Genomic DNA, 55,398 nt, shown 5'->3' with positions numbered 1-55,398 from the left:
CCGATCGACATCGAGGAGTACGGCACGCCCACCGAGATGGGCAACTCCGGTGCCCTCATCGGCTACGCCGCCAAGTTCGAGCGTGCGGGCGTCCGCGACGCCGAGCTGGCCTTCTGGAACCACTACGGCACCCTCGGCGACACCCTGACCGACACCGGCGGCTCGCCCAACGGCTCCTACTGGACGTACAAGTGGTACGGCGGCATGTCCGGGAACATGCTCACCACCACACCGCCCGCCCAGACCGGCATCGACGGTCTCGCCTCCCTCAACGGCGCGGGCAACCAGATCAGCGTCATCGCCGGCGGCTGCACCGGTTCGTGCGCCGTCACGGTCAACGGGCTCTCCTCCCTGTCGGCCTACGGCAGCACCGTCCACGTCAAGCTGGAGTACAGCCCCGACACGGGCCGCACCACCGCTTCCCCGGGTCCGATCACCGTCTCCGACACGGACTACTCCGTCTCGAACGGCTCGATCACCGTGCCGATCACGATGAACGCCGCCGACGGCTACCACCTGACGGTCACCCCCAGCGGCACCTCGACGTCCCTGGCCGGGCGCTACCAGATCACCAACAAGAACAGCGGCCTCGCCCTGGACACCCTCAACGCGGCCACCGCACAAGGCACTTCGGTCGTCCAGGCCACGTCCACCACCGGCACCGACCAGAACTGGACCCTCGTGGCCGCCGGCCAGGGCCTCTACAAGATCGTCAACCAGAAGAGCGGCCTGCTGCTCGGCATCACCAACGCGGGCACCGCTAACGGTGGCACCGCCCTGATCTGGGGCGACAACGGCACCGCCGACCACCTCTGGCAGGTCATCCCGGCCCGCGACGGCTACGCCAAGATCGCCAACTACAACAGCGGTCTCCTGCTCGGCGTCGACCAGATGAGCACCACCTCCGGCGCCCAGGTCCTGCAATGGTCCGACAACGGCACCGCCGACCACCTGTGGAAACTCACCTCACGCTGAGGCAGCCGCCAAGCTTCCCGCGTTGGTCGTCCACGACGAACGCGGGAAGGGCCTCACCCGGCCCAGGTGTTCGGCGGTGCCACCTGATCTTCCAGGGGCTCACCCGAACAAGAGCAGCCATTCGGCGAGCGACAACCGGTCGCCTCGAACACGACAGAGGCATGGGAACGCGACCCAGCCCGTCCGTCGTAGAGGCCCTCGCCTCCGCTCTGCGGCTGGGCGAGACGGAGCGCGCCCACCTGCGCGACCTGGCCGCCAGGACGGCCCGTGGCGGCAACGGGGGCGAACAGCCGGATCGCGCCGGGCAGCGTCCGGCCCTGGACCGGGGCGTCGAACTGCTGCTCCGGACACTGCGACCCCACCCCGTCCACGTCGTCGGCCGCACCTACGAACTGCTCGCCGCCACCCCCGGCGGCCTGCGCCTGCTGCCCGGTATGACGGACACCCCGCCCGAGGAACGCAACGTCGTACGGTGGCTCGCCCTGGATCCGGGGGCCCGCGCCCTGTATCCGGACGACTGGGAGAACCAGATCCGCGGCTGCGTAGCCCGGCTGCGCTCGCTCGCCGACATCGCCCCCGACACCCTGGGGCTCGGCCGCCTCATCGCTGAACTGCGTGACAGGAGCCCGGACTTCACCGCGTTGTGGGAGCACTACGACGTCCAGGGCCACACCACAGGGACAAAGACCTTCCACCACCCGGAGTTCGGCGTCTTCACGCTCGGATTTCAAGCCCTCGAACTGGACGGCACCGGCGGTCACCGGGCGTCTGCATCACGACCGCGTATGCCGTCGCTCTTCGGCCGTCACGTACAGGTGCGTGGCCGGCTGGGGAACGGTCAGGTCAAGCAGGAGCATGGCGTCGTGGTCGGCGGTGCCGGGTTCGGCCGTGTAGACGCCGAGGCGCTGGCCGGGGGTGCCCTCAAGGTGCATGCTCTGGCCGCTGAGAGTGAGGACGCCGACCTCGGGGTGGTGGAACGTCTTCTGGACCTTCTTGCGGCCGACGACGTCGTAGCGCTCCCACAGCTTGGCGAAGTCGGGGCTCTTGAGCAGGAGTTCGCCCACCAGGTGGGTGAGGTCGGGGGCGTCCGGGTCGATGCCGGACTGGGCGCGCAGCCGGGCGACGCAGCCGCGGACCTGGTAGTCCCAGTCGGGGAAGAGGATGGGCGCGGTCGGGTGCAGGAAGAGGTAGCGGGCGATGTTGCGCTGGGTGGCGGGCCAGTCGGCGAGGCCTGCGAACAGGGCGAGGCCGCCGGGGTTCCAGGCGAGCAGGTCCATGCTGCGGCCGATGACGTAGGCGGGGCTCGGCCGCAGCGTCTCCAGGACCAGCTTCAGGTGCGGGCTCACGGTGCGGCTCGGCGGCGAGGGTTCGGGGGCGTACTGCGCGGCCCGGGTGGCGAGCTCGCGCAGGTGCTGGTGTTCAGCGTCGTCGAGACGCAGGGCACGGGCGAGAGCGTCGAGTACGGCCGGGCTGGGGCGGGTTTCCTTGCCGCGCTCCAGGCGGACGTAGTAGTCGATGCTGATGCCGGAGAGCGTGGCCAGTTCCTCGCGGCGCAGACCGGGGGTGCGGCGCAGGCCGGTACCCACGGTGAGACCGACCTGGTCGGGGCGCGTCTGGGTGCGTCGCGCGCGCAGGAACCGGCCCAGCTCTTCGCCGTCGCCCCTGTCTGTGCTCTGCTCGGGTGCCATGCCACCAGTGTCACACCGCGCTGACCTGGGTGGCAGGCGCGTGGGAGGCCCTGTCATTACCCCGAACACCGCTCCCCGGCACAGCTCGACCTGCCACCGGGGGCGCGAAGGCGGGATGCTCGGAAGAACCCGCGAAAGCTGAGGAACGCCCCATGCAGACCGTCACCCTCAACAACGGCGTCGAGATGCCGATCCTCGGTTTCGGCGTCCACCTCCCGATGCGACCACTCGTCGGCCTCGGACCAACCCGCGCTGTCCAGCGTCGTCGACCACCGCAGCGGCACTGCCCTTGAGCACGTTCGCAGGTGGCTGGTCACGGGCACGGTGGCCGGTAGGCAAGGTTCCCGAAGTACGTGTTCCACTCGGCGCGGGTGATGGCGGGCCGGCTGAGTCGGCACACACGGTCCGCGACGCGGTCCGGGTCCGTCTCCCACAGACGGGCGACGCCGTCCGCGCCCGCTGTGGCCAGGGTGTGGTCATCGGAGCCGAACGCCGCCGCGAACACCGGCATGACGGGCTCATCGCCGGTCAGCGAGGCAAGTGCCTGGGGGTGGACCGGATCGGTCGTGTCCCACAGCCGGGCGGTGCCGTCGGCACCCATGGTGGCGAGCGTGTTCCCGTCGGGACTGAAGGCGGGAGAGTAGGCGTCGCCTACGTGGCCGCCGAAAGCCGCGCTCTGGTGCAGACGGTGGTCGGTGACATCCCACAGGCGCGTCACGCCGCCGAATTCCGTGGTGGCCAGGGTCTTGCCGTCCGGACGGAAGGCGACGGCGTTGACCCCGTCCGGGAGGGCCGGGGAGACGGCCAGCCTCCTGGGGTGGCGGAGGTCGCCGACGTCCCACAGCCCTACCTTGCGGTCCCATCCCGCGGTGACCAGGGTGTTGCCGTCCGGGCTGAAGACGGCCGCGTTGGTGCCACCGGCGTGGGCGGTGGTGGAGGCCAGTTCGCGGAGGCGGCTGGTGTCCGAGACGTCCAACAGCCGTACGGTGCCGTCCAGGTCGGAGGTGGCCAGGGCACGGCCGTCGGGACTGAAGGCCACGGTGTTCACGTGATCGCCGTACCCGGTGAGGGTGGCAAGCGGGCGGGGGTGGCGGGGAACAGTGATGTCCCACAGCCGGGCCGTACGGTCGTAGCCGGCCGTGGCCAGAACCCGGCCGTCCGGACTCAGCGCCAGCCCGCAGACGGCATCGGTGTGGCCGGTGATGGTGGCAAGCGAGCGGGGGCGGCGGGGAACAGTGACGTCCCAGAGCCGGACTGTGCGGTCGTCGCCGGCTGTGGCCAGAACACGGCCGTCCGGACTCGGCGCCAGCCCGCAGACGGCGTCGGTGTGGCCGTGGAGAGCGGGGAGGGGCAGGTCCCACAGCCGTGCGGTGTGGTCGTCCGCGGCGCTGGCCAGGGTGCGGCCGTCGGGGCTGAACGCCACGAAGACGGCGGCGTCGGTGTGTCCGGTGAGCACGGTCTGCTGCCTCGGGTGGCGCGGATCGCCGATGTCCCACACCCGCACGGTGTGATCCAGGCTCGCGCTGGCGAGCGTGTGTCCGTCCGGGCTGATGGCGACGGAGCGCACGCCATCGGTGTGGCCGGTCAGGGCCGCCAGCGGGGCCGGGCGTCCGGGGACGGCCAGGTTCCACAACCGCACGGTGCGATCCCAGCTCGCGCTCGCCAGGGTCTTCCCGTCGGGACCGAAGGCCACCCAGCTGACGGCTGCGGTGTGACCGGTCAGGGTGGCCGACCTGTGGGCGTTCCCGGAGGCGTCGAGCGTCCACAGGTGTACGGCTCGGTCGAAGCCGGCGGCGGCCAGGGTGCGGCCGTCGGGACCGAAGGCCACGGAGACGAGCGCGGCGTCCGTGTCGTCGTCCGCGCGCAATGAGGCCCTCGTGCGGGGACGGCGCGGATCGGTGACGTCCCACAGCCGTAAGGTGCCGTCGGTACTCGCGGTGGCGAGGGTGGTGCCGTCCGGGCTGAACGCCACGGCGTTGACGTCGCCGGTGTGGCCACGCAGGACCGCCAGCAGGCGGGGGCTGTCCGGGGCGGTGGTGTCCCACAGCCGCGCGGTGTCGTCCCAGCTCGCGGTGGCCAGGGTCCTGGCGTCGGCGCTGAAGGCGGCGTGGCTGACCTTGCCGGTGTGGCCGGTCAGGGTGGCCAGCGGGCGGGCGCGATGGGGGTCGGTGACGTTCCACAGACGGGCGGTGTCGTCGTTGCTGCCGGTGACCAGCGTGCGGCTGTCGGCCGAATAGGCCACCGCGTTGACGTTGTCGGTGTGCCCCGTGAGGCGTGTCGCGTACGGGGTCGCGAAGGTGCTGAGCAGACTGCTCCGGGCCTCGGTGGTGGGGGCCAGGCGGTAGGCGGCGAGGCTGAGCTGGGTGGCGAGCGCGGGATTGGTGGAGCGCAGCGCGGTGGCCTGTTCCGCGACCTTCTGGGACAGGGCGATGTTGCGCTGCCGGGTGGCGGTGTGCTGGGCACGCACCGCGTAGACGGTGGTGGCCGAGGCGGTGATCAGGAGCAGGGTCAGCAACACGGTGAGCCGGCGCAGGCGGCGGACACCGCGGCGGACGGCGGCCTGCTCGCTGTGCGCGGCGGCCCGGCTCGCGTCCAGGAACTCCCGCTCCTGCACGGACAGCGAGGCGCGGTCGAGCGCGGCGACCATGGCGAGACGCGTGCCTCGGTACAGCGCGCCGGGATCTCGCCCCAGCGTCTCCCACGTCAGTGCCGCATCGGTGAGCCGGCGCAGCAGCCGCAGGGCCTCCCGGTCCTCGGCCAGCCATCCGTGCAGCCGGGGCCAGCAGCGGATCAGAGCCTCATGCGCCAGCTCCACCCGTTCGTGATCCAGCGTCAACAGCCGTGCTCGGGCGGCCTGTTCCAGTACGGCGACGATGTCGTCGCCGTCCGCCCGCTCGGCGAGCCCCCGCAGCTCCGCCAGGCGCGCCGGCCTCCGGGTGTCTTCCGTCCCCTCGCCCAGCGCGGTCAGCCGCACAAACGCCCTCCGAGCCAACTCCCTCTGCTCTGGGCTCAGTTGTCCGTAGAACTCCTCCGCGGTGCGAGCGAGGCCGCCTTCGAGTCCGCCCGCTGCCTCGAACGCCTCCAGCGTCAGAGCGTTACCACGCCGTCGCCGCCAGGTCTCAAGGAGCGCGTGCGACAACAGCGGCAGCGCTCCGGCCTGGCCGTGCGCCTGCGCGGTGAGCGACGCCAGCAGTGCGCCCTCGACGGTGAGACCGGCCTTCTGGGCGGGGCTCACCACGGCCCTGCGTAACTCGTCGAGGCTCATCGGCCCGATCGGCACCTGCGCCTCGCGCATGACCTCCACCAGCAGCGGATCGCGGGTGCAGTGCGCGTAGAAGTCGGCGCGCACACCGAGCGCCACCCGGCACTGGCCGGACCCGGCCGACGCGGCGGTGACCAGTGCCGCGACGAAGCACTGCCGCTCGGCGTCGTCCCGGCACAGCGTGAAGATCTCCTCGAACTGGTCGACGACCAGCACGACGCCGTCGCCTCCTTCGCCCCCGTCGCCCCCGTCGGCCCCTTCGGAGCGGGCGACGATCTGCCGCAGCACCCGGGCCAGGTTCTCCGGGTTCTGCCGGAACTCCTCGTACAGCCCGCCCGGCGAGATGCCCGCCAGCGCGCCCAGCCGTACCGCGCACTCCTCCACCGGCCGGGGCCCCGGCGTCAGCACCACCACGGTCGCCGCGTCCCGCAGGCGCGGTAGAAGACCGGCCCGCAACAGCGACGACTTACCCGAACCCGAAGCCCCGATCACCATCACGAACCGCTGCCGCTCCAGCCGCTCGGCCAGCTCCTCCACCAGCTGCTCCCGGCCGAAGAACCACTCCGCGTCCTGCTCCCTGAACGGCCGCAGACCCGTATACGGCGGTGGCGTGCCGGACTCCTCCGCCAGGCCGAGGGCGGGATCCCCGTCACCGAGCTGCTCCGCCGCCTCCCGCCAACGACGCTCCCATTCCTGGACATCCCCGTCGCAGGAGCGCACGTACGCCAGGGTCACCGCCAGCGTCGGCAGCCGCTGCCCGGACGCCGCGGAGGACAGCGTCGAGATCGAGTAGTGCGCCCGCTCCGCCAGTGTCCGGTAGGGCGGATTGCCCGCCTTCCGCCGCAACTGCCGCAAGCCCGCGGCGAACTCCGGTAACGGACCGTCCCCCGCGTCCAGCGGTCGCTCCTTGCGCGGCATCGCCGCACCTCCCCGTTCCCCCAGGTGACGGCCTGACAGCCGCGTCACATTTTTCATGAGTTGTTTGTTCGGCACCAGTGCTCTGAAGGCGAACAACGCGCGGGCCACTACACCTGGAGCGACCGGCCCAACCGCACTCGTGACGGCCAACGGGCGAGGTTGAGGAACGGAACAGGAATGCCGGATGAGACTCGTCGGCTCCGTTCGTCCGGAAACAGCAAGAAACGGATGCTCACACTCCCGAAAGGATCTACAGATGAAGAACCTTCGTACGACTCTGGCAGTCGGAGTGACAGCCATCGCGGCCGCGCTGATCAGCACGTCCCCGGCCGTCGCCGCGCCGGAGACGACTCCCTTCGACCAGGCCGCAGCCTGTATCCAGCCGGTGATTCCCGTGAGCGCCGGGGCGGCGCAGGTTCACCTGTTCCGGTGCGACGACGGCTGGCACGGGCAGATCACCGGTGCCACGCCTGGGGACGAGATCTGGGTGACGAACGCATCGGGCGCCGTGACCGCCTGGCGTACGGTGCCCTCGGGCGCGACCTCGATGAACAGCGGCACGGTCGGCACCTTCGGGTCACCGTGGCGTGCCTGCGGAAAGGACATCAGTCGCGGCGTGATCGGATGCACCAACTACAACTGATCCGAGCCCAGCGCTGGTTCGGCCGCGGCCGGAACGTGAAGGCCCCTTCACCACGTATCGCGTGGTGAAGGGGCGACGCTCGGAGGGGGCTTGTTGGTGCACGGGGTGCCCTTTGGTCTTTTTTGATGCGGCTTACGGCGCTTTCGGTGCCGCCCGAGCTCCAATGGAGGGGCGACGGGTGAGCCAACCGCCTACCTGTCGCACGCTCGGCGGTGACGGCGTCCTGCCGGCGGGCCGCTCGGGCGAACCGCTGGACGGTGTGACGTACCCAGCCCAGATGCCGGGCGATGGCGCACAGGCCCGTCCCCTATCCCCTCGTTCAACAGGCCGTGGACCAGGGCATGATGGGCCCGCATGCGCTCGGCCAGGTACGGGCGCTGCCCGTCGAGATGGAGCCGGTCCGCGCCCTGCAAGGCTTCCGGGGCGCCGAGCGCGGCACCTCTGCCGGGTGGGTAGCCTGGCACGCGGCCAAAGGCGCTGCTTCGCGTCCCGGCAGGACGTCGATGGGCCGGTGCCGTTCACCATCCGTGACGGGACACGATCCGGTGGTTCGCCCTGGCCTTGCAGTAGGTCGCGTCCAGGAAGACGTAGGGCAAGGACGTAAGGCAAGACGGTGTGGTCCAGCGGCCGTTCCTTGAACGCGGCCGGTTCTTCGTCGACCACGGCGAACGGGGCCCGGTCGATGCGCCGGCGCCGCTCGATCAGGGAGGGGAAGAACGACCCGGTCCGCACCTTGGGGGGGCGAATCGCCCCAGTAGGTGCCGCTCATAGAGGACGGCACCTACTTCGCTTCACCTTGCTGGAAACCGGGTCGGACCCTCAGCAGACGGTGATCGCGTCGGTGTACCACAGCCGGGTCGGAACATTGGGGCTCTGGTCCTTGGCCACCGAGTCTCCCAGCCACTCCCACTGGCTGCCCGTCCAGTTGTAGAAACTGGAGCGGGTACCCGGCGTCTGGTTGTTGACGTAGGAGCGCAGTTTGTCGCTCCAACCGTAGACACTGCCGATGTTCACGAATCCGCAGCGGAAGAGGTTGAGCCTGTCGCCGCCTCCCTGGATGCCGCTGAACAGGCACAGCCAGCCGTAGTCGCACGAAGGCGGCCAGGCCGCGACGGAGGACTCCGAGGCCGGCGTGAGGCGGGCGACGACTCCGTTGCGCAGCTCGATCGTGCGGTCGTCGAGTTGCTTCGCGCCCGGATTCGCCCGCATCAGAGCGTCCAGTTCTGCCGGGAGCCGGGTTCCCGCGGCCCGCGCGTCGTCGGCCTGCGCGGGGCTGCCGGACAGCACCAGCGCGGTCGCCGCCAATAGTGCCGCCGCACCGGTGGTGAGCGTTTTCCTTCTGGGCATGTGCTTCTCCGTTCGTCTGACGAGTGGGCTGTCCGCTGCCTGAGTGCGCTCCGCGCCTACCAGCCGGAAGGCGAGCCGCCCGCTGCGTCGTGCATGGGCGATCCGGGGACCCGGGAGCGGGCCGTCGGCACCAGATGTAGCCCGTCAGGCGTTGTTCGCATTCGGCCCTTGGCGCCGAACAAACAAACACTGAAAAATGTGGGTCGCGCCCAGGGAAGTGGTGCACGGGTTCGACCTGGTCCGGGGGTTTACTCCGGCGTCTGGTTGGGCGCCGACTACGCCCCGGACGGCTGGAGTCACGACGAGCACTGGCAGTACCTTGTGCCTACCGTCCGGCACGGCTCCGCACGAGCCGGCACAGCAGTCACCTCGTCGACGGATGCCTCGCCGGAACCGGGCTGTCGCTCACCCCGACGGCAACTCCTTGGTGAAAGAGCCACGCCAGACTTCGAGGGAGCCGTCTGCGAGCGCGGTGGTGTAGTCGATGAGGCGGGTGTAGCCGTCGTCGAGGAGCATCGGCAGTGCGGGTCCGGCGGGCAGGCCGTTCGCGAAGGTCTTGGTGATCCAGTCCTGGACCCATGCCGACTCGTCGGCCCATTCGACCGCGGCGAACCCCGCGTCCTCGACACAGACGAGCAGTGTTTCGGCGGACACGACGAAGCTGTCGGTGCCGTCGAGTGACCAGGGCATGGGCCAGATCAGGTCGGCCTGGTGTGGTTGGCAGACTTCCCAGACGGCCAGGCGCGCACCGGGGGCGAGGCGTTCGGCGATGTGACGGAACCAGGTGGTCTTGTCCCGCACATTCATCTGGACGTGCATGGTGAGTGCGGCGTCGAAGGCCGGATCGGACGGGAAACCGGCGATGTCCCCGTTGTGGAACCGGACGATGTCGCTGAGCCCGGCCCGGGCGGTGAGGTCGCGTGCGGCGTCGACGTAGGCCGGGGTGATGTCGATGCCGACGACGTGGTTGCCGGTGCGGCGGGCGATCTGGCGCGCGGGTCCACCGAATCCGGAGCCCACGTCCAGGACGACGTCACCGTGCGCGAGGGCGAGCGTGGGGATGAGCCGTTCGACGGCGTCGGCGCCACCGATGTGGAACTGGTCGAGGTTGTCCAGGGCTCCGTCGGCCGCGGCGTCGAGATCGCGCCGGTCGCTCAGGAGGCGGTCGATGGTCTGGCGGACGGCGGCTTCTCCGTAGGTCATGGCACCGGGTCCTTTCGGTCGCTGGTGGTGTCTGCCGACTCGGCCGGCCGGTGTGCCGGTCCGGGTTGCTGCGGGGGTTGGGCGGGCAGGAAGACGCCGGCGAGCAGCGCACCGGCGACCGCGACGAGTCCGGCCACGACGCACCCGACGCTGAGGCCGTGGTCGAAGGCGCCGGTCGCGGCCTGGCGTACGGCGTCGGCCACGGCCGGCTGACCGTGGGCGGCGAGCTGGCCGGAGACGCCGAACGCCGCCCCGACGGACTGATGGGCGAGGTCCGTCAGCGGGGTGGGCAGTGTCGCGGGGAGGGCGCTGCTGAGCCGCGCGTCGTACAGGGAGGCGTACACGCTGCCGATGACCGCGACACCGAGCGTTCCGCCCAGGAGACGGGTGGAGTCGTTGACGGCGGACCCCACGCCGGCCTGGTCGGAGGGGACTGCTCCCATGATGGACTCGGTCGCGGGCGCAGAGGTCAGGCCCATGCCCAGGCCGTAGACGACCATCTGGAGGGCGATGACGCCGTAGCCGAGCGTCGGGAAGATGACGCCTGCGACCCAGAAGTAGAAGATCGCCTGGAGGGCCAGACCGACGGTGACGATCGCCTTGGTGCCCGCACGGACCGCCAGTCGCGTCCCGAGGGGCGATCCGACGGCGACGGAGACCGCCACTGGCAGCAGGTGGACGCCGGTGGACAGGGGGCTGTACGTCCGGACGAACTGGAAGTACTGCGTCATCAGGAAGATGAACCCGAACAGCGTGAAGAACGCGACCGTGACCGCGGCACTGGCGGCGCTGAAGCGCATGTCCTTGAAGAGCCGCACGTCGAGCATCGGCTCGTCGGTGCGGCGCTCGCCGGCGATGAACGCGATCAGCAGGAGGACGGCACCGGCGAAGCCGGCGAGCGACGCCGGTGATGCCCAGCCACGGTCGGGGGCCTCGATCACGGTGTAAACGAGCAGCCCCATGAAGCCGGCGGACAGGACAAGGCCCAGGAAGTCCAGGCGGTGCGGGAGGGGGTTCCGCGACCTGGGGACGAACCGTGCCACCAGGGCGATGACGGCCAGCGACACCGGGCCGAGGGCGTAGAAGACGCTCGACCAGCTGTAGTGCTCCAGCAGGAAGCCGCCCACGATCGGCCCCAGCGCGATGGCCATACCGGCCGTCGCGCCCCACAGGCCGATGGACAGCGCCCGCTCCTTGCGGCTGGTGAAGACGCCGGTGAGCAGTGAGAGCGTGGCCGGGAACGTCATGGCGGCCCCGAGACCCATCACGGCACGGGCCGCGATCAGCTCCGCCGAGGAGTTGGCGTACCCGCCGACGAAGCTGGCCACGCCGAAGACCAGCAGACCGGCCATGAGCATGCCCTTGCGGCCGAACCGGTCGGACAGACTCCCCGAGGTCAGCAACAGGGCGGCGAACACGAGGTTGTAGGCGTCCACGACCCATTGCAACTGCGCGGTGGAGGTGCCCAGTTCGCGTGTCAGCGTCGGCAGCGCCACGTTGACCAGAGTGGTGTCGAGGTTGATCACGAACGACGCCGCCAGCAGCGCGGCGAGCACGAGTGGTTTCGACGGTGCACGAGTCATGGTGGAAGACTATGCATGCGTGGTTTATTTTTTCTACTACTTGATTTGAAAAATCAACCACGCCGGGACTAGGCTGGGCGCATGCGGAGTTATGGCCAGTACTGCTCGATCGCCCGGGCCCTCGACGTCGTGGGTGACCGCTGGTCACTGCTGATCGTCCGGGAGTTGCTGCTGCAAGGCCCGTGCCGGTTCACGGACCTGAAGAACGGGCTGCCGGGCGTCGCGGCGAACCTGCTGTCGACCCGCCTCAAGGAACTCGAGGCCGCCGGGCTGGTCACTCGCGAGGACGCGCCACCGCCGGTCGCCACCGGCCTCTACTCCCTGACCGAGACCGGTCAGGCGCTGGAGCCGGTACTGAAAGCGCTCGGGCTGTGGGGTCTGCGGTTCATGACCGTGGAACGGCCGGACGACGCGTTCCAGGCACAGTGGCTGGCCTACGCCCCGGCGTGGTTCACCACCGACACCGATCCCGACGGCCCGCCCGCGGTCATTCAACTCGTCGCGTCCGACGAGTTGGCCGTCATCGAGCTGCGAAGCGGTCGGATCCACACCCGGCTCGGCCGCGCCACCGACCCGGACCTCGTCCTGGACGGTCCGCCCCGTGCCGTCCTCGGGTTGCTCAGCGGCGTGATCGATCTCGAACGCGCCGGCCGACTCGGCCTGTCCGCCCATGGCCGACGCGACCTGCTCACCCGTCTCCGCCCGGTCGCGCAGGACCAAGCACACGTTCAGGACGAGGGTCACCGATGAGCAACGCCGGTTCACCGGCCGCGCAGGGCGGCGCGCGCCGCGTCTAGGTCGGCCCCTCGGGGGCGATTGTGGGGCAGCTTGCCCAGGACGACGGCCATGCCGCACGTGTCGGTGACCGCCGAGTAGACCAGACCTCCCGCGATACCGGCGGCCAGGAGCTGGAAGGCGGGGTGCACGAGCAGACCGAGGGAGAGGCCCAGGAGCACCACCGTCCCGGCGGTGAAGCGCACCTGCCGCTCCATGCTCCAGCCGGCCCGCGTGTCGCAGGCGGCGGGATGGTGCAGGTCGTGGCCGTCGGCGGCCCAGGCTCCGGTGCCTCCGGCGAGGGTGGCGGTCGGTATGCCCTGCTCGGACAGCAACTTGCAGGCGTTCTCCGAGCGCGCCCCGGAAGCGCACACGACGAGGACGTCACCGCGTTCCGCGGCGTGGCGTATCTCCGGCAGGGCCCGGCGGACATGGTCCAGGGGGATGTTCAGGGCGCCGGGCAGGTGGCCGGAGGCGTACTCGGCGGGCGTGCGCACATCGATGACGGTGAGTTCGTGGAGGCGGGTGCGGGCCTGGCCGGTGGCAAGAGTGACAGGGGTGATGGGGGTGGGAGAGCTGGTCATGGCGGGTGTGATCCTTTGATGGTCGCCGTCGTCCCGAACCGGGACGTACAGTACCCCTAGGGGTATTGATGGAGGAGTGGTCGTGGAGCTGGAGCTTGAGGGTGCGGACCTGAAGGCCGTGCTGAACCGCCTGCGCCGCGCGCAGGGTCAGATCGCCGGCGTGATCCGGATGATCGAGGAGGGGCGCGACTGCGAGGACGTCATCACGCAACTCGCCGCCGCTTCGCGCGCTCTCGACCGTGCCGGTTTCGCGATCATCGCGACCGGCATGCAGCAGTGCATGACCGACATCGAGTCCGGCCGCAAGAACGGCGAGGACGCCCAGCAGATGCGCGCCCGCCTGGAGAAGCTGTTCCTGTCCTTGGCCTAGGGCCCGCCCGGGCCCGTCCGCCGCGGCGCGTCATGCCGCCGCGTCGATCAGCATGAAGGCGGCCACGGCCAGCAGCGCCAGGGCGAAGACCCGCTGAAGCGTGTGCCCGGAGACCTTCGTGGCCAGCCGTTTCCCGTCCCAGGCGCCGAGGATCGCCGCCCCGGCGAAGGGGCCGATGACCGCCCAGTCCAACCCGTCGGCCGTACCGGTGCGCATCGCCAGCGCGGCCAGGGAGTTGACGGTGATGACCAGCAGGCTGGTGCCCACCGCGTAGCGCATCCGCATGCCGAGCACGTTCACCAGCGCCGGTACGGCGAGGAAGCCGCCGCCGACGCCGAGGACGCCGGTGACCGCGCCGAGCCCGGCCCCGGCGGCCGCCGCCCTCCCCGGCCGCACCGGCACGACAGTGTCCGCCGCACGCGGGCCGCTCCGCAGCATGCGCAGGGCCACCGCTCCCGCCACCATCGCGAAGGCCGCTGTCAGCACGGCCGCCGGGACACGTCCGGCGAGCGCTCCGCCCAGCATCGCCGGGCCGATGCCGGCCGCCGCGAACAGCAGCCCGGTCCGCCAGCGGACGTTCCCGTCGCGGGCGTGCGCGGACATGGCGGTGGCCGAGGTGACGGCGACGATGACCAGGCTCGCGGTGGTGGCCGCGACCGGGGTGAAACCGAGCAGGTAGATCAGGGCGGGAACGGCCAGCACGCTGCCGCCGCCCCCCAGCGCGCCGAGCGCCAGACCGATGACCGCACCCGCGGCCAGGGCAAGTATGAGAGTGCTCACGCGACGGTGCCGTTCCCGCCCCGCGGGTCCACCACCGGCAGCCCCGCCTCGGCCCAGTCCCGCATGCCGCCGATCACGTCCACGGCCTCCGCACCCCGCGCGGCCAGCAGTTCGGCCGCCTGCCGGGAGCGGTTGCCCGAGCGGCAGATCACGACCAGGGGCCGTGCCCGCGCCTCGGCGGGCAGTCCGGCCCCGGCGGCCAGTGCCGAGAGGGACAGGTGTACGGCTCGGGGCGCGTGCCCCGCCTGCCATTCGTGAGGTTCGCGGACATCGAGCAGCACGGCGCCGGCACCGCTTTCGCCGGCGTTCCCGTTCTTCCCTTGGCCGGTACGCGCGGCCGCCTCCTGGACGGTCACACGGCCTGGGCCTCCCCGGCCCCGTCGGAAAATACCCATCTCGGTTTCTCGCTCCTTGTTTCCCGTGTCGGTACGGAAGATCGGCGGGGGTCGCCGCGACGTACGGCGCCGTCAGACGGTGCGTACGGTGAGCCCGGCCTTCTCCGCCGCGTCGAAGGAGTCGTCCACGGCGACGACCTCGCGACCGGCCGCGTCCAGCAGGGAGGCGGCGATCGCGGCGCGCATGCCGCCCGCGCAGTGCACCCACACCTCGCCGGCGGGGACCTCGTCGAGGCGGCGGTGCAGGGCGTGGACCGGGATGTGGACCGACCCCTCGATGCACCCGCCCGCCCGCTCGGAGCCACGCCGGACATCGAGCACGACGACGCCCTGCGCCGGATACCGGCCGGCGAGATCGGCGAACGTGGCCCGCGGGAAGGAAGCCGGGGCCTCTCCCTCCCGGACCCAGCCGCCGGGGTCGCCGGTCGCCGCGGCGGCGGGACGGTCGATGCCCACGCGGACCAACTCACGCTGGGCGGCGGCCAGTTGAGCGGGCGACTCGGCGAGCAGTGTGACCGGCTTGCCCCACGGAATCAGCCAGGCCAGATACGTGGCGAGCTGTCCCTCGGCCTCGAAGTTGAACGAGCCGGACACGTGCCCCGCGGCGAAGGCGACACGGTTGCGCAGGTCCACCACCCACTCCCCCGCCGCCAGCCGGGCGGCTATCTCCCCGGCGTCGGCGACAGCCGGCGGGGTCAGGTCGAGGGGCGTGGGTCCGGCGGCGTTGGCCGGGCCCGTGTGCGTGTAATACGTGGGGATGTCGTCCAGGCCGGCCAGCAGACCGGCGACGAAGTCGTCCACGTCCCGGGTGAGCGCCTCGTTGGACGCCTTCTCCTTGCCGATGGTCGTATCGCTGCCCTGCGCCTGGGTGGAGGAGCAGAAGCTGCCGAAGCCGTGCGTGGGCAACACGGCCGTGCCGTCGGGCAGTTCGGCGGCCAGCCGGTGCGCCGACGCGTGCTGGGCCCGGGCCAGCTGCTCCGTGAGCCGCGGCTCCACGAGATCGGGACGGCCGACGGTGCCGATCAGCAGCGAACCGCCGGTGAACACGACGACCGCCGCGCCGTTCTCCTCCAGCGCATAGGAGGTGTGATGCGGAGTGTGACCGGGCGTCGCGAGCGCGCGCAGGGTCAGGCCGGCGGCGGTGTCGATCTCCATGCGGTCACCGTCGTGCACCGGCACGCGCGCGAAGGCGACACGGGCCCCGGCGGGAACGAGGTAGGCGGCGCCGGTGAGCCGGGCGAGCTCCGGGCCGCCGGTGACGTAGTCGTTGTGGACGTGCGTCTCGACGACCTGCGCGATCCGCACACCACGCCGGGCCGCCGCCGCGATCACCTGATCCACGTCGCGGGGCGGATCGACCGCCACCGCCGTCCGCTCACCGCCCGCGAGATAGCTCCGGTTGCCGAGCCCTGACACCTCGATCGTGTCGACGAAGAACACGGGGTACTCCCTTCCAGCTTCCAGCGAAGAATTACCCCGGGGGGTATGCTTTCGACCGTAGCATGAATACCCCAGGGGGTATTTCTGGAGCCAGGGGAAGCCCTTGAAGACACCTCACGAGCACCTGACGCACGGCAGGACACCCGTCCCACACCGTGCGAGCCGACCAGAAGGGCCACCGCCATGCGCTACGACCGCACCGTGCACCTCGACACCGACTTCGCCACCACCGTCGGCCGCGTCCGCGAAGCCCTCGCCGCACAGGGCTTCGGCATCCTCACCGAGATCGACGTCACCGCCACGCTCAAGGCCAAGCTCGACCTCGACATGGAGGACTACGTGATCCTCGGCGCCTGCAACCCGCCCCTCGCCCACCGCGCCCTGGAGACCGACCGCACCATCGGCCTGCTACTGCCCTGCAACGTCGTCGTCCGCACCGACGGCGACCACACCGCCGTACAGGCACTCGCCCCGAACACGATGGTCACGCTCACCGGACTCGACGCCCTCCGCCCGGTCGCCGAGGAGGCCGCCCACCGCCTCGACGCCGCCCTCGCCGCCCTCACGGCCGCCGACGTAGACAGCTGACATCGCCCCGGGAGATCGAATGCGCCTGACACCGGCGCGGGCACACCTCCCACGTCACCCCATGTTCGCCGTCGCCCCCTCCAGCGCACCGCGGGTCGGCCCGGCATCCGGACCAAGACCACAGCCATCACCGACTCCACTGGGAAAGCGTCACCACGACAGCCAGAGACAACAGACACGACTCGGACCGCACGCAAGCTTCGCGCGGCTCACCCCGCTCATCGCCGTCAACGCCCGCCTCGCTTCGCTCCTGAACGGGCGGACCGACCCGCTCACCGCGCAGTGGCTGGGCAAGCAGGGCCCCCGGCCGGAGATCATCCACGGTCCCCTACGCCCTGACGGCCAGCTCGGAAAGGTCGCCCGCGGCGCCGACCCGGAGGGACTGAGGATCTACCTCTCCCGCTGGTCGCCGTTCGAGTCCGGCTGATGCGTCATGCGCCCGCAGGATCACGGTGCGGGAGCCGGATCGGCCGGGCCGTTCACATCTCCTGCCGGGTGTCGATCTCGGCGATCAGGGCCTCGATACGGGTCCTGATCTCGTCCCGGATCGGGCGGACGGCCTCGACGCCCTTGCCCGCCGGGTCCTCCAGGGCCCAGTCGAGGTACTTCTTACCGGGGAAGACCGGGCAGGCATCGCCGCAGCCCATGGTGATGACGTAGTCGGACGCCTGGACCGCGTCGGTGGTGAGGACCTTCGGCTTCTGGTCGGAGATGTCGACGCCGACCTCCTTCATGGCCTCGATCGCGGAGGGGTTGACCTGGTCGCCCGGGATGGAGCCGGCGGAGCGGACCTCGATCCGGTCGCCCGCGAGGTCATTGAGGAATCCGGAGGCCATCTGGGAGCGCCCGGCGTTGTGGACGCAAACGAACAGCACGGAGGCGAGCGGGCTGGAGGGCATGGGTTCTTCCTTCACGATGTGGATCAAGCAGGTGGTGCGGGAGAGCACCCTCGGGGTCGTTGATGGGCCAGTCCAGGCAGCGCCGGCGGGCACGACCGGACCCGCATCCCCGCATCCCCGCATCCCCGCATCCCATGGTGATGACGATGCCGACGGCCCGCACGACCTCGTCGGTCAGCGGCTCACGGAACGCGTCCGTCAGATCCATCCTGACCCCGGCCCCGGCCAGGGCTTGGGCTTGGGCTTGGGCTTGGGCGACGACCGGTTCGACGTCGGCGGCGACCTGTGCACCCGCGGACGGGACGACCAGGTGGCCTCCGGCACGGTGGGCCAGGAGCACGGCGGCCAGATGTCCGGCCACGACGACGAGGTGGGTGCGGACGCGGGCGCGCTCGGCGAGCCGGACGTGGGAGTCGGAGGGCGGGACGAGGAGCGGGGATGCGGTCACGGGAACCCCTTCGGGGCCTGGATCCCCACGGTGCGGGGATACGAGTCCCAAAGATCAGCCCAGGCTGGTATCAGCCTGGAATGATGTGACAGTATCAGTCCATGCTGACGTCAGTCGACACTGATCTGTTGCGGGTTCTGGCCGACCCGCTCCGCCTGCGGATCGTCACCCTCCTCGCTGAGGAGACGCTCTGCAGCACCCACCTGATCGAGGAGACGGGGGCCAGGCAGACCAACCTCTCCAACCATCTGAAGGTGCTCCGCGAAGCCGGGGTCGTGGACACGGAGCCGTGCGGCCGGTTCACCTACTACCGGCTCAAGCCCGACGTCATCGCCTCACTCGCCGGCCGGTTCGCCGACCTGGCGGAGACCGCGCGCGTCACGGCCGAGAACAACGTCAAGCGGTCCTGCCCCTGATCCCCGCCGCTACGGCGGCCACACCGAGGAGCCCTTGTTGGCCGCCACGCACGAGACCGCCGCGGAATCCGCCATATCCGCCACCGAGCCCCAGCCCGCTCCCGGAGCCACCCCACCCCGCGCACCTCTGGTCGCGCGGGCCGCCGCCGAACTGGTGGGCAGCGCCGCCCTGGTGGCGGTCGTGGTCGGCTCCGGCATCCAGGCCACCGAACTGACCGACGACGTCGGCCTGCGGTTGCTGGCCAACTCCCTGGCCACCGTCTTCGGCCTCGGAGTCCTCATCACCCTGCTCGGCCCGGTCTCCGGTGCGCACTTCAACCCCGCCGTCACCCTCGCCGAGTGGTGGACCGCCCGTCGCGGCGGCGCCGGCGTCACCCTGCGCGAGGCGGCCGTCTACGTCCCCGCGCAGATCGTCGGGGCCATCGCGGGCGCGATCCTGGCGGATGCGATGTTCGGCCGGCCGCTGGTGAAGTGGTCCACCCACGACCGCTCCGCCGGACACCTGCTCCTCGGCGAGGTCGTCGCGACGGCCGGGCTGATCCTGCTGATCTTCGGCCTGGCCCGCACCGACCGGCTGCGTTTCGCGCCCGTCGCGGTCGCCGCGTACATCGGTGCGGCGTACTGGTTCACCTCGTCGACGTCCTTCGCCAACCCGGCGGTGACGATCGGCCGCGCCTTCACGGACTCCTTCGCGGGGATCGCGCCCGGCTCGGTCGCGGGGTTCATCGGCGTGCAACTCGTCGGGGTCGTAGTCGGACTGGCGCTGGTGTCCCTGATCTTCATGCCGGGACGAACGGCCGACGACCAGCCCGCCGCATGACGCACGCCCGCGGGTGACGGTGATCGACAGCGCTCGCCCGGCACACGAGATCCGTGCGGCCCCGGAGCGCGCGGGCGGCAACCGCGCGGCTTCGGGCTCCCTACGTCAGTGGCCCTTGTCGGCCGGAGTGAGCCGCCTCGCCTGCCCTGCGGCGGCCGAGAACCTCCTACGACGTTCCACCAACTCCTCATGGATCGCCGGACGGTTCACCGACGACTCACCCATGGGGCTCACCTACTCTTCTCGCCGCGGCTCAGCTCGTCGCGCTGCCGAGCATCTGCCCCATCGCGGCGACCACGGACGGCTCGACGCGGTAGTAGACCCAGGTACCGCGCCGCTCGGAGCTGAGCAGGCCGGCCTCCTTGAGCTTCTTCAGGTGGTGGGAGACGGTCGGCTGGGAGACACCGACGTCGGAGATGTCGCACACACACGCCTCGCCGCCCTCGTGCGAGGCGACCAACGAGAACAGTCGCAGCCGTACCGGATCGCCCAGCGCCTTGAACATCCGCGCCGTCCACTCGGCCTCCTCCGCGCTCAGCGGTCGCTCCGTGAGCGGAGGGCAGCACGGCGCCACGGCCTCGGGGACCTCGGGTTCCAGCAGCGGCAGCACCCTCGTATTCGACATACATCTATGTTGACATACATCGAAGCAGCGAGCGAGGGACAGCGAACCGCCTGCTAGTGGCAGCCGGGACAGCGGTTGCCGAAGCCGGTCCAGATCTGCCGGGACGGATCGCCACACTCGCCCCCAGGGCTCGGCAAGCGGGTGTGCGCCATGAAGCCCCCGATCTCGACACCGCCGGCCAACTCCCCCGAACCCACAGATTCGATAAACGTCTATGTTGACGCTTGTCGAATCAGGTGCCATGCTGACCGCGCAGGCCATCGACGAATGTCGAATCAAAGGGGAGTCCCGTGACCGCGCCCACCACCGATCAGCTGCCCGTAGTCGTCATCGGAGCCGGCCCGATCGGCCTGGCCACCGCCGCCCACCTCATCCAGCGGGGCGTCGAACCACTGGTGCTGGAAGCCGGACCCTCGGCCGGCACCGCGGTCCGCGACTGGGCACACGTGCGCCTGTTCTCCCCCTGGGCCGAGGTCACCGACCCCGCCGCCGAAAAGCTGCTCGCCCCGACCGGCTGGACCCGCCCCGACGGCGCCACCTACCCCACCGGCGGCGACTGGGCCGAGAGGTACCTACAGCCGCTCGCGGACCTGCTGGGCGACAAGGTCCGCTACGGCGCGACCGTGACCGGCGTGGCCCGCGCCGGCCGCGACCGCGTCGTCGACGCGGGTCGTGACGAGCAGCCCTTCACCGTGCACCTCCAGACCACGGCCGGCCGCGAGGAACGGATCGCCGCCCGCGCCGTCATCGACGCCTCCGGCACCTGGTCCACCCCCGGCCCGCTGGGCGCGGACGGCCTGCCCGCCCTCGACGAGAAGACGGCGGCCGACCACATCTCCTACCGCGTCCCCGACCTCGACGACCCAGCCGTCCGCGCCCGTTACTCGGGCAGGCGCACCGCCGTCGTCGGCTCCGGCGCCTCCGCCTTCACAACCTTGGCCCTCCTCGCCGACCTGGCGAAGGAGGAGGACGGCACGCACGCCGTGTGGATCCTGCGGCGCGGCATCGGTACGAACACGTACGGCGGCGGCGACGCCGACCAGCTCCCCGCGCGCGGCGCGCTGGGCCTGCGCGCCAAGGCCGCCGTCGAAGCCGGCCACGCGAGCACGGTCACCGGCTTCCGTACGCAGGCCGTGGAACGGGAAGGTGACCAGCTCGTCCTCGTAGCCGAGGACGGCCGCCGCCTCGACCCGATCGACGAGGTCATCGTCCTCACCGGCTTCCGCCCGGACCTGTCCTTCCTCTCCGAACTCCGCCTCGGCCTCGACGAACGCCTCCAGGCCCCGACCGCGCTAGCCCCGCTCATCGACCCGAACGTCCACTCCTGCGGCACGGTCTACCCGCACGGCGTGAACGAGCTCTCCCACCCCGAACAGGGCATCTACCTGGTCGGCATGAAGTCCTACGGCCGTGCGCCCACGTTCCTCGCCATGACCGGCTACGAGCAGGTCCGCTCCATCACCGCCGCCCTCGCCGGAGACCAAGAGGCCGCCGAGCGCGTCGAGTTGACCCTCCCGGACACGGGGGTGTGCGGCGGCGCGGGCCTCTTCGACGAGCCGGAGAACGCCGAGCAGTCCGGCGGCGGATGCTGCACCACCCCGTCCACCCTCCAGATCGGCATCGGCGCCCCTGCCACCACCTCCGGCGGCTGCTGAACTCCCCACCCACCCCAGGAGGTTCACCATGACGTCCCGCGTACAACTCGCCCTCCGCGTCCCCGACCTCGCCACGTCCATCGCCTTCTACACGAAGCTCTTCGGCACCGAACCCGCCAAACTCCGCGACGGCTACGCCAACTTCGCCATCGCCGACCCCCCACTCAAGCTCGTCCTCATCGAGGGCACCGCAGGCGAGGCGACCCGCATGGACCACCTCGGCGTCGAAGTCGAGTCGACGGAGGCGGTCCACACCGCCACCGCCCGCCTGGGCGAGGCCGGCCTCACCACGGCCGAGGAGAACGACACCAGCTGCTGCTACGCCCTCCAGGACAAGGTCTGGGTCCACGGCCCCGGCCAGGAACCCTGGGAGGTGTATGTCGTCAAGGCCGACGCCGACTCCCTGGCCAAGCAGCAGGGCAGCACCTGCTGCGCCGACTCGGCCGAGGCCGATACCAGCTCGAAGGAACCGGCAGTCGCAGGCGGCTGCTGCTGATCGGCCGATGACCAACCCGCGCACCAGCGAGGCCGTGACCGGAACGGGAGACCCGTCACGGCCTCGCGCCGCGCTGCCCGCCCTGTGCGGCACCCAGATCACCAGGAGGGGAATCGTCCACTACGCCTTCCCCGTCCTCAACCCGCAGATCACCGCAGCCACGGGCCGGTCGTCCACAGCCACCACCGGCGCCTTCTCGGAAGCGCCCCTGGTCTCCACCGAAGAGGAGGAATCAGGCGTCGACGACGGGAGCGGTGGCCGACATGGCCTTCGTGAAGCGCGGCAGGGCTGCGGCGCCGACCGCGAGGAGGGCGACGATGCCCATCTGCACGTACTCGACTCCGGCGAAGGCGTGGGCGATGTTGTGCGGGGCCACGGCCAGGTAGAGGGTGCCGAGGGTGGCCACGCCGAGAGCCAGTCCGCTCTGTTGCAGGGTGATCAGTACTCCGCTGCCGATACCGGCCAGGTGTCTGGGGACGTCGGCGAGCACACTGCGGAACAGACCGGCGAACAGCATCGACTGTCCGGCACCGACCAGGGCCAGCGGTACGGCCATGGCCCACAGGCTGACGTGCGGCCAGTTCCCGACCAGGACCGCCACCAGCGAGATGAGTCCGGCGAGTTGGACGACGGCGCCGGCAGACAGCGCGGCCCGGCCGAACCGTGTGATCAGTCGGGGGGCGACAAGTGAACCGGCGAAGAAGAACAGGGCCATCGGCAGGATCGCGAGGCCGCTGTGCAGGGCGTCTGCGTGCAGGCCGTTCTGGACGGTGAGGGCGAAGACGAACATGAAGGCGCCGAAGCCGATGCTGAAGGCGAACACCATGGTCAGCCCTCGGGACATCGACGGCAGACGCAGCAGGGACGGCGGGAGCAGCGGGACCTCGCCGCGCCGCTCGGTGCGCTTCTCCACGACGTAGGTGGCGGCGCCCAGGACGACCGCGCCGGCGAGCATCACCCACGTCCACCACGGCCAGCCCAGCGAGTGCCCTTCGGTAAGCGGCACCAGCAGCGCGGTCAGGGTGGCGGCGAACAGGACGGTGCCGGGCAGGTCGATGCCGACGGGGTGGTGCGAGCGGGTGCCGGGCACGATCCGTGCCGCCACCAGGAGCACGACCACGCCGATGGGTACGTTGACCAGGAAGATCGGACGCCAGGAGGTTCCGGCGATGTCGGCGCTGACAAGAAGGCCACCCACCAACTGACCGACTACGGCGGCGATTCCGGAGGTCGCTCCGTACAGGGCCACGGCACGAGCCTTGCGCTCTCCGTCGAGGACGTGGTGGAAGGTCGCCAGCACCTGCGGGATGAGCAGGGCGGCGGTGGCGCCCTGGATGATGCGGGCCGCGATCAGCGCGCCCACGCTCGGTGCGACACCGCAGGCCAGGGAGGCCAGCACGAAGCCCACGAGCGCACCGAGGAAGATACGGCGGCGGCCGTAGCGGTCCCCCAGCCGTCCGCCGAGGACGAGCAGGGTCGCGTACGCGACGCCGTACCCGGCGATCACCAGTTCCAGCGACGAGGCGGAGGCGCGCAGGGAGGCGTCGATGCTGGGCAGGGCCACATTGGTGATGAAGAAGTCCATGATCGGCAGAAACGCGCCGGCCAGCAGGATGAACACCCCGACCGGGTGCAGACCGCCCGCGCGGGCCATGGCTCGGGGCGAGGCCGTCGCGGCCTGGGCCTGCCCGGAGGAAAGGGTTGTCGGCATGACAGATCCTCGATTGTGGTTATGGACTCATAACTATGAGGCCATGACGAGTATGGTGTCATAACTAGTTCCTTGGCAACCCGCACCGGGAGATGTGATGCACGACGGAGCGCAGGAGACGGACCCCGCGGCCGGACCGGACGGAGATCAGCGATGGGCGGAGCTGGCCGACCTCGTACTGATCATCAGCCGGGAGATCCAGTTCCGCCGCTACACGGACGAGCGAGCCGTCCACCTGTCACAGTCCGAGGGCATGGTGATGCGCTACCTGAAGCAGGACCCCGCCGCCCCTCCCAGCCGCATCGCGGCCGCGACCGGGCTCCAGCGCACCAACCTCTCCACCGTCCTGCGCGGGCTCGAACACAAGGGCTTCATCGAACGGCACGCCCACTCGGACGACGGTCGCGGGGTGACGGTCCACTCCACCGAGCGCGGACGCAGCAACACCGTCCTCGTCCGGCAGGAATGGGCCGCGACCGTCTCCGAAGCCGCCGGCCATGACACCGGACATCTCGACGCGGCCCTCGCACTGCTCACCGCCATGGAAGCCGGACTGACCAGGGAGCGGCCGCGGATCCGCGCGACGCACCCTGCAACGGAGTCCTGATCCTCCGCCCTCCGCGCCGCGACCGGTCTCGGAGAGCGTCGCGCCCGACAGACCGGTCGACGCCTGCGACGACCTCGGCGGCGGCTGCGGGAACCGCTCACGCTGGGCAGCAGGCGGGCGACCGGGGCCGTGTCGACGGATCCGGACTGGCCGGTGCCGAGAACGATCAGGACCGGGTCGAAGGCGAGCAGGACCGTGGGCGATTCCTCTTCGGGGTCTCCGACTCGGGAGAGGACCGGTGTCGGTTGAAGCACCACATCGTGCGGCCTTCCCCTTGTCCAGGTGGTTGCGGTAGACCGTGCCGATGCTGTCCCCGTCGCGGATCAGGCCGACGCCAGGACCAGTCGAAAGGTGCAGCCCCGTCCCGGGGCGGTGTCGAGTTCGAGGCGGCCGCCGTGGCCCTCGGCGATGGTCGCGGCGATGGCCAGGCCGAGGCCGCTGCCGCCGTGGATGCGTGAGCGGGCGGGGTCGGCACGGTAGAAGCGCTCGAATACGAGCGCGGCTTCGACGGGGTCGAGGCCCGGCCCTTCGTCGACCACCTCGATCACGCTGATCGGGAGACCCTCCGGCAGGGGCGCTGAGGCCGTGAAACGCCCGGGGCGGTCGGTACCGCCGGTGCGTGGGCCTGCCTGGGTCGTGCCTACTCGTACGTGGACGCGAGTACCGGGTGGGGTGTGGGTGCGGGCGTTGGACAGCAGGTTCTCGAGGATCTGACGCAATCGGTGCGGGTCCCCGACGGTCTCCGCGAGGTCGAGTTCGTCGGAGCCGGTGGGATCGTCCGGGGTCAGCAGCGGGCCGAGGTCGACGCGGTGGGACCCGCTGTGGACGGCGACCGCGCTGACGGCGTCAGCCGCAAGGGACAACAGGTCGACCGGCTCCCGCCGGTAGGAAGGCTCCTTGTCCAGCGTGGCGAGCAGTTGGAGGTCGTCGACGAGCAGACTCATGCGTTCCGCGTTCTGTGAGATGAACCGGTTCGCCTGCTGCCGTTCCTCGTCCGGGCGCTGCTCCGGGCGGAGGGCGAGCTGGGCGTAGCCCTGGATCGCCGTGAGCGGAGTACGCAGCTCGTGCCCGGCATCCGCGACGAAGCGGCGCAGTCGGGCCTCCGAGGCCTCTCGCGCCGACAACGCGTTCTGCAGGCGGTCGAGCATGGAATTCAGCACCCGGCCGAGTCGTCCGATCTCGGTACGCGCATCGGTGTCGGCCAGCTTCAGACCGAGCTGGCCTGCGGTGATGTCCTGTGCCGTCCGTTCCATTCTGGTCAATGGCAGCAGCCCCAGACGAACCACCCACCGGCCCAGTGCGATCAGGGCGACGACCGTGACCGCGAGCAGCACGGCATTCAGCCACAGGAGCTTCGACATGGCGCCGTCGACGGTGTCGAGAGGAAGGGTGACCACCGCGCTCGTGCCGTGCGGACCGGGATTCAGCAGCACCCGCCAGCGGCCGTCACCGCTGACGGCGCCCACGGTCTCGGGATGACCGTCCCGCAGCCCCAAGTCCTGCGCCCTGTCGGCCAGACGGGGTCCTGGCTTGGCCTCACTGCCCAGGGAGTCGTTCAGCCGGCGCCCGGTGGAGTCGTAGAAGTAGACATGGAAATCCGAGGGCAGCACCTCTGAGCTCGCCCCTCGGTCCGGGAGTGTGCCGGCGAGCGCGTCGTAGAAGGCGGGAGCGGGAGGATGGAACTCCACGAGTTGCGCGTCCACCCGGTCCACCAGCCAGGATCGAAGGACCACAGAACCGATGGCCTGGGAGGTCAGGACTGCTGCGGTGGCGAGCACGGTGACGCCCAGGACGAGACGCCGTCGCAGCGACTTGGGCAGTCTGGGCAAGTACCGTGTCACTGGTCCGACGGCCCGGTGTGATCGCGGGGAAGCCTCAGGCAGTATCCGACGCCGCGCACGGTATGGATCAGTGGAGGATCGAAGCAATCGACCTTTCGGCGCAGGTACCTGACGTACGTCTCGATGATCCGGGAGTCTCCGGCGAAGTCGTAACTCCAGACGTGGTCGAGGATCTGGATCTTGCTCACCACCTGGCCCGCGTTCGACAGGAGGTAGGCCAGGAGCTTGAACTCTGTTGGCGACAGAGCGATGTACTGTCCTGCGCGGTGCACCTCGTGGGCGCCCTCGTCGAGTTCGAGGTCGGCATAGCTCAGAACACTCTGCTCCCCCTGCCATTCGGGAGCGGCCGACGCCGTGCGACGCAGAATGGCCTCGATACGCAACAGCACCTCCTCGATGCTGAACGGTTTGGCGACGTAGTCGTCCCCGCCCGCGCTCAGACCGGTGATGCGATCGTCTGTGCCGGTGCGCGCGGTCAGGAACAGGACCGGACAGTCGTTGCCTGCCGCCCGCAGTCTGCGGGTCACCTCGAAGCCGTCCAGATCGGGCAGCATCACATCCAGCAACACCAGGTGCGGTTCCAGGCGTTCGACCTCCAGGAGGGCCGCCTGTCCGGTGTCGGTGCTGCTCACCTCGTATCCGGTCAGGCGAAGCGTCGCCTCCAGCAAGGTACGGATGCTGGGCTCGTCCTCGACCACGAGGAGCCGACGTCGCGGCCTCGCCGCCGCGAGCTGCGCGGTCATGACGTGTGCTGGTCCCATTCTGCCGTGTGGTGGCCCGTACTTGGGCGCGTCGGTTACTTGGCGGCGCAGTCGTACAGCACGTCGCCTCCCCCGAATCCCATCGCGCCGCCGCCGTTGTTCTGTGACGACGTGCCGGAGGTGCCGCCGTATACCGACGCCGACACCTTCGTGCAGTGGTCGGCGATCCAGTCGGAGCGCTGCTGGGTGTATCCGCCGGACAGAGCCGGCATGCCGCCGCCGTTCGTGTCGGAGCCCAGGACGTAGCGTAGTTCGCCGTCCTCGGTCCACTTCTCCAATTGGGCCACCGAAGGCGCGTTGTCGCTGTTCGTGAAACCGCCCATGCCGATCACGGTCTCGTCGGACTCCAGGATGAAGGTGCTGGCGACGGTGGCGCCGCCCTCGACGGCCAGCTTGATTCGTGCATGGGGTGCGTGCTCGGCGGCGTACTGAGCGATCTTACGTTGGTCAGCGGTGAGTCCCGTATCGCCGCCGAAACCGCCACGTCCGCTCGGCGCTCCTCCAGAGCCTGTGCCCGGCAAGGATGGTGTGTCGCGGGCATCCGAGCCCGATCCTCCGGGCGCGCCGGTCATGCCGTTCGCTCCCTGCGTGGGCATGCCTGAAGGCATCCCGGACGGCATGCCCGACGGAAGGTCCCCGCCGTTCGAACCCTGTTGGGGCATACGGCCGCCTCCTCCGAAGCCGGACGTCAACGGACCGGCCGTCGGGTTGGTGCCCCCCATGTTGGTCGATCCGGGCACGGTCACCGCCCAGGCTCCCGGGGCCAGCAGGACCGATACGATCGCTGCGCCCACGGCAGCCATGAGCAGTTGGGCACGGCGTCGCGAGAGCAACAGCAGCGCCACCGCCGCGCAGCCGACGAGCAGCACCGGCCACATCAGCCAGCCGTTCCAGTCAGGCTCGCGGCGGATGAGCACCACGGCCCAGGCCACGCTCGCCACTACCGCCGCCACGCCGGCCAACGGCACCCAGCGCACAAGCGCGTGGCGGACACGGATGAGGGCGGCTATCAGCCCGCCGCACAACGCGGCGATGGCCGGGGCCAGTTGAGTGGTGTAGTAGGGGTGGAAGATTCCCTTCTGCGTCGAGAACACGGCCGCGCAGACCACCAGCCATGTCCCCCACAGCAGCCAGCCGGAGGACGGCAGCACGGCGGAGTCGGTCAGCCTGCCGCGGCGGCGCAGTACCGCGCAGGCGACAGCGACAGCCAGAGCCAGCACGCAGACCGGCAGCAGCCAGCTGATCTGACCGCCCACCTGCGCGTTGAACAACCTGCCCAGGCCCGACTGACCGCCGAATCCCCCGGCGAATCCACCCATCGTCTGGGACGTTCCGTCGCTGGAGCCGAAGACCCTCCCCAGCCCGTTGTAGCCGATCACGAGATCCCAGGCGGAGCCGTCCTTGCTGCCGCCGATGTACGGGCGGTCGCCGGGCCACAGGGCCACCATGACGACCCACCACAAGGAGGACGCCGCCAGGATGGCCCCCGCGCCCAACAGACGCCGCACTCGCGGTATCCAGGCGCCGCTTCCTCCCACGAGCCAGGCGACGGCGAACGCGGGAACGACCATCCAGGCGGCGAGCATCTTGGTGAGGAACCCGCACCCGATCAGGAAACCGCCGGCGCACAGCCACCAGGTCGCGGCCCGCCCTTCGGCCTCCAGCGCACGGGTGAGCGCGTACGCCGCCGAAACCAGCAACAGGACCAGCAGCGTGTCCGGGTTGTTGTCCCGGTTGATGGCCACGGTGATGGGGGTCAGGGTGAACACCAGCGCGGCGAGCAGTGCCGCGCGTTCCCCCGCCCAACGGCGCACGGTGCGGTGCAGCACCAGCACCCCGGCCACGCCTTCGAGGACCTGAGGCAGGATCAGCGCCCAGCCGTGCAGCCCGAAGATCTTGCTGCTGATCACCTGCGGCCACAGCGCGGCCGGCGGCTTGTCGACCGTGACCACGCCCGCCGGATCGAAGGAGCCGAAGAGGAAGTTGGTCCAGCTCCGCCCCATCGACTTCACGGCCGCCGAGTAGTAGCTGTTGCCCCACCCCAGGGAGCCCAGCGCCCATGCGTACAGGACGGTCGCGAGCACGAGGACGGCTGCGAGCGCCGCGGGTGCCGCCCAGCCGGGCAGCACGCGGACTGACGTACCCGTGGTGTTCCCGTCGTCCGCCGACGCCGTGGGGACGGGCATGATGTGCGCGGAATTGCTCATGTCGGGATTCGCTCTCATCAGCGGGTACGGCGGCCGGGGCCGGAGAAGACGGCCAGCCGCAGCACGGTGAAGCGGACACAGGTGACGACGACGGACGCCGCGGCGAGGACCGCGGTCTCCGCGGCCGGTGAGGCACCGGGGGCGAGCTGTCTGAACCACAGCACCGCACCGGAGGTGACCAGGTAGCCGAGGACGAACAGGCCCCCGGCACCGAGATGCACACGGGCGGGCGGAGCCGCGGAGTGGCGGAAGGTGAGACGTCGGTTCGCCTCGGTGTTGAGGACGGTGAGAACGAGCAGGGAGACCAGGTTGGCGAGCGCCGGAGACCACCAGCCGCGCAACAGCCAGTACAGAAGGGCCTGTCCGATCGTGGAGGCGACGCCGATCGCGACGAAACATCCCACCTCCCACGACAGCGCACCACGTCGCGTCGAGGGGGCGAGAACGGCGTCGGGGTGCTCGGCCGCCGGTTCGGGGCGAGGTCGGATGTCGGCCCGGGCGTCACCGGAGGCCTTGAGCCGCGCCATGCGCCACAGGCCGCGCAGGTCGTCCGTGGCGGTGCTCACCACGTCCACCCGTGTGTCGACGTCCTCGACCCAGTCGACCGGGACCTCGTGGATACGCAGTCCGTTGTGCTCGGCGAGCAGGAGCAGCTCCGTGTCGAAGAACCACGCCTCGTCACGGGTCACCTGCAACAGCGGCCGGAGCACCTCCGTGCGGGCCGCCTTGAATCCGCACTGTGCGTCGGTGAAACGGACTCCGTGCGTGAGCCGGATGATGCCGTTGTAGCAGCGGGAGACGAACTCACGGCGCGGGCCGCGCACCGTGCGTGCTCCGGAGGCCAGCCGGGAGCCGATCGCGAGGTCCGAGTGACCGCTGGCCAGCGGCGCGATCAGCGGGAGCAACCCGTCCAGACCGGTGGACAGGTCCACGTCCATGTACGCGACGATGTCGGCGTCGCTGGCGCCCCAGACCGTGCGCAGGGCGAGCCCGCGGCCCTTGCGGTCCAGGTGGACGACGCCGACACCGGGCAGCTCGTCCGCGAGGCGACGTGCGGTGGCGAGGGTGGCGTCGGTGCTGGCGTTGTCCGCGACCGTGATCCGCCAGGGGAAGGGGAAGCCCCGGGACAAGCGATCGTGGAGCGTGCGCAGACATCCGGGCAGGGCGCGTTCCTCGTTGTGGACAGGCACGACGATGTCCACTGTCGCGGTCCCGGTGTACGGGAGCCGGGATTGCTCGACGTGCTGGAACTCGGCCGGACGCTCGGTGCGGACATCGGATGTCGTGAGGTGGGGGGTGGGAGTCATGGCTTCCTCAGGCATGAGGGGACGGCAGACTGCGGCTCAGGGGCCCTGGTCCAGGGCCGCGGCTTCACTGTTGCCGTCCCGCCTGTGGGGGTTGGGAGAGAACTGCGAGAACTGACGGGGAGTCAGATCAATCCGCGCTTCGACCCCGGCGAGAGCCGCATTCGTACAGCCCGCACCTTCCAGGTCCGGGAGGGCGGCGGCGAGCACAACGCCGTCGGTCGGCTGCCGGAAGGGGGATGTCGACTGGAACACCCTGTTCGCCACGGGCCCGGGCTGGTTCCACACCGGTGGCGTCTCCGCCGGCTTGTACGGATTGGCGGGCTTCCTGGGGACCTGGCTCGGCGGTGTCCTGGGAGACCGTCGCCCGCACACCGTCCTGCTCGGCACCGTCGCCCTGCTGGCCGGCTCGCTGGTCCTGCTCGGTGCGAGCATCCGGCTACAGCCCCTCGTCGTGGTAGCCGTGGCCCTGTGGGGCGTCGCCTTCGCCGCACTGCCGGTGACGCTGCAATCGAGAGTTCTCCGCCTGGGATCCACCGCACCCGACGCCGCGTCCTCCTGGTACGTCTCCGCGTTCAACCTGGGCATCGGAGGAGGAGCCCTGACCGGCGCACTGCTGAGCGACTCCCCGGTGGCGACGCTCCCGTGGACGGCCCTGATCCCCGTGGTACCGGCCTTCGTCCTCGCCTGGACCACACGGGCAGCCTTCGCGCATCCGCCGTCGCGGTAGCTGCTGTCGCGGTAACTGCCGTATCTACTGCGGCAGCTACCAATGCTGCCGGCCCGCTCCCGCCACGCCTCCGTCCGCAGCCTTCAGCGTTACGTCCGCCCCGGCGCCGACGAGTCGGCGGTGACGGCGATGGCGACGAGTCGGCGTTCGCGGCCCAGAGCCCGGTCGGCGAGGCGCACCAGGCGGTACATGAAGAAGCGTCGCCTCATCATCTCCTGGACGCGGACGGTCTCCGCGGGATCCAGGAGCCGGGCGGCGGCCCGCACCACGGGTGCGCCGGTGGGGACGGTGCCCTTCATGTCGCACGGGGCGATGGTCACTTGAGGGTTGTTGCGGATCCGCTTGACCTTCCCGGTCTCCGGCGGTGTCAGGGCGTAGAGGGTTCCGTCCTGTACGAGGCTGCCGACGGGGGTGGGGACGGCCCGGCCGTCGCGGCGGAAGGTGGCCAGGCTGACGTGGCTTCCCCTGCCGATGCGGTCGAGCGCCTGGTCGAAGTCGCTGCGCGGGGTGGTCATGCCGGTCTCCAGGGCTGGCGGGTTCTGCTGCCGGCGAGGGCACGGGCCGTGCGCGCGGCCTGCTCCTCGACGGAGGACCGGGTGTTCCAGCGGCCGGGCAGCATGTCCTGCTGCTGGAACAGGGCCAGCCCATGGGCTGCCGCGGCGACCTGGACGAGCAGCTCGAACGCCTCGTCCGGGTCGGGGGCGATGCGGCCGGTGACGGGCATCAGGTCGTCGTGCAGGACACCGCCCGCCGCGGCCAGTTCGGGATGCCGGCTCTTGTCGAGGCCGGCCAGGAAGGTGATGTCGAAGAGGGCGCGCTCCTCGGCGGCGAACCGCACATAGGCGGTCGCGAAGGCCGCCAACTGCTCGACCGGGTCCGAGTGCGCGGCCAGCGCGGTGCGGTAGCGGCGGCGCTGCTCCTGGTAGCCCTTCAGAGCCAGCGAGGCCAGCAGTGCCTCCCGGTCGCTGAAGTGCTTGTAGGGGGCCGACACGCTCACCCCTGCCCTACGGCATGCCTCGGCGAGGGTGAACCCGTGCGGGCCGCGCTCGCCGACCAGGGCGAGGGCCGCCTCCTCCAGCGCGTTGCGCAGATCCCCGTGGTGGGTGCCGGTGGGACGCCGTTTGACTGCCATGCCCGCAAGGTTAACACTATTCACCATAGGTAAATGGCATTCACCTTCGACGACGGACAGGCATGCAGGCATGCAGGCCACGGTTGCCCCTCCCTCGCGGCCGCCTAGTCCCCGTACGACTTCTGGAGGAACCGATGACCGGATCGAAGCCCGCGCACTGGACAGCCCGGGACATCCCCGACCAGCACGGCCGCACCGCGGTGATCACAGGTGCCAACACCGGCATCGGATTCGAGACGGCCAAGGCCCTCGCTCTGCGCGGCGCGGCAGTGGTCCTGGCGGTACGGGACACCGACAAGGGCAAGCGCGCGGCGGAGGAGATCGCTCACGTCTCGCCGACGGCGACGGTGCACGTCCAGCGGCTCGACCTGAGTTCGCTCGCCTCGGTCCGCGACGCGGCCGGGGAACTGAGGGATGCCCGCCCCCGGATCGACATGCTGATCAACAACGCCGGCGTGATGTACACCCCGCACCGGACGACCTCGGACGGCTACGAGCTCCAGTTCGGAACCAACCACCTGGGGCACTTCGCCCTGACCGGGCTGCTGCTGGCCCTGCTGCCGGCCTCGCCCGCCTCCCGCGTCGTCACCGTCAGCAGCGCGGGCCACCGCATGGGTGGCCCGATCGATCTCGATGATCTCGACTGGCGCGGACGCCCGTACGACCGGACAGCCGCGTACGGGCACTCCAAGCTGGCCAACCTGCTGTTCACCTACGAGCTCGACCGCAGACTGCCCGCAGGCGGGCCGCTGGCCGTCGCCGCCCATCCCGGCGGCGCCGACACCACCGGCTCCCGGAGCGCGATGTCCCGCTCCTCCGCCCTCACCCGCACAGCCTTCGCGGCGATCCGACCGCTGATCCTGCAGTCCCCCGAGAAGGGAGCACTGACCGTGCTGCGCGCCGCGACCGACCCGGGCGTACGGGGTGGTGAGTACTACGGCCCACGCGGATTCCAGCAGAGCAAGGGACACCCCAAGGTGGTCCGCTCCAGCCCGCAGTCGTACGACACGTCACTGCAACACCGCCTGTGGGCGCTCTCCCAGGACATGACCGGCATCGAGTTTCCATCAGGCACGCGGCCCGGCCGCCACTCTCACGAGTGAGGGCCGGGCTGAAGACGCCTGTGCGTACTTCCCCCGATGATTCGCTGGGGAACCTCCACCTTCAGGTGAGGTCGAACTCCCCTTCCCGCGCCCCCGACACGAACGCGCCCCATTCCGCGGGCGTGAAGATCAAGGAAGGGCTTTCCGGGCGGCCGCTGTTGCGCATCGCGATGAATCCCTCGACAAAAGCGATCTGGACATCCCCCAGTCCACGGCTGCCTGAGTGCCAATCGGCGTCACTGAGGTCCAGCTCCGGCTTGTCCCAGCCCGCAAGCGGGTGCTGCTGGATGGTGCTCTCGGCCACGTCCGTGCTCCTCCCGATTCGTCGTCCGCGGGCCAGCCTAGCGATCGGTTTCTGATGCCAACAGGCCACGTGAGGGGGACCTTTCAGGAGGCAGGGGGTTCGCTGCCCACGAGCCACATCGAGAAGAACTGGGATCCGCCGCCGTAGGCGTGCCCGAGAACCCGGCGAGCACCTTCCACCTGGTGTTCTCCTGCCTGCCCCCGAACCTGGAGAGCGGCCTCCGCGAAGCGGATCATGCCCGAGGCGCCGATGGGATTGGTCGACAGAACACCCCCTGACATGTTCACGGGAAGGTCGCCGTCCAGCTCGGTCACGCCCGATTCGGTGAGTTTCCAGCCCTCCCCCTCCTCGGCGAATCCGAGGTTCTCCAGCCACATGGGCTCGTACCAGGAGAACGGCACGTACATCTCCACGGCGTCGATCTCCCGGCGCGGATCGGCTATCCCGGCCTGCCGGTACACGTCGGCCGCGCAGTCCTTGCCGGCCTGTGGCGACACACAGTCCTTTCCGGCGAACAGTGTGGGTTCGCTACGCATGGCGCCCCCATGCATCCAGGCCGCCGGACGTGGTGCGCGGGCTGCACCCGCCCGGTCGGTGAGCACCATCGCGCAGGCACCGTCCGAGGAGGGACAGGTCTCCGAGTACCGGATCGGGTCCCACAGCATCGGCGCGGCCTGGACCTTCTCCAGCGTGATGTCGTGCTCGTGGAGATGCGCGTACGGGTTCTTCAGCGCGTTGCGCCGGTCCTTGTACGCCACCAGGGAGCCGACGGTGTCGGGCGCCCCGGTACGCCGCATATAGGCGCGCACGTGCGGCGCGAAGAAGCCGCCCGCGCCGGCGAGCAACGGCTGCTGGAAGGGGATCGGCAGCGACAGCCCCCACATGGCGTTCGACTCGGACTGCTTCTCGAAGGCCAGCGTGAGAACCGTGCCGTGCACGCGGGCCGCGACGAGATTGGCGGCGACCAGCGCCGTCGACCCGCCCACCGACCCGGCGGTGTGCACCCGCAGCATGGGCTTCCCCACGGCGCCCAGCGCGTCGGCGAGATACAGCTCGGGCATCATGACGCCCTCGAAGAAGTCGGGCGCCTTCCCGATGACGACGGCGTCGATGTCGGCCCACGTCAACTCCGCGTCGTCGAGCGCCCGTTGAGCCGCCTCCCGCACCAGCCCCGCGATCGACACGTCCCGGCGCGCGGCGACGTGCTTGGTCTGGCCGATCCCTACGACGGCCACGGGCTCCTTGCTCATCGCGGATCCCCTTCGAGTACGGCGACCAGGTTCTGTTGCAGACAGGGACCGGAGGTGGCGTGGGCGAGGGCCCGGTCGGACTCGCCCCGGTGGATGCGGGCGGCGGCCTCACCGATACGGATGAGCCCGGCGGCCATGACGGGGTTCGCGGCGAGGGCACCCCCGGACGGGTTGACGCTCACGTCGTCCCCGAGACGCAGCGCCTTGCGCAGGACGACCTCCTGCGCGGTGAACGGCGCGTGCAACTCGGCGGTGTCGACGGGCCGTTCGAAAGCACCGGCCTTCTCGGCGGCGAGCCGTGTGGACGGTGAGTCGGTCAACTCCCTTACGCCCAGGCCGTGTGCCTCGATGCGGTGGTCGATCCCCCTGATCCAGGCGGGCCGTTCGCACAGTTCGCGGGCCCGGTCTCCGGCCGCGAGGATCACGGCGGCGGCACCGTCACCGACCGGCGGACAGTCGCCGGTGCGCAGCGGCCGTACGACATAGTCGCCCTGCGGCACCGAACCCCGCACCTGCGCATGGGAGTTGGCGCTCGCGTCGGTCCGGCTGCGGGCGGCCACGGCGGCGAGCGCGGGTTCGTCGGTGTCACCGGCGTCGATGAGGGCCTGCGCCTGGAGGGCGGCGAGGGCCACGGAGTCCGGCCACAGGGGGGCGACGTAGTAGGGATCGAGTTGCCGCGTCAGCACATCGCGTACGGAGCCGGGCGACGACTTGCCGTACGAGTAGACGAGCGCGGTGTCGGCGTCGCCGGTGAGGAGTTTGGTCCAGGCCTCGTAGAGCGCCCAGGCGCCGTCCATCTCGACGTGCGACTCGGAGATCGGTGGCCAGGCGCCTACGCCGTCGAGGGCGAGGGTGAAGGAGAAGGCACGGCCGGCGAGGTAGTCGCTGGAACCGGAGCAGGTGAAGTCGATGTCGGCGGTCTTCAGGCCGGTCTGTTCGAGTACGCCGTGCAGGACCGGCATCAGCATCTCCACCTCGGAGAGCTCGTCGGTGGTGCGCCGGTGGTCGGTCTGCGCGAAGGCGACGACGGCGATCTCACGCATGACAGCGGCTCCCCGCATCACAGCAGCTCCTTGTAGACGTCGTAGTCCGCGTCGGGTTCGCCGGTCGGCCGGTAGTGGTCCGGATAGCGGCCGCCCTCGCTCCACACCGCCTCGACGCGCAGCCCCATGCGCACCTGGTCGTAGGGCATACCGCCGATCCGTCCGTGCAGCGCGAGGTCGGCACCGTCGAGGGCGATGTGGGCGTAGACGTACGGCACCTCTATGTCGAGGTTCTTCGCCTTGATGTTGACGATGCAGAACGTGGTGACTGTGCCGCGCGGCCCCACTTCGACATGTTCCACTGTGGCGACACCACATGTGGGACACGCACCCCTCGGCGGGACGTACACCTTGCGACAGGAGGGGCAGCGCTCGCCGACAGTGCGCTGCTCGGAGAGCGCGTGGATGTAGTCGGTCTGCGCACGCCCGGGCGAGTAGACGTAGTCGAGGCGCGCGGGCGCCACGATGCCGGTGACCATGTCCTCGAACTCGCCGGTGTGGGCGGCGGGTTGATGCTCCTCGTCGCCTTTGTTTTCGCCTGCGCCTTCGTACGGTTCGAAGCAGGCGATGTCGGTGATGGCGCCGGCGCGTTCCTCGGCCCAGCGGACTCGGACCCGCATACCAGTGTGGACGGCGTCGGGGCCGGGTGCGTCGAGGGCATGCAGGAGGGCGGTGTCGGCACCGTCGAGCCGGACCAGGACCCACGCGAAGGGGGTGTCGAGGGGCTGGCCGCGGCGGGGTTCGTGGTTCCAGGCCCAGGTGGTGACCGTGCCGGTGGAGGCGACCTCGACGAGATCGCGGATCTCCTCGGCGGTAACAGGGTCGTACTCGACGGGCGGTACGAGGGTTCGACCATCGCCGGTCTTCACACCGAGGACGACACGCTCGCGCAAGCCGGTGAGGAACGCGCTCTGGACAGGCCCGAGGGAACGAGTGAAGGGAAATTCAAGGACAAGGGGGGCTTTAAGCACTTCGGGCACGACATCTCCTAACTGAACAGCTGGGGCCACGCATCCCCACCCAGGGGCGCGGGGAACTGCGCGACCAGCCACAACGAACCCGCAGACATAGGCGGACGGACCTCTCGGAGCACCTACGCCCGCTTGTAAACCGCTGGCCGCTTCTCCGCAAAGGCACGGGCCCCCTCCTTCGCATCGGCGGTGTCAAAGATCGGCCACCCCCTCTTGAGCTCAGCGGCGAGCCCTTCCGCCTCGGTCAGCTCGGCCGTCTCATACACCGACGCCTTGACCGCCTCAACTGCCAACGGCCCACACCCGTTGACGAGTTCGGCGATCTCCAGCGCCTTGGCGAGGGCAGCCCCGTCGGGGACGACATGCCCGACCAGACCAATGCCCGCCGCCTCCCGCGCGCTGTACGGACGCCCGGTCAGCAGCATCTCCAGGGCATGCGTACGCGGAATCTGCCGCTGAAGCCGCACAGTTGACCCGCCGATCGGGAACAACCCACGTTTGACCTCGAACAACCCAAAGGTCGCGGATTCCCCAGCGACCCGGATATCGGTTCCCTGCAATATCTCGGTACCGCCCGCCACGCAGAACCCCTCAACCGCGGCGATCACCGGCTTGCGCGGCCGATGGTGGCGCAGCATCGCCTTCCAGTGCAGATCAGGGTCGGCGGCGAGCCGGTCCCGGTACTGCTGCCCCTCCATGCCCTTCCCGGCCAGCGCCTTGAGATCCATACCCGCGCAGAACGCGCCCCCCGCGCCGGTCAGCACGATCGAGCGGATCGCGTCGTCCGCGTCGGCCTCGATCCAGCCGTCGTAGAGGCCGACCAGCATCGGCAACGAGAGCGCGTTCTTCGCCTCGGGCCTGTTGAGCGTGAGCACCAGTGTGGCGCCCTCGCGCCGCACGGTCAGGTGTTCCGTACCGCCCATTGCCGTCCTCCCGTCGCCGTACCGCCTCCGGAACGAGAACAGGTTGCAGGAGCCGCCGTGCCAGTACAAGGGGTTTCTGACACTCAGTCAGATTTCTTCTGCGCGGACCCTTCACAGTTGCCGCGCCCTTTGCTCTGATGACCGGCGAACCGACGTCAGGAGGAGTGGTGGAGTACAACATTGCCGACCTGTTCGAGTCGGTCGTCGACGTGGTCCCGGACCGCGAGGCGCTCGTGTACATCGACCACCCGGGCACGGGCGCGGAACGCCGCCTGACCTACGCGGAGTTGGACGCGGCCGCGAACCGCATCGCCCATCATCTGATCGACACCGGGATACGCCCGGGTGAGCACCTGGGGCTCCATCTCTACAACGGCATCGAGTACTTGCAGACGGTGCTGGGCTGCCTCAAGGCACGGGTCGTGCCGGTCAACGTCAACTATCGCTATGTCGAAGAGGAGTTGGTGTACCTCTACCGGGACGCCGACCTCGTCGCGCTGGTCTTCGACACCGAGTTCACCGAGCGGGTGGCGGCCGCGCTGCCGCGTGCGGAGCGACTGCGGCACCTGGTACGGGTGGGACCTGCGCGGGCGGACGGACCGGACGTACCCGCCGTGGCCTTCACGGACGCCGAAGCGACCGGGTCTCCCGAGCGCGGGTTCCCGGCGCGGTCGCCGGACGACCAGTTCATCATCTACACCGGCGGCACGACCGGGATGCCCAAGGGCGTGATGTGGCGCCAGGAGGACCTGTTCTTCTCGGGGCTCGGCGGTGGCGCGCCGACCGGTGAACCCGTCAAGAAACCCGAGGAGTTGGCCGAGCGGGTCGCGGCCGGCGGGGCGGGGATCACCTTCTTCCCCACTCCCCCGCTGATGCACGGCACCTCCACGCTCACCGCGTTCATCGGCTTCAACTTCGGCCAACGCATCGTGATCCACCGCAAGTTCGCGCCGGAGGAGGTGCTGCGGACCGTGGAGAAGGAGAAGGTCACCAGTATGTCCCTGGTCGGCGACGCGATGCTGCGCCCGCTGATCGACGCCCTCAACGGGCCCATGAAGGGCACCGATTGCTCGTCGATGTTCAGCGTCTCGTCGTCGGGCGCGATCATGTCGGAGACGGTGCGCCGGCAGTTCCAGGAGCTGCTCCCGAACACGATGCTGCTGAACAACTACGGCTCGTCCGAGTCCGGCTTCAACGGCACGGCGACGGCCGACTCCGGGGCCGGGAAGTCCTTCCGCATCCGCGTCAACTCCCGTACCCAGGTAGTCGATCCGGCTACGTACGAGCCGGTCGCCGTCGGCGAGATCGGCCGGGTCGCGCAGTGCGGTCATGTACCGCTCGGCTACTACAACGATCCGAGGAAAACCGCCGAGACCTTTTTCCAGAAGGACGGCGAGCGGTGGGTCCTGCTCGGCGACATGGCGACCGTGGACGAGGAAGGCGTCGTCACGGTCCTCGGCCGTGGCTCGCAGTGCATCAACACCGGTGGGGAGAAGGTCTATCCGGAGGAGGTCGAGCAGGCGCTCAAGTCGCATCCGGATGTCTACGACGCGCTGGTGGCCGGGGTGCCGGACGTGCGGTGGGGCAACCATGTGGCCGCCGTCGTACAGCTGCGCACGGGTGCCGTACGGCCGTCGCTGGACGAGATCCAGACACACTGCCGCACCCACCTCGCCGGCTACAAGATCCCGCGCCAACTGGTGATCGCGGAGTCCATCCAGCGGTCGCCGAGCGGGAAGGCGGACTACCGGTGGGCGCGGGAGGTGGCGGTCGCCGCAGATCAGTGAGTCAACAGTGGGTCAACGCGCAGGCCAGATTGAACTGACGGTAGCGTGCGGCCGTACCGATGGTGACGAATCTGGTGGCCCGGGCCAGGTCCGCCGTGCCGTCACCGGGCTCAGCACGGAAGGACGTTCGGGTGCCGCTCTTCACTCGCTCTCACCCACTGCCGGATCAGAAGGCCTCTGGGGAGACCGACCCGACAGCGGCGACGGAGGCCGCCGAATCACCCGAACAACAGGACCCACCCGAGCCGAACGCATCAGCGGAGCCAGCCGACTTGGAGGGCGCCTCCGACGCGGGCGACGCACCCGACTCGACAACCTCCTCGGCCGACGCACCGGACGCGACAGCGTCCTCTGCCGACGCGCCCGACTCGGCCGCCGCATCTGAATCGGTCGAGTCTCCCGAATCAGCGAAGTCGCCCGAGTCGACTGAGTCAGCTGAATCGACTGAGTCCGCCGAGCCGGCTGATTCTGCCAAGGCAGCTGATTCTGCCGAGGTGGCCGAGTCCGTCGGACCCACTGATGACTCTGCCGAGGAGCCGTCCCAACTCCCGCTCCGCGCGGGCTGGTTCGGCTGGCGCCGTCGTTACCCCCGCGCCTCCCGTGCCGTCGGGGTGGGCACGAGCGTGCTGGCCGGTGCGCTGCTGCTCGTCGCGCTCGTCATGCCCGACCGTCTCGACCGGATGACGTTCCAGTCGTTCCTCCGCCTCCCCGTGGAGCTGATCGTCCTCGCGGTCGTGCTGCTCGCGCTGCCGTCGCGGGCCCGGCGGATCACCGCCGTCGTCCTGGGTGCGTTCGTCGGGCTGTCCACCGTCCTGAAGTGCCTCGACATGGGCTTCTACGAGACCTTGGCGCGTCCGTTCGACCTGGTCTTCGACTGGGTCCTGTTGAATGACGCGGCCGACTGGATGAAGGACTCGTTCGGTCGCTCGGGCGAGGTGCTCGCGATCATCGGTGTGATCGTCCTGCTGGTCGCCGTACTCATCGCGAGCGCACTCGCGATGGTGCGGCTGGCGGACGTGATGGCCAGGCACCGCCCCATGGCCGTACGCACCACACTTGTCCTCGGTGTTGTGTGGATCATGTGCTTCACCCTGAGCGTGCAGGTCGGCGGTGTCACGCTCGCCACCAAGGGCTACAGCCAGTTCCTCAGCAATCGTGTGCAGTACGTCCGTGACGGTCTGGGGGACGCCGACGTCTTCAAGAAGGAGCTCGCCGTCGACGCCTTCGCGAAGACCCCGCCCGACCAGCTGCTGACCGGACTGCGCGGCAAGGACGTGCTGTTCACCTTCATCGAGAGCTACGGCCGGGTCGCGCTCGACGACCCGACGATGGCACCGGAGATGGACAAGACGCTCACGGCGGGCGACGCCCGGCTCAAGGCGGCCGGCTTCTCGTCGCGCAGCGCGTGGCTGAGGTCGCCCGTGACGGGCGCGGGCAGTTGGCTCGCGCACTCGACGTTCCTGTCCGGCCTGTGGATCAAGAACCAGCAGCGGTACCGGACCGTGACCACCAGCACCCGCGCGACCCTCACCAGCTACTTCCAGAAGACCGGCGCCTGGCGCACGGTCGGCATCGTCCCCGGTGTGCGCAAGTCCTGGCCCGAGGGCAAGTACTTCGGCCTCGACAACATCTACGACTCCACCCATCTCGGCTACCAGGGCCCGTACTTCAGCTGGACGCCGGTGCCGGACCAGTTCAGCCTGGAGTCCTTCGAGAAGCTGGAGTACGGCAAGAAGAACCGCGACCCGATCATGGCGGAGATCATCCTGGCCTCCAGCCACAACCCGTGGTCCCCCATCGCCCGCACGATCCCCTGGGACCAGCTCGGGGACGGCACGATCTTCAACCAGATCAAGAAGGAGGGCACGAACCCGACGGAGGTCTGGAAGAGCGCGAAGCGCGTGCGGACCGAGTACCGCAAGGCCATCCAGTACTCCGTGGACAGCCTGACCCAGTGGGTCCAGCGCTACGGCAACAAGAACACCGTCCTCGTCTTCCTCGGCGACCACCAGCCCGTCCCGACGGTCACCGGCGGCACCGCCGACCGGGACGTGCCGATCACCATCGTCGCCCACGACCCGAAGGTGCTCGACAAGATCTCCAGCTGGGGCTGGACGGACGGCCTCAAGCCGGCCGACAACGGACCGGTGTTGAGCATGGACAAGTTCCGGGACCGCTTCATGACGGCGTACGCGAAGTGACCTGCTCCCCCGCGAGAAACGCTTCCACGACGGCGAGGAACTCCTCCGGTCGGTTCTCGTGCACGAGGTGTCCGGCGTCGATGGTCACCAGGCCCGCGTCGGGGATCCGTTCGGCGAGCACGGCGACCCGGTCCTGAGGAACCCCGCTGGTGGGGCCACCTGCAATCACCAGCGTGGGCATGGTGATCCGCCCCATGTGGTCCCACCACATGGGGTCGGGATCGTTCGCTTTGGCGTCGGTGGCCTCGATCATGGCCCAGTCGAACGGCAGCTCCCCGGCCGGTCGTTCGGTGGGCGGCCGTGGCGGGTCGAAGGCGATCGGCGCGGGCACGTCCTCCAGAACCAGCCGCCGTACGACGCCGGGTGCCTCCTGCGCGAGCAGATACGCGACGATGCCGCCCAGGGAGTGGCCTACGACGTCGACGCGTTCGATGCCGAGAGCGGTGAGGAGGCCGAGCATGTCGTCCCGCATGGCCTCGTAGGCGTACACCTCCGCCGTGGCACCCGGCTCGGTGCCGGGCCAGTCGCTGGTTCCGTGGCCGCGCAGGTCGGGGGCGTACACGCGGTGCGGGACGGCTCCGGTGGCGAGCCGCTCGGCGATGGGCAACCAGTCGGTGCCGTCGGCGCCCCGGCAGTGGAGCAGGAGGACGGGCGGCGCGTCTTCGGGGCCCCAGGCGCGGCAGGCCAGGGTGATGCCGTTCGCCTTGACGGCGCGGATCTCGGTGTCCATGCCAGGAACGTAGCCGGTGGGCCGCCGAGTCATTCGCCTACTCTGCCGAGAGCAGAGACCCGCTCCTACCGTCGAGGAACGCGGTAACGCGGCCCACGAACCACTCCGGGTCGTCGAGCCACGGGTAGTGCCCGGCACCCGGCTGGACCGCCGACTCGGCGTCGCGGAAGACGTCGGCGGCACGGCGGGCGAGGTCGGGCCGGGGGCCGCCGTCCAGCTCGCCCGCGAGGACCAGGACGGGTGCGGACAGGTCCGCGAGGGCGGCCCGGGTGGCGGCCGGGTCGAAGGCACCCTCGGAGAAGTACAGGTCGGCAGCCTCGTCGTTGCACTCCTCGTCGGCGAGCGCGGAGTGTTTCTCGGCCACGGCATCCCAACGGCCGTAGAAGAAGGGCTCGAAGACCGGGTCGAAGGTGCCCTCGCCCGCCAGCCACGCCTCGAACGGCCCGAACGCGTCCTCGAACCACGGCTCGCCCTTCCGGAGCCGTGCGGCGGCGAGTCGGTCCTCGGGCGTGGCCGGCATGTCCAGTGCCCACGGGGTGGCGGTGACGAGGGTCAGGCGTGCGACTCGCTCGGGATACCGGGCCACGTACAGCATCGCGAGGCTGCCGCCCGCCGAGTGGGCGAGCAGATCCATATGGTCCAACCCCATGTGGGCGCGCAACACTTCCACGTCATCGACGAGTTGGTCGCAGCGGTACGACGTCCGGTCGACCGGTGCCGCGGAGTCGCCAGTGCCCCGGAGGTCGAGCAGGATCAGCCGACGATGTGCGGACAGTCCGCCCAGGTCGCCGAGGTATGCGGAGGCCCGCATGGGCCCTCCGGGCAGGACGACCAGCGGCTCGCCCTCGCCCCGGACGTGGTAGGCGAGTTCGGTGCCGTCGGTGGCGGTGAAGGTCGGCATGCGGCCGATCCTCACCGCCAACCGGGCTCCACCGCAAGGCAGTTCATCAGAGGGCGATGGGGCGGTGGGCCGGCGCCGCGTCGACGATCTGCTCGGCGGAGGCGTCCGCGAGGTCGGACGGCGGATGGAAGATCAGGTCAGAGGCCGCTGGACGCGGCACGTTCGTCGTGAAGAGGAAGAGGCGGAGGTAGTACTCGGCGTCCGCGCCGCCGGACAGGATCCTGCGGACGACTTCGACGACTTCGACGACTTCGACGAGTTCGTCGCGGGTGACGTCGGGCAAGCGCGGATACGCCGCTCGTGCGGCCTCCAGGGCGAACTCCTCCAGCGTCCCCGCGACCCGGCGTGACCCAGGAAGTCGGCCGCCGAGCAGTCGTGCCCCGTCGCCTCGGCGAACGCGGCCACCGCCTCCTCCGCGGCCGGTCGGTCGGCGCCGTGGCAGAGGGTCTCGATCCGCTCGATCTCTCGGCCGAGTTCCTCAACTCGCGCCGGGGAGACGGGCGGTGGCAGGAGTTCCGGACGAAGATCCACGCGCCCATTCTGCCGGGCGACGCGTCGAGAAAGTGGGGCCAGACCTCTTGCCCCGGTGGGCGGCTGGCTGGATTACTGTTCCCACACACGTCGACCGAATGATCGGTCGCCCGAAATGGCACGATTGACGGAAGGGTGCGCCGATGGCGGACGCGGCGGAGCTGCTCGACTCGGGGGAACGGCTCGACCAGGGCGCACTCAGGACACTGCAGTTGGAGCGGCTACGGGCCTCGCTCCGGCACGCCTACACGAACGTGCCCTTCTACCGCGGGTCCTTCGACGCGGCCGGAGTGCACCCGGACGACTGCCGCGCACTCTCCGACCTCGCCCTTTTCCCGTTCACCACCAAGGTGGACCTGCGCGAGAACTACCCGTTCGGCATGTTCGCCGTCCCCGAGGACCGTATCCGCCGCATCCACGCGTCGAGCGGCACCACCGGGCGCCCCACAGTGGTCGGCTATACAGAGAACGACCTTTCCATGTGGGCCGACATGGTGGCCCGTTCCATCCGCGCCGCGGGCGGACGGCCCGGCGACAAGGTGCATGTGGCGTACGGCTATGGGCTGTTCACCGGTGGTCTGGGCGCTCACTATGGTGCCGAGCGACTGGGTTGTACGGTCATCCCCGCGTCTGGCGGTATGACGGCCCGCCAGGTGCAGATCATCCAGGACTTCAAGCCCGAGATCATCATGGTCACCCCGTCCTACATGCTCACCCTCCTCGACGAGTTCGTGCGGCAGGGGGTCGACCCGCGCGGCACCTCTCTACGGGTCGGGATCTTCGGGGCGGAGCCCTGGACCGAGCAGATGCGGCGGGAGATCGAGGAGCGGTTCGTGATCGACGCGGTCGACATCTACGGGCTGTCGGAGGTGATCGGTCCGGGGGTCGCGCAGGAGTGCGTGGAGACCAAGGACGGGTTGCACATCTGGGAGGACCACTTCTTCCCGGAGGTCGTCGACCCGATCACCGGCGAGGTCCTGCCCGAGGGCGAGAAGGGCGAGTTGGTGTTCACCTCCCTCACCAAGGAGGCCATGCCGGTGATCCGTTACCGCACCCGGGACCTGACCCGCCTGCTCCCCGGCACCGCCCGACCCGCCTTCCGGCGCATGGAGAAGGTCACCGGCCGCAGTGACGACATGGTGATCCTGCGCGGGGTGAACCTGTTCCCCACCCAGATCGAGGAGATCGTCCTGCGCACCCCGGGCGTCGCACCCCACTTCCAACTCAGGCTCACCCGGGAGGGCCGCCTCGACGCCCTCACGGTACGGGCCGAGGCGCGCCCCGGCGCGACCCCCGAGACCCGGGAGGCCGCTGCCCGCGCCATCACCACGGCCGTGAAGGACGGCATCGGCGTCTCGGTCGCGGTCGAGATCGTGGAACCCGAGTCACTGGAGCGCAGTGTCGGCAAGATCCGCCGCATCGTGGACCTGCGGACGTCCTGACGCGGCCCCCACCTCAGTCTTCACGCACATCGACATTCTTCGAATCGTAGGTGTCGACCTATACTCCGGACCCATGGCGGAGACTGCGACCTCACCCGATCCCGACCTGGTCGGCGCGTTGCGGGCGCTGTCGAACCCGATGCGGTTCCAGCTGCTCCAGTGGTTGCGTGAGCCCGAGCGCCACTTCTCCCTGGAGGGCGCCATAGCCGACCCCGTCGAGGTGGGTGTGTGCGTGACCCACATCCAGGCCCGGGCCGGGCTGGCCCAGTCGACGGTGTCGGCCTATATGGCGGAACTCCAGCGGGCCGGTCTGGTGCGGGCGACGCGGGTCGGCAAGTGGACCCACTACCGGCGCGACGAGCAGCGCATCGCCCAACTGGTCGCCGAGCTGGGACGCGCCCTCTAGACGATCACCCAACTCCGGTTGCCCACCGTGCACTTGCGTCTCATATCGAGATTCTGCGATATTTCGATGCGTATCCATCGGCGTCGTTCGCGAGTCACACACGAGGGGTTGTTCCATGGGCGGTATCGAGGGCCTGGAGCTGGACACATTCGGGATCTACACGTTCGACTTCGAGTACCAGCCGGCCGCGCAGGTGCGGGAGTCGGTCCAGGGCCTCGAGGAGCAGGGGTGGCGGGCGCTGTGGATTCCCGAGCTGCTCGGTCGGGACGCGTTCACGCACGCCGGATATCTGCTCTCCTGCACGGAGCGGATGCACGTCGTCAACGCCATCGCCCGCATCACGTCGCGCGAGGCCCGGTGGGCGTACGGCGCCGCCCTCCTCCTCGCCGACGCCTATCCGGACCGGCATGTGCTCGGCCTGGGACTCGGTGGGACGCCTCAGCCGGGCACCAAGCCGCTGGCAGCCATGGCCGAGTACCTCGACGCCATGGACACCCTGGCCAGGGAGACACCCAACCCCACGCCCGAAGCCCCCCTGCGCAGCATCCTGGCCGCGTACGGGCCCAGGATGCTGGAGCTGGCCCGCGACCGCACGGGCGGCGCGAAGACGTATCACGTCAACGTCCAACACACCGCCCAGGCACGGGAGATCCTCGGTCCGGACGCCTTCCTGGCCGTGGAACACGCGGTGTTGTTCGAGTCGGACCCGGACACGGCACGCGCGATCGCACGCGACCATCTGCACGACTATCTCAACACCCCTTACAACATCACGAAGTTCCGCCGCCTGGGCTACGCCGAGGAGGAGATCACCGGAGGCGGCAGCGACCGGCTCGTCGACGACTTCGTGTTCTGGGGCGACCTGGACACCATCGTGGGGAAGCTGCACGGCCATGTGGAGGCCGGCGCCGACCACGTCGCCGTACAGGTGATCGGGATCGAGCCGGGCCGGTCGGCGATGCCGTACTGGCGCGAGCTCGGGGAGGCGTTGCTTCCCCTGCGGTGAGGCGCGTCACGGGACGGATTCACCTGCTCAGCCCAGCCCCAGCAGCTCCGCCAGGTTCCCGCCCAGAACCCGGTCGCGCACCTCGCCCGGAGACGTGACCCGTTCCACCGTCGTGCGCGCGACGACCGGGTCTCCATAAGGGGCGTCCGATCCGAAGAAGGTGCGGGTGGGGAGTTCGTGGATGGCGAGGCGGACGGCGAAGACGATGTTCGCGGTGGACAGTTCGAGGTGGAGGTTGGGGGTGGCGCGGGCCAGTTCGATCGCCACCATCCAGTGGGCTCCGGCCAGTTGGCTGATCACCAGCGGCACCTTCGGGTAGCGGGCGGCCAGTTCGGCGAGTGTGCGCACGTCCGCCGCGGTCGTGGGCGCGGCGCCGTGGACGACCACCGGGAGGCCGGTGTGGTCGTGGGCCGCCCGGAGCGCCGGTTCGACGAGGGCCGCCCGGTCCGGGGGCGGGGTGAGTTCCCCGATGCCGTACAGCCCGCGGCCGGTCACCTCCCGCTCCACGCGGGCCGCGGTCTCGACGTCGGGACGGCCGAGAGGTACGGACCCGAAGCCGAGGAAACGGTCGGGGTGTGCGGCGAGGGCCTCGTCCAACTCCCGCATGGCCAGGGCGAATCCGTCGTCACCGGACCCGCCGGCCAACGCCCTTTCCAGGGCGCCCATTTCGTGACGGAGGGAGTCGAGGCCGGTGGCCCGTTCCGGGTGGGCACGGGTGGGGAACAGCACCGTGCGGTCCACGCCCGCGTCGTCGAGCGCCAACAGGTGGGCGTCCAGCGGGTCGTGGACATGGCTGTGGGCGTCGAGAATCATGTGCGCCTCCCTGGGCGGGCCGGCCGCCCGGCGGAATGCGGGCGGCGGAAGCCAGTGTTGAGCCCTGACACCGTTGGAAGGTCAAGTCGGAGAAGGGTGCGGGCCTGTGCTGATCGGGGAGCTGGCCGAGCGGACGGGAACCAGTGAGCGGCTGCTGCGCTACTACGAACGGGCGGGGCTGCTACGACCCGCGCGACTGCCCAACGGCTATAGGGAGTACGCCGATTCGGACACCGCCGCCGTACTCCGCATCCGCGCACTCCTCGCCGCCGGGCTGCCCACCCGGGTCATCCGGCAGGTACTGCCCTGCACCACGGACGAGGCGGCCGTACAGCCCTGCCCGGGTGTACTCGACGCGCTGCGTGCCCAGTTGAGCGACCTCGACTGCCGTGCCGCCGAACTCGCCGCGGCCCGTGAGGTGTTGCGGGACACGATCGCGGGAGCGGAGGCGCGCACGGCCCCGGCACCCGCCCCGGCCTCGGCTCCCGGGTGAGGATGCTCAGGCTCCCGGGTGAGAACGCTCAGTCGGCGAACCGCTCCCGCAGCTCCCGCTTGAGGATCTTTCCGCTGGCGTTGCGCGGCAGCTCATCCACGAACACGACCCGCTTGGGCGCCTTGAAGTGCGCGAGCTTCTCCCGCGCGTGGTCGATGAGTTGGGCCTCGGTGACCTCGCCGCGCGGGACGACGACCGCGGTGACGGCCTCGATCCAGCGGTCGTCGGGGAGGCCGATCACGGCGACCTCGGCGACGCCCTCGTGGGTGTAGAGCACGTCCTCGACCTGGCGCGAAGCGACCAGTACGCCACCGGAGTTGATGACGTCCTTCACCCGGTCGACGACGGTGAAGAAGCCGTGGGCGTCCCGCACCGCCAGGTCGCCGGAGTGGAACCATCCGTCGCGGAAGGCCGCGGCGGTCTCCTCGGGCTTGTCCCAGTAGCCCTCGCACAACTGCGGTGAGCGGTAGACGACTTCACCGGACGTGCCGTCGGGCACCTCCTTGCCGTCCTCGTCGACCACTCGCGCGTCCACGAACAGGACGGGACGACCGCACGAGTCCATCCGGCCCTTGTGCTCGTCGGGGCCCAGGACGGTGGCCAGCGGACCGATCTCGCTCTGCCCGAAGCAGTTGTAGAAGGCCAGCTTGGGCAGCCGTTCCCGCAAGCGCTCCAGGACGGGTACCGGCATGATCGACGCGCCGTAGTACGCCTTGCGCAGCCCGCTCAGGTCGCGGGTCGCGAAGTCGGGCCGGTTCGCCAGGCCGATCCACACCGTGGGCGGGGCGAACAGGCTGTCCGCGCGCCCGGCCTCGATCAGGTCGAACAGCCGGTCGCCGTCCGGCGCGTCGAGGATGATGCTGGTCGCCCCGACCGCCAGGTACGGCAGCAGGAACACATGCAGCTGCGCCGAGTGGTACAGCGGCAGCGAGTGCACCGGCCGGTCCCCCGCGCTCAGGTCCAGGGCGGTGATCGCGCTCAAGTACTCGTGCACCAGGGCCCGGTGGGTCATCATCGCGCCCTTGGGCAGCGCGGTCGTGCCCGAGGTGTAGAGCAACTGCACCAGGTCCTCGGTGCGCGGCTCGGGCCCGTCGTACGGCGACGCGGACGCCAGCCGTTCCAGCAGCGAACCGTCCGCGTCCCGCAGCGGCAACGTCCGTACATCGTCGGAGAGTCGACCGGCGAGGTCCGGATCGGTGAGCACCAGCGTGCTGCCGGACTGGCCGACGATGTACGCGAGGTCGTCGCCGGTGAGGTTCTGGTTGACCGGCACGTGCACGAGGCCCGCGCGGGCGCAGGCGAGGAAGCTGATCAGATAGGCGTCCGAGTTGTGGCCGTAGGCGCCGACCCGGTCGCCCGGCGCGAGGCCCTGGTCGAGGAGCACGCTCGCCGCGCGGGAGACGGCGTCGTCGAGTTCCTCGTACGTCCAGGAGCGCTCGCCGTAGTCCACCGCCACGCGTGCGGGAGTGCGCCGGGCACTGCGTCGTAGTACCCCGTCAACCGTGCTGCCGTGTCCGGTCGTCATGACACATGATCCTCGGGCCACCATCCGGGCGGGTCAAGCGGACGGGTCGGTGTGGTCCCGCCGCACATGGACCGGGACCACACCTCCCCTTACCGGATACTGGCCGCACCCACATGTGCCCCACTCACACAGGCCGCGTACGCCCCTCCCAGTACGGGTCCCGCAGCCGCCGCTTGTACAGCTTGCCGTTGGGGTCGCGGGGCATCTCGGTGATGAAGTCGACGCTCTTGGGCCGTTTGTAGCCGGCGAGTTGCTCGGCGCAGTGGTCGAGGAGCGCGGTGGCGAGGGCCGGGCCGGGGTCGTGGCCGGGGGCCGGTTCGACGACGGCCTTGACCTCCTCGCCCCACTCGTCGTGCGGGATGCCGAAGGCCGCGGCGTCCGCGACGGCGGGATGGGCAAGGAGCACCGACTCGATCTCGGCCGGGTAGATGTTGACGCCGCCCGAGATGATCATGTCGATCTTGCGGTCGCGGAGGAAGAGGTAGCCGTCCTCGTCGACGTAGCCGAGGTCGCCGACGGTGAAGAAGTCGCCGATGCGGTTCTTCTTCGTCTTGGCCTCGTCCTTGTGGTAAGCGAAGCCGCCGGTGCTCATCTTCATGTACACCGTGCCGAGTTCACCGGGCGGAAGCCGGTTGCCGTCGTCGTCGAAGACCGCGAGTTCGCTGATGGGCCAGGCCTTGCCGACCGTGCCGGGTTTCTTCAGCCAGTCCTCGGCGGTCGCGAAGGCACCGCCGCCCTCGCTGGCCGCGTAGTACTCCTCCACACAGTGGCCCCACCAGTCGATCATCGCCCGCTTCACATGGTCGGGGCACGGGGCGGCGCCGTGGATGGCGTGCCGCATGGACGAGACGTCGTAGCGCGCCCGTATGTCCTCGGGGAGGGCGAGGAGGCGGTGGAACTGGGTGGGGACCATATGTGTGTGGGTGCACTTCTCGCGGTCGATGAGGCGGAGCATCTCCTCCGGGGTCCACTTGTCCATCAGGACCAGCCGGTGCCCGATGTGCAGGCTCGCGCCCGCGAATTGGAGGACGGCCGTGTGGTAGAGCGGTGAGCAGACGAGGTGCACGTTGTCGTCGAAGGGCTTGATGCCGAAGATGGCGAGGAATCCGCCGAGGTACGCCGACTCGGGCGGCTTGCCGGGCAGGGGGCGGCGGATGCCGCGGGGGCGGCCGGTGGTGCCGGAGGTGTAGTTCATGACCCAGCCCAGCGTGCGGTCCGTGGGCGCCGACTCCGGTTGTCCGTCGAGGAGTTCGGCGTACGGCCGGAAGCCCTCGACCGTGCCGACCGCGTACCGGTGGCTGGCGGGCAGGCCCGCCTCGTCGGCGGCCTGGCGGGCTGCCTCGGCGAACCGCTCGTGCGCGATGAGCACCTTGGCGCCGGAGTCGGCGACGATCCAGGCGATCTCGGGTGCGACGAAGTGGTGGTTGACGGGGACGAGGTAGAACCCGGCCTGGGTGGCGGCGAGATGGGCCGTGAAGAACTCGACGCCGTTGGGCAGGACGACCGCGAAGGCGTCGCCGCGTTCGAGTCCGGCGGCGCGCAGACCGTGGACGAGTTGGTTGGCGGCGGCGTGCAGTCGGCCCGCCGTCCACACCTCGCCGTCGGGAGCGACGAGGACCTCACGGTCGGGGTCCTGTGCCGCCTGGGCCCAGAAGCCGGCGGGAGGTGTGCTCACGCCCTGTGTGGTCTCACCCTGGGTGCTCACTGGCCGCTCCTTCCGGCGATGCGGTTGATGCGGTCGACGGCGTGCTCGAAGCCGCGGGTGAGGTCGTCGAAGACGGCCTGGACACTGCGTTCGCTGTTCATGCGGCCGACGATCTGGCCGACGGGGGTGCCGAGCAGTGGGTCGATCTCGTACTTCTGGATGCGTGAGACGGCCTCGGCGACCAGCAGTCCCTGGAGGGGCATGGGGAGGGTGCCCGGACCGTCCGTGTCGTCCCAGGCGTCGGTCCACTCGGTGCGCAGTTGGCGGGCCGGTTTCCCGGTCAGGGCGCGGGAGCGGACGGTGTCGCCGGACCCGGCGGCGAGCAGTTTGCGGGTCAGGGCGGGCGAGTGCATATCGGCCTCTGTGGTGGTCAGCCATACGGATCCCAGCCACACACCTTGGGCTCCGAGACTGAGTGCGGCGGCCACCTGCTGCCCGCTGCCGATGCCGCCCGCGGCGAGGACAGGCAGCGGATCGACGGCCTCGACGACCTCGGGCGTCAGCACCATCGAGGCGATCTCGCCGGTGTGGCCGCCCGCCTCGTAGCCCTGGGCCACGACGATGTCGATGCCGCCCTCCGCGTGCTTGCGGGCGTGCCGGGCGCTGCCCGCGAGCGCGGCGACGAGCACATTGCGGTCATGAGCGCGGGCGACGACATCGGCCGGTGGGGACCCCAGCGCGTTGGCGAGCAGCTTGATCGGGTAGTCGAAGGCGACGTCGAGCTGGTTGCGGGCCACCTGTTCCATCCACCCGGTGATGCGCCAGCCTGACACCTCGCCCTCGGCGAGTTCGGGCACGCCGTACTTGGCCAGGGTCTCGGTGACGAACTGCCGGTGCCCTTCCGGGATCATCGCCTCGACCTCGGCCTCAGAGACGCCCTCGACCTTCTTCGCCGGCATGACGACGTCCAGGCCGTAGGGCATCCCCTCGACGTGCGCCTCCAGCCAGTCGAGGTCGCGCTTGAGGTCGTCGGGGGCCGTGTAGCGGACCGCGCCGAGCACTCCGAAACCGCCGGCCCGGCTGATGGCCGCGGCGACGGCGGGGAACGGCGTGAAGCCGAAAATGGCGTGCTCGACTCCCAGTTTCTTGCTCAACTCCGTCTGCATGGGCGCAGAATGCCGCAGTCCTCCGGACGACGGAAGGCCTTTTCTGATGCTCCGTCAGATTTTCTCGACGGCTAGGCCGGGCGCGCCGTGAGCACGGGCTGGTAGAAGCCGCTGCTCTCCGGCTCGTGCCAACTGACGTCCGTGAAGCCCGCGTCGGCCACCGCGGCGCTCAACCGGCCGCGGGTCAGGGCCCAGGAGGTGACATGGCGTACCCGCACCTCCCAACCGTCGCCCACGGGCAGGAGCTGGAAGAACTCCTGGTCGTACCGCTCGCCGTCCTCGTGCCAGTGCCACAACTGGAAGGTGATCGCGCGGCCTTCGGTGGTCGTCGACAGCTGGGGAGGCGTCGACGTGGGCCGTTCGGCCCGGAGCCCGTCGTAGTCCCGGATGCTGATCATCAGGAGCCCGTCGTCGCGCAGGACCCGTCGCATGCCGGCCAGAGCCGTACCGACGTCGTCGGCGGTGAGCAGATGCGCGAGGGAGTTGTCGGCACAGACCACGACTTCGAACGCGGCTGCCCGGAACGGCAGCGCCCGCATGTCCGCCACGGTCACCGGAAGGCGGACACCCCGGGCCGCGGCCTCGACGGCGGCCCGCGCGACAGCGGCCGGGCTCAGATCACTCCCGATCACCCGGTGTCCGACGCCCGCCAGTCCGATCGCCTGTGTGCCGATCCCACATGAACAGTCCAGTACCTGGTGTGGCCCCGCACCCGACCGAGCCCGGACGACTCCGTCCAGTGCCTTCGCCTGGCGGGCCATGCTCACGTCCCAGTCCCGGAAGATCAGGTGGTAGTCGGCGGCGAGCGCGTCGTAGAAATCCCGGACGGAGGACATCATTCACCCGCCTCCAGCACCGCCATCGCCGCGTTGTGCCCCGGCACCCCGCTCACGCCGCCGCCCCGCACCGCGCCCGCCCCGCACAGCAGGACGTTCGCATGGCGGGTCTCGACGCCCCAACAGCCCGTGTCGTCCTGGGCGTACGGCCAGGACAGTTCGCGGTGGAAGATGTTGCCGCCGGGCAGCCGGAGGTCGCGTTCCAGGTCGAGCGGGGTCTTCGCCTCGATGCAGGGGCGGCCGTCGGTGTCGGTGGCCAGGCAGTCGGCGAGGGGTTCGGCGAGGTGGTTGTCAAACTGGGCCAGCGTCGCCTTCAACAGCTCGTCGCGTACGGCGTCGTTGTCCCGTTCGAACAGCCGCGCCGGAGTGTGCAGACCGAAGAGCGTGAGGGTCTGGTAGCCGTCCTCGACCAGGTCCCGCCCGAGGATGCTCGGGTCGGTGAGGGAGTGGCAGTAGATCTCGGAGGGCGGTGCGGCGGGCAGCGAACCGGACGCGGCCTGGGCGTGTGCGGCGGCCAGTTGGCCGTAGCCCTCGGCGATGTGGAAGGTGCCGGCGAACGCCTCGCGCGGGTCGACCGAGGTGTCGCGGAGCCTGGGCAGCCGCTTGAGCAGCATGTTGACCTTGAGCTGGGCGCCCTCGGCGGGCGCGGGCGGCTCGTCGCCGGTGAGGGCGGCCAGTTGCTGCGGCGAGGCGCCGACCAGGACGTGCCGGGCGGCTACGGTTCCCTCCCCCTCGGCCGTGCGGTAGGTGATCTCGGCGGCGCGTCCGTCCGTGTCGATCCGTACGGCCTCGTGCCCGGTGGCGAGGACGGCACCGGCCTCGCGCGCGGTGGTGGCGAGGGCGTCGGTCAGGGCGCCCATGCCGCCGACGGGGACGTTCCAGGCGCCGGTTCCGCCGCCGATGACGTGGTAGAGGAAGCAGCGGTTCTGGGCGAGCGTGGGGTCGTGGGCGTCGGCGAAGGTGCCGATGAGGGCGTCGGTGAGGACGACACCCCGGACCAGGTCGTCGGTGAAGTTCTCCTCGATCGCGACGCCGATCGGCTCCTCGAAGAGCATCCGCCAGGCGTCCTCGTCGTCCACGCGCCGACGCAGTTCGTCGCGGGTGGGCAGCGGTTCGGTGAGCGTGGGGAAGACCCGCTGCGCGAGGCGGCCGGTCATGCCGTAGAGCCGCTGCCAGGCCGCGTACTCGCGGTCGCCGCCGGTCAGCCGGGCGAAGGCGTCGCGGGTGCGGCGCTCGCCGCCGCCGACGAGGAGGCCGGTGGGGCGTCCGTCGCGTTCGGCGGGGGTGTACGACGAGATGGTGCGGCCGCGGACGCGGAAGTCGAGGCCGAGGTCCCGCACGATCTTCTTGGGCAGCAGGCTGACCAGGTACGAGTACCGGGACAGCCGCGCGTCGACCCCGGCGAACGGGCGCGTCGACACGGCGGCGCCGCCCGTGCCGCCGAGGCGTTCCAGGACGAGCACGGAGCGCCCGGCCCGGGCCAGGTAGGCGGCGGCGACCAGGCCGTTGTGACCACCGCCGACGATGACGGCGTCGTACGTCCGGTGTCCGTGTCCCTCGTGTGCAGGCATGGTTCTTCGTAACACGAGGTGATCCAGATCGGCCAGAGGGGGGACGGGCACCCTGCCCTCAGTGACCGCCGGACGCCCGCCCCTGCCGTAGCGCCGCCACCCGGCGGTACAGCTCGACCGCCTCGGCGTTGCGGCCGAGCTGTTCCAGGCAGTGGGCCTCGTCGTTGCGGCTGGCGAGGGTGTCCGGGTGGTCCGGGCCGAGCACGCGCTCGCGGGCGGCGGCCACCCGGCGGTACTCGGTCAGGGCGTCGGCCCACCGGCCCAGCCAGCCGAGGCCTACGGCGACCTCGCGGCGGCTGACCAGGGTGTCGGTGTGGTCGGCGCCCAGGACGCGCTCGCGGATGGCGCACACGTCGCGGGACTCGGCGAGGGCCTCCTCCCAGCGGCCGAGGCGCCCGAGGTTGACGCCGAGGCCGTGGCGGGCGCGGTCCCCGTCGAGACCAACACCCCGCTCTCCGAGGCCCTGCGCCGTGCCAACGCCGCCGGCGCCCGCGCCCTGGTCGTCGTCGACGCCGACGGCCAGCCCCTCTCCCTCGTCCGCGAGGCCGC

General features: G+C 70.3%; 54 protein-coding genes and 3 pseudogenes (1 of these 57 only partly in view). 23 read left to right on the top strand and 34 right to left on the bottom strand.

Going from position 1 to position 55,398, the window contains the following annotated elements; all coding sequences use genetic code 11:
• Positions 1-975, top strand: the 3' portion of a protein-coding gene (locus ACNFOC_RS08255; RefSeq protein WP_416958208.1) for an RICIN domain-containing protein. The gene continues 654 nt to the left of window position 1, outside the view; only the last 975 of its 1,629 coding nucleotides appear in the window; the start codon falls outside the window, past its left edge; its stop codon occupies positions 973-975.
• Positions 924-1,676: pseudogene (locus tag ACNFOC_RS08250) on the top strand (helix-turn-helix transcriptional regulator); the annotation flags it as partial. The gene ACNFOC_RS08255 and the pseudogene ACNFOC_RS08250, both read left to right, overlap by 52 nt.
• Before the next feature lie 72 nt (positions 1,677-1,748).
• Here the strand turns inward: ACNFOC_RS08250 and ACNFOC_RS08245 are convergent.
• A complete protein-coding gene (locus ACNFOC_RS08245) occupies positions 1,749-2,663 on the bottom strand; it encodes a helix-turn-helix transcriptional regulator (protein WP_416958206.1) in 915 nt (304 codons plus the stop codon).
• Positions 2,664-2,815: 152 nt separating this feature from the next.
• On the opposite strand from ACNFOC_RS08245, the gene ACNFOC_RS08240 reads away from it, so the two are divergent.
• On the top strand, positions 2,816-2,956 hold the full coding sequence (locus ACNFOC_RS08240) for a hypothetical protein (RefSeq protein WP_416958204.1): 141 nt from the start codon (positions 2,816-2,818) through the stop codon (positions 2,954-2,956).
• Between the two features lie 20 nt (positions 2,957-2,976).
• Here the strand turns inward: ACNFOC_RS08240 and ACNFOC_RS08235 are convergent, their stop codons facing one another.
• Complete coding sequence (locus ACNFOC_RS08235; RefSeq protein ID WP_416958202.1) at positions 2,977-6,843, bottom strand: nSTAND1 domain-containing NTPase; 3,867 nt, start codon at positions 6,841-6,843, stop codon at positions 2,977-2,979.
• A gap of 256 nt (positions 6,844-7,099) precedes the next feature.
• Here ACNFOC_RS08235 and ACNFOC_RS08230 point away from each other — a divergent pair, with 256 nt between their 5' ends.
• Positions 7,100-7,486 (top strand): hypothetical protein, encoded by a 387-nt coding sequence (locus tag ACNFOC_RS08230; RefSeq protein WP_416958200.1) that lies wholly within the window; start codon positions 7,100-7,102, stop codon positions 7,484-7,486.
• A gap of 533 nt (positions 7,487-8,019) precedes the next feature.
• On the opposite strand, the pseudogene ACNFOC_RS08225 reads toward ACNFOC_RS08230, so the two are convergent.
• From ACNFOC_RS08225 to ACNFOC_RS08210, 4 genes and pseudogenes are all read right to left on the bottom strand, one after another.
• Positions 8,020-8,233 (bottom strand): annotated as a pseudogene (locus ACNFOC_RS08225) (IS256 family transposase); the annotation flags it as partial.
• 72 nt (positions 8,234-8,305) lie between these two features.
• On the bottom strand, positions 8,306-8,833 hold the full coding sequence (locus ACNFOC_RS08220) for a hypothetical protein (RefSeq protein ID WP_416958198.1): 528 nt from the start codon (positions 8,831-8,833) through the stop codon (positions 8,306-8,308).
• A gap of 405 nt (positions 8,834-9,238) precedes the next feature.
• A complete protein-coding gene (locus ACNFOC_RS08215; RefSeq protein WP_416958196.1) occupies positions 9,239-10,036 on the bottom strand; it encodes an SAM-dependent methyltransferase in 798 nt (265 codons plus the stop codon).
• The gene (locus ACNFOC_RS08210) at positions 10,033-11,619 is read right to left on the bottom strand and encodes a DHA2 family efflux MFS transporter permease subunit (protein WP_416958194.1); all 1,587 of its coding nucleotides are present in this window, start codon (positions 11,617-11,619) and stop codon (positions 10,033-10,035) included. The genes ACNFOC_RS08215 and ACNFOC_RS08210 overlap by 4 nt, the downstream gene beginning before the upstream one ends.
• Positions 11,620-11,700: 81 nt before the next feature.
• Here ACNFOC_RS08210 and ACNFOC_RS08205 point away from each other — a divergent pair, with 81 nt between their 5' ends.
• A complete protein-coding gene (locus tag ACNFOC_RS08205) occupies positions 11,701-12,369 on the top strand; it encodes a winged helix-turn-helix transcriptional regulator (protein ID WP_416958192.1) in 669 nt (222 codons plus the stop codon).
• 11 nt (positions 12,370-12,380) lie between these two features.
• Here ACNFOC_RS08205 and ACNFOC_RS08200 read toward each other — a convergent pair whose 3' ends face one another.
• Positions 12,381-12,977, bottom strand: coding sequence for a rhodanese-like domain-containing protein (locus ACNFOC_RS08200; RefSeq protein ID WP_416958190.1), 597 nt, complete (start codon positions 12,975-12,977; stop codon positions 12,381-12,383).
• A gap of 82 nt (positions 12,978-13,059) precedes the next feature.
• Here ACNFOC_RS08200 and ACNFOC_RS08195 point away from each other — a divergent pair, with 82 nt between their 5' ends.
• Complete coding sequence (locus ACNFOC_RS08195; RefSeq protein ID WP_026151438.1) at positions 13,060-13,347, top strand: metal-sensitive transcriptional regulator; 288 nt, start codon at positions 13,060-13,062, stop codon at positions 13,345-13,347.
• Between the two features lie 30 nt (positions 13,348-13,377).
• Here ACNFOC_RS08195 and ACNFOC_RS08190 read toward each other — a convergent pair whose 3' ends face one another.
• The 3 genes from ACNFOC_RS08190 to ACNFOC_RS08180 form a co-directional block, all read right to left on the bottom strand.
• Positions 13,378-14,127: a sulfite exporter TauE/SafE family protein gene (locus ACNFOC_RS08190; protein WP_416958188.1), complete on the bottom strand. Its 750-nt coding sequence runs from the start codon at positions 14,125-14,127 to the stop codon at positions 13,378-13,380.
• Complete coding sequence (locus ACNFOC_RS08185) at positions 14,124-14,522, bottom strand: rhodanese-like domain-containing protein (protein WP_416958186.1); 399 nt, start codon at positions 14,520-14,522, stop codon at positions 14,124-14,126. The genes ACNFOC_RS08190 and ACNFOC_RS08185 overlap by 4 nt, the downstream gene beginning before the upstream one ends.
• Positions 14,523-14,594: 72 nt before the next feature.
• On the bottom strand, positions 14,595-15,962 hold the full coding sequence (locus tag ACNFOC_RS08180; protein WP_416958183.1) for a rhodanese-like domain-containing protein: 1,368 nt from the start codon (positions 15,960-15,962) through the stop codon (positions 14,595-14,597).
• Between the two features lie 183 nt (positions 15,963-16,145).
• On the opposite strand from ACNFOC_RS08180, the gene ACNFOC_RS08175 reads away from it, so the two are divergent.
• Together ACNFOC_RS08175 and ACNFOC_RS08170 are read left to right on the top strand one after the other, a co-directional pair.
• Positions 16,146-16,550: a DUF302 domain-containing protein gene (locus ACNFOC_RS08175; protein WP_416958181.1), complete on the top strand. Its 405-nt coding sequence runs from the start codon at positions 16,146-16,148 to the stop codon at positions 16,548-16,550.
• Positions 16,551-16,569: 19 nt separating this feature from the next.
• The gene (locus ACNFOC_RS08170; RefSeq protein WP_416958179.1) at positions 16,570-16,977 is read left to right on the top strand and encodes a hypothetical protein; all 408 of its coding nucleotides are present in this window, start codon (positions 16,570-16,572) and stop codon (positions 16,975-16,977) included.
• Between the two features lie 52 nt (positions 16,978-17,029).
• On the opposite strand, the gene ACNFOC_RS08165 is transcribed toward ACNFOC_RS08170, so the two are convergent.
• Entirely contained in the window at positions 17,030-17,449 is a 420-nt protein-coding gene (locus tag ACNFOC_RS08165; protein ID WP_416958177.1) for an arsenate reductase ArsC, read from the bottom strand.
• A 238-nt stretch (positions 17,450-17,687) separates the two neighbouring features.
• Between ACNFOC_RS08165 and ACNFOC_RS08160 the strand changes: the two genes are divergently transcribed.
• The 3 genes from ACNFOC_RS08160 to ACNFOC_RS08150 are packed head-to-tail and all read left to right on the top strand — an operon-like array spanning position 17,688 to position 19,133.
• Positions 17,688-17,981: a hypothetical protein gene (locus tag ACNFOC_RS08160; RefSeq protein WP_416958175.1), complete on the top strand. Its 294-nt coding sequence runs from the start codon at positions 17,688-17,690 to the stop codon at positions 17,979-17,981.
• Between the two features lie 17 nt (positions 17,982-17,998).
• The gene (locus ACNFOC_RS08155; protein ID WP_406452774.1) at positions 17,999-18,313 is read left to right on the top strand and encodes an ArsR/SmtB family transcription factor; all 315 of its coding nucleotides are present in this window, start codon (positions 17,999-18,001) and stop codon (positions 18,311-18,313) included.
• Positions 18,314-18,350: 37 nt separating this feature from the next.
• On the top strand, positions 18,351-19,133 hold the full coding sequence (locus ACNFOC_RS08150) for an aquaporin (RefSeq protein ID WP_416958173.1): 783 nt from the start codon (positions 18,351-18,353) through the stop codon (positions 19,131-19,133).
• Between the two features lie 253 nt (positions 19,134-19,386).
• On the opposite strand, the gene ACNFOC_RS08145 is transcribed toward ACNFOC_RS08150, so the two are convergent.
• Entirely contained in the window at positions 19,387-19,758 is a 372-nt protein-coding gene (locus tag ACNFOC_RS08145) for an ArsR/SmtB family transcription factor (protein ID WP_416958171.1), read from the bottom strand.
• 290 nt (positions 19,759-20,048) lie between these two features.
• Here ACNFOC_RS08145 and ACNFOC_RS08140 point away from each other — a divergent pair, with 290 nt between their 5' ends.
• The 3 genes and pseudogenes from ACNFOC_RS08140 to ACNFOC_RS08130 all read left to right on the top strand — a co-directional run.
• A complete protein-coding gene (locus ACNFOC_RS08140; RefSeq protein WP_416958169.1) occupies positions 20,049-21,413 on the top strand; it encodes an FAD-dependent oxidoreductase in 1,365 nt (454 codons plus the stop codon).
• Positions 21,414-21,441: 28 nt separating this feature from the next.
• Positions 21,442-21,909 (top strand): ArsI/CadI family heavy metal resistance metalloenzyme, encoded by a 468-nt coding sequence (locus tag ACNFOC_RS08135; protein WP_416958167.1) that lies wholly within the window; start codon positions 21,442-21,444, stop codon positions 21,907-21,909.
• A gap of 7 nt (positions 21,910-21,916) precedes the next feature.
• Positions 21,917-22,126, top strand: a pseudogene (locus ACNFOC_RS08130) (MFS transporter); the annotation flags it as partial.
• A gap of 15 nt (positions 22,127-22,141) precedes the next feature.
• Here ACNFOC_RS08130 and ACNFOC_RS08125 read toward each other — a convergent pair.
• On the bottom strand, positions 22,142-23,620 hold the full coding sequence (locus ACNFOC_RS08125) for an MFS transporter (protein WP_416958165.1): 1,479 nt from the start codon (positions 23,618-23,620) through the stop codon (positions 22,142-22,144).
• A gap of 97 nt (positions 23,621-23,717) precedes the next feature.
• On the opposite strand from ACNFOC_RS08125, the gene ACNFOC_RS08120 reads away from it, so the two are divergent.
• A complete protein-coding gene (locus tag ACNFOC_RS08120; protein ID WP_416958163.1) occupies positions 23,718-24,227 on the top strand; it encodes a MarR family winged helix-turn-helix transcriptional regulator in 510 nt (169 codons plus the stop codon).
• A 323-nt stretch (positions 24,228-24,550) separates the two neighbouring features.
• Here the strand turns inward: ACNFOC_RS08120 and ACNFOC_RS08115 are convergent, their stop codons facing one another.
• Genes ACNFOC_RS08115 through ACNFOC_RS08100 form a run of 4 tightly spaced genes read right to left on the bottom strand, consistent with a single transcriptional unit; the run spans position 24,551 to position 30,343 of the window.
• A complete protein-coding gene (locus ACNFOC_RS08115) occupies positions 24,551-26,056 on the bottom strand; it encodes a sensor histidine kinase (protein ID WP_416958161.1) in 1,506 nt (501 codons plus the stop codon).
• A gap of 8 nt (positions 26,057-26,064) precedes the next feature.
• Positions 26,065-26,811 (bottom strand): response regulator transcription factor, encoded by a 747-nt coding sequence (locus tag ACNFOC_RS08110; RefSeq protein ID WP_416958159.1) that lies wholly within the window; start codon positions 26,809-26,811, stop codon positions 26,065-26,067.
• A 53-nt stretch (positions 26,812-26,864) separates the two neighbouring features.
• Positions 26,865-29,036, bottom strand: coding sequence for an ArnT family glycosyltransferase (locus ACNFOC_RS08105; protein ID WP_416958157.1), 2,172 nt, complete (start codon positions 29,034-29,036; stop codon positions 26,865-26,867).
• Between the two features lie 17 nt (positions 29,037-29,053).
• Complete coding sequence (locus ACNFOC_RS08100) at positions 29,054-30,343, bottom strand: glycosyltransferase (protein ID WP_416958155.1); 1,290 nt, start codon at positions 30,341-30,343, stop codon at positions 29,054-29,056.
• 304 nt (positions 30,344-30,647) lie between these two features.
• Between ACNFOC_RS08100 and ACNFOC_RS08095 the strand changes: the two genes are divergently transcribed.
• Positions 30,648-31,070: an MFS transporter gene (locus ACNFOC_RS08095; protein ID WP_416958153.1), complete on the top strand. Its 423-nt coding sequence runs from the start codon at positions 30,648-30,650 to the stop codon at positions 31,068-31,070.
• An 89-nt stretch (positions 31,071-31,159) separates the two neighbouring features.
• On the opposite strand, the gene ACNFOC_RS08090 is transcribed toward ACNFOC_RS08095, so the two are convergent.
• Positions 31,160-31,585: a PPOX class F420-dependent oxidoreductase gene (locus ACNFOC_RS08090; RefSeq protein WP_416958151.1), complete on the bottom strand. Its 426-nt coding sequence runs from the start codon at positions 31,583-31,585 to the stop codon at positions 31,160-31,162.
• Positions 31,582-32,202, bottom strand: coding sequence for a TetR/AcrR family transcriptional regulator (locus ACNFOC_RS08085; RefSeq protein ID WP_416958149.1), 621 nt, complete (start codon positions 32,200-32,202; stop codon positions 31,582-31,584). Before ACNFOC_RS08085 ends, ACNFOC_RS08090 begins: the two co-directional genes overlap by 4 nt.
• Positions 32,203-32,336: 134 nt before the next feature.
• On the opposite strand from ACNFOC_RS08085, the gene ACNFOC_RS08080 reads away from it, so the two are divergent.
• Positions 32,337-33,305 carry an oxidoreductase gene (locus ACNFOC_RS08080; RefSeq protein WP_416958147.1) on the top strand — a complete coding sequence of 323 codons (969 nt, stop codon included), beginning with the start codon at positions 32,337-32,339 and terminating at the stop codon, positions 33,303-33,305.
• 61 nt (positions 33,306-33,366) lie between these two features.
• Here ACNFOC_RS08080 and ACNFOC_RS08075 read toward each other — a convergent pair whose 3' ends face one another.
• The 5 genes from ACNFOC_RS08075 to ACNFOC_RS08055 all read right to left on the bottom strand — a co-directional run bounded on the left by ACNFOC_RS08075 (position 33,367) and on the right by ACNFOC_RS08055 (position 37,796).
• Positions 33,367-33,609: a DUF397 domain-containing protein gene (locus tag ACNFOC_RS08075; protein WP_019057879.1), complete on the bottom strand. Its 243-nt coding sequence runs from the start codon at positions 33,607-33,609 to the stop codon at positions 33,367-33,369.
• Between the two features lie 83 nt (positions 33,610-33,692).
• Positions 33,693-34,859, bottom strand: coding sequence for a thiolase family protein (locus tag ACNFOC_RS08070; protein ID WP_416958145.1), 1,167 nt, complete (start codon positions 34,857-34,859; stop codon positions 33,693-33,695).
• Positions 34,856-35,902 carry a thiolase family protein gene (locus tag ACNFOC_RS08065; RefSeq protein ID WP_416958144.1) on the bottom strand — a complete coding sequence of 349 codons (1,047 nt, stop codon included), beginning with the start codon at positions 35,900-35,902 and terminating at the stop codon, positions 34,856-34,858. The genes ACNFOC_RS08070 and ACNFOC_RS08065 overlap by 4 nt, the downstream gene beginning before the upstream one ends.
• 17 nt (positions 35,903-35,919) lie before the next feature.
• Positions 35,920-36,882, bottom strand: coding sequence for a Zn-ribbon domain-containing OB-fold protein (locus tag ACNFOC_RS08060; RefSeq protein WP_416958142.1), 963 nt, complete (start codon positions 36,880-36,882; stop codon positions 35,920-35,922).
• Positions 36,883-36,995: 113 nt separating this feature from the next.
• Entirely contained in the window at positions 36,996-37,796 is an 801-nt protein-coding gene (locus ACNFOC_RS08055) for a crotonase/enoyl-CoA hydratase family protein (RefSeq protein WP_416958140.1), read from the bottom strand.
• A 167-nt stretch (positions 37,797-37,963) separates the two neighbouring features.
• Between ACNFOC_RS08055 and ACNFOC_RS08050 the strand changes: the two genes are divergently transcribed.
• Both ACNFOC_RS08050 and ACNFOC_RS08045 read left to right on the top strand, forming a co-directional pair.
• Complete coding sequence (locus ACNFOC_RS08050; protein WP_416958138.1) at positions 37,964-39,583, top strand: acyl-CoA synthetase; 1,620 nt, start codon at positions 37,964-37,966, stop codon at positions 39,581-39,583.
• A 494-nt stretch (positions 39,584-40,077) separates the two neighbouring features.
• A complete protein-coding gene (locus ACNFOC_RS08045) occupies positions 40,078-41,784 on the top strand; it encodes an LTA synthase family protein (protein ID WP_416958136.1) in 1,707 nt (568 codons plus the stop codon).
• Here ACNFOC_RS08045 and ACNFOC_RS08040 read toward each other — a convergent pair.
• From ACNFOC_RS08040 to ACNFOC_RS08030, 3 genes are read right to left on the bottom strand one after another with little or no spacing between them, the layout of a single operon-like run.
• Positions 41,762-42,514: an alpha/beta fold hydrolase gene (locus ACNFOC_RS08040; RefSeq protein ID WP_416958134.1), complete on the bottom strand. Its 753-nt coding sequence runs from the start codon at positions 42,512-42,514 to the stop codon at positions 41,762-41,764. The two genes, ACNFOC_RS08045 and ACNFOC_RS08040, sit on opposite strands and share 23 nt — an antisense overlap.
• Positions 42,515-42,551: 37 nt before the next feature.
• Positions 42,552-43,415: an alpha/beta fold hydrolase gene (locus ACNFOC_RS08035; protein ID WP_416958132.1), complete on the bottom strand. Its 864-nt coding sequence runs from the start codon at positions 43,413-43,415 to the stop codon at positions 42,552-42,554.
• Between the two features lie 46 nt (positions 43,416-43,461).
• The gene (locus tag ACNFOC_RS08030; RefSeq protein WP_416958130.1) at positions 43,462-43,698 is read right to left on the bottom strand and encodes a bacteriocin immunity protein; all 237 of its coding nucleotides are present in this window, start codon (positions 43,696-43,698) and stop codon (positions 43,462-43,464) included.
• A 391-nt stretch (positions 43,699-44,089) separates the two neighbouring features.
• On the opposite strand from ACNFOC_RS08030, the gene paaK reads away from it, so the two are divergent.
• The 3 genes from paaK (at position 44,090) to ACNFOC_RS08015 (ending at position 46,800) form a co-directional block, all read left to right on the top strand.
• The gene (paaK, locus tag ACNFOC_RS08025) at positions 44,090-45,388 is read left to right on the top strand and encodes a phenylacetate--CoA ligase PaaK (protein ID WP_416958128.1); all 1,299 of its coding nucleotides are present in this window, start codon (positions 44,090-44,092) and stop codon (positions 45,386-45,388) included.
• 73 nt (positions 45,389-45,461) lie between these two features.
• A complete protein-coding gene (locus ACNFOC_RS08020) occupies positions 45,462-45,794 on the top strand; it encodes an ArsR/SmtB family transcription factor (RefSeq protein ID WP_416958126.1) in 333 nt (110 codons plus the stop codon).
• Between the two features lie 115 nt (positions 45,795-45,909).
• Entirely contained in the window at positions 45,910-46,800 is an 891-nt protein-coding gene (locus ACNFOC_RS08015; RefSeq protein ID WP_416958124.1) for a TIGR03620 family F420-dependent LLM class oxidoreductase, read from the top strand.
• 27 nt (positions 46,801-46,827) lie between these two features.
• Here the strand turns inward: ACNFOC_RS08015 and ACNFOC_RS08010 are convergent, their stop codons facing one another.
• Positions 46,828-47,613 (bottom strand): amidohydrolase family protein, encoded by a 786-nt coding sequence (locus tag ACNFOC_RS08010; RefSeq protein ID WP_416958122.1) that lies wholly within the window; start codon positions 47,611-47,613, stop codon positions 46,828-46,830.
• A 106-nt stretch (positions 47,614-47,719) separates the two neighbouring features.
• On the opposite strand from ACNFOC_RS08010, the gene ACNFOC_RS08005 reads away from it, so the two are divergent.
• Positions 47,720-48,106, top strand: coding sequence for a MerR family transcriptional regulator (locus tag ACNFOC_RS08005; RefSeq protein WP_416958120.1), 387 nt, complete (start codon positions 47,720-47,722; stop codon positions 48,104-48,106).
• A gap of 28 nt (positions 48,107-48,134) precedes the next feature.
• Here ACNFOC_RS08005 and ACNFOC_RS08000 read toward each other — a convergent pair whose 3' ends face one another.
• The 6 genes from ACNFOC_RS08000 to ACNFOC_RS07975 form a co-directional block, all read right to left on the bottom strand.
• Positions 48,135-49,631 (bottom strand): acyl-CoA synthetase, encoded by a 1,497-nt coding sequence (locus ACNFOC_RS08000; protein WP_416958118.1) that lies wholly within the window; start codon positions 49,629-49,631, stop codon positions 48,135-48,137.
• A gap of 124 nt (positions 49,632-49,755) precedes the next feature.
• Positions 49,756-51,336 (bottom strand): acyl-CoA synthetase, encoded by a 1,581-nt coding sequence (locus tag ACNFOC_RS07995; RefSeq protein WP_416958115.1) that lies wholly within the window; start codon positions 51,334-51,336, stop codon positions 49,756-49,758.
• Positions 51,333-52,442 carry an NAD(P)H-dependent flavin oxidoreductase gene (locus ACNFOC_RS07990; RefSeq protein WP_416958114.1) on the bottom strand — a complete coding sequence of 370 codons (1,110 nt, stop codon included), beginning with the start codon at positions 52,440-52,442 and terminating at the stop codon, positions 51,333-51,335. The genes ACNFOC_RS07995 and ACNFOC_RS07990 overlap by 4 nt, the downstream gene beginning before the upstream one ends.
• Positions 52,443-52,513: 71 nt before the next feature.
• The gene (locus ACNFOC_RS07985) at positions 52,514-53,281 is read right to left on the bottom strand and encodes a class I SAM-dependent methyltransferase (protein ID WP_416958112.1); all 768 of its coding nucleotides are present in this window, start codon (positions 53,279-53,281) and stop codon (positions 52,514-52,516) included.
• Entirely contained in the window at positions 53,278-54,849 is a 1,572-nt protein-coding gene (locus ACNFOC_RS07980; protein ID WP_416958110.1) for a phytoene desaturase family protein, read from the bottom strand. Before ACNFOC_RS07980 ends, ACNFOC_RS07985 begins: the two co-directional genes overlap by 4 nt.
• A 58-nt stretch (positions 54,850-54,907) precedes the next feature.
• A partial coding sequence (locus ACNFOC_RS07975) for a tetratricopeptide repeat protein (RefSeq protein WP_416958108.1) occupies positions 54,908-55,398 on the bottom strand: 491 nt, incomplete at its 5' end.

It is taken from the genome of Streptomyces colwelliae (assembly GCF_048158785.1).
GTDB lineage: Bacteria > Actinomycetota > Actinomycetes > Streptomycetales > Streptomycetaceae > Streptomyces.
This window is presented reverse-complemented; position numbering and strand designations above follow the sequence as displayed.

Coding starts and splice junctions, on each gene's coding strand:
- ACNFOC_RS08245 (WP_416958206.1), bottom strand. CDS start 2,663: ATGGCACCCGAGCAGAGCACAGACAGGGGCGACGGCGAAGAGCTGGGC.
- ACNFOC_RS07980 (WP_416958110.1), bottom strand. CDS start 54,849: ATGCCTGCACACGAGGGACACGGACACCGGACGTACGACGCCGTCATC.
- ACNFOC_RS08020 (WP_416958126.1), top strand. CDS start 45,462: ATGGCGGAGACTGCGACCTCACCCGATCCCGACCTGGTCGGCGCGTTG.
- ACNFOC_RS08035 (WP_416958132.1), bottom strand. CDS start 43,415: ATGCCGACCTTCACCGCCACCGACGGCACCGAACTCGCCTACCACGTC.
- ACNFOC_RS08165 (WP_416958177.1), bottom strand. CDS start 17,449: ATGCCCTCCAGCCCGCTCGCCTCCGTGCTGTTCGTTTGCGTCCACAAC.
- ACNFOC_RS08040 (WP_416958134.1), bottom strand. CDS start 42,514: ATGGACACCGAGATCCGCGCCGTCAAGGCGAACGGCATCACCCTGGCC.
- ACNFOC_RS08235 (WP_416958202.1), bottom strand. CDS start 6,843: ATGCCGCGCAAGGAGCGACCGCTGGACGCGGGGGACGGTCCGTTACCG.
- ACNFOC_RS08055 (WP_416958140.1), bottom strand. CDS start 37,796: ATGGGCGGTACGGAACACCTGACCGTGCGGCGCGAGGGCGCCACACTG.
- ACNFOC_RS07990 (WP_416958114.1), bottom strand. CDS start 52,442: ATGCAGACGGAGTTGAGCAAGAAACTGGGAGTCGAGCACGCCATTTTC.
- ACNFOC_RS08000 (WP_416958118.1), bottom strand. CDS start 49,631: ATGACGACCGGACACGGCAGCACGGTTGACGGGGTACTACGACGCAGT.
- ACNFOC_RS08215 (WP_416958196.1), bottom strand. CDS start 10,036: ATGACCTACGGAGAAGCCGCCGTCCGCCAGACCATCGACCGCCTCCTG.
- ACNFOC_RS08145 (WP_416958171.1), bottom strand. CDS start 19,758: ATGTCGAATACGAGGGTGCTGCCGCTGCTGGAACCCGAGGTCCCCGAG.
- ACNFOC_RS08220 (WP_416958198.1), bottom strand. CDS start 8,833: ATGCCCAGAAGGAAAACGCTCACCACCGGTGCGGCGGCACTATTGGCG.
- ACNFOC_RS08185 (WP_416958186.1), bottom strand. CDS start 14,522: ATGGGTATTTTCCGACGGGGCCGGGGAGGCCCAGGCCGTGTGACCGTC.
- ACNFOC_RS08205 (WP_416958192.1), top strand. CDS start 11,701: ATGCGGAGTTATGGCCAGTACTGCTCGATCGCCCGGGCCCTCGACGTC.
- ACNFOC_RS08125 (WP_416958165.1), bottom strand. CDS start 23,620: ATGCCGACAACCCTTTCCTCCGGGCAGGCCCAGGCCGCGACGGCCTCG.
- ACNFOC_RS08155 (WP_406452774.1), top strand. CDS start 17,999: ATGCTGACGTCAGTCGACACTGATCTGTTGCGGGTTCTGGCCGACCCG.
- ACNFOC_RS08010 (WP_416958122.1), bottom strand. CDS start 47,613: ATGATTCTCGACGCCCACAGCCATGTCCACGACCCGCTGGACGCCCAC.
- ACNFOC_RS08090 (WP_416958151.1), bottom strand. CDS start 31,585: ATGACCACCCCGCGCAGCGACTTCGACCAGGCGCTCGACCGCATCGGC.
- ACNFOC_RS08070 (WP_416958145.1), bottom strand. CDS start 34,859: ATGAGCAAGGAGCCCGTGGCCGTCGTAGGGATCGGCCAGACCAAGCAC.
- ACNFOC_RS08015 (WP_416958124.1), top strand. CDS start 45,910: ATGGGCGGTATCGAGGGCCTGGAGCTGGACACATTCGGGATCTACACG.
- ACNFOC_RS08200 (WP_416958190.1), bottom strand. CDS start 12,977: ATGACCAGCTCTCCCACCCCCATCACCCCTGTCACTCTTGCCACCGGC.
- ACNFOC_RS08065 (WP_416958144.1), bottom strand. CDS start 35,902: ATGCGTGAGATCGCCGTCGTCGCCTTCGCGCAGACCGACCACCGGCGC.
- ACNFOC_RS08230 (WP_416958200.1), top strand. CDS start 7,100: ATGAAGAACCTTCGTACGACTCTGGCAGTCGGAGTGACAGCCATCGCG.
- paaK (WP_416958128.1), top strand. CDS start 44,090: ATGGCGGACGCGGCGGAGCTGCTCGACTCGGGGGAACGGCTCGACCAG.
- ACNFOC_RS08120 (WP_416958163.1), top strand. CDS start 23,718: ATGCACGACGGAGCGCAGGAGACGGACCCCGCGGCCGGACCGGACGGA.
- ACNFOC_RS08110 (WP_416958159.1), bottom strand. CDS start 26,811: ATGACCGCGCAGCTCGCGGCGGCGAGGCCGCGACGTCGGCTCCTCGTG.
- ACNFOC_RS08135 (WP_416958167.1), top strand. CDS start 21,442: ATGACGTCCCGCGTACAACTCGCCCTCCGCGTCCCCGACCTCGCCACG.
- ACNFOC_RS08100 (WP_416958155.1), bottom strand. CDS start 30,343: ATGACTCCCACCCCCCACCTCACGACATCCGATGTCCGCACCGAGCGT.
- ACNFOC_RS08105 (WP_416958157.1), bottom strand. CDS start 29,036: ATGAGCAATTCCGCGCACATCATGCCCGTCCCCACGGCGTCGGCGGAC.
- ACNFOC_RS08085 (WP_416958149.1), bottom strand. CDS start 32,202: ATGGCAGTCAAACGGCGTCCCACCGGCACCCACCACGGGGATCTGCGC.
- ACNFOC_RS08080 (WP_416958147.1), top strand. CDS start 32,337: ATGACCGGATCGAAGCCCGCGCACTGGACAGCCCGGGACATCCCCGAC.
- ACNFOC_RS07985 (WP_416958112.1), bottom strand. CDS start 53,281: ATGATGTCCTCCGTCCGGGATTTCTACGACGCGCTCGCCGCCGACTAC.
- ACNFOC_RS08240 (WP_416958204.1), top strand. CDS start 2,816: ATGCAGACCGTCACCCTCAACAACGGCGTCGAGATGCCGATCCTCGGT.
- ACNFOC_RS08210 (WP_416958194.1), bottom strand. CDS start 11,619: ATGACTCGTGCACCGTCGAAACCACTCGTGCTCGCCGCGCTGCTGGCG.
- ACNFOC_RS08170 (WP_416958179.1), top strand. CDS start 16,570: ATGCGCCTGACACCGGCGCGGGCACACCTCCCACGTCACCCCATGTTC.
- ACNFOC_RS08175 (WP_416958181.1), top strand. CDS start 16,146: ATGCGCTACGACCGCACCGTGCACCTCGACACCGACTTCGCCACCACC.